The following is a 57,671-nucleotide window of genomic DNA, read 5'->3' on the forward strand; positions in this document are numbered from 1 at the left end:
CGCGTCACCCTGCTGTGAAAAGTCCGCGAAGCCTTCGCCGTGCGCGACGGCGACGGGAATGCGCGAGCCTTCCATGCCGGCGAAGAAGATCGACGGTGACGACTGCACTTCGACCAGCGAGAAGCGCGCCTCGAATTTCTCCGACTTGTTGCGCGTGAACTTCGGCCATGCGTCCGCGCCGGGGATCATCGACGCGAGGCTGCTCATCATCTGGCAGCCGTTGCAGATGCCGAGCGCGAACGTGTCGCGGCGGTCGAAGAACGCCGCGAACATATCGGCAAGCTGCGCATTGAAGCGGATCGTCTTCGCCCAGCCTTCGCCCGCGCCCAGCACGTCGCCATACGAGAAGCCGCCGCACGCGACGGTGCCCGCGAAGTCGGCGAGCGCCGCGCGGCCCGACAGCAGATCGCTCATGTGCACGTCGTGCGCATCGAAGCCCGCGCGATCGAACGCATACGCGGTTTCGAGGTGCGAATTCACGCCCTGCTCGCGCAGGATCGCGACGCGCGGACGCGCGCCCTTGCCGATGAACGGCGCGGCGACGTCCTCGACGGGATCGAACGACAGATGCGGCTGGATGCCGGGGTCCGAAGCATCGAGCAGCGCATCGAATTCGGCATCGGCGCACGCGGGGTTGTCGCGCAGACGCGCGATGCGCCAGCTCACTTCGCTCCACGTGCGATGCAGTTCGGTGCGCGGCGCTTCGTAGATCTTCTTCGCGTCGCGCCAGATTTCGATCGTATCGCGCTCGTTCGGCTTGCCGATCACATGCGAGCACGCCGACAAACCATGCTCGCGCAGCGCACCGAGCACGGCGTCGCGATCGGCGGCGCGAACCTGGACGACTGCGCCGAGTTCTTCGTTGAAGAGCGCGCGGATCGTGCGGTCTTCGCGACGGCCACTCGTCTGTTTCGCCCAATCCTTCGCGTCGCCGTAGTCGAATTCGTGATCGGGGTCGAGCGTCAGCATGTCGACGTTCACCGACACGCCCACATGGCCCGCGAACGCCATTTCGCAGACGGTCGCCCACAGGCCGCCGTCCGAACGGTCGTGGTACGCGAGCAGCTTGCCGTCCGCGTTGAGCGTCTGGATCGCCGCGAAGAAGCGCTTCAGGTCCTCGGGATCGTCGACGTCCGGCACCGTGTCGCCGACCTGCTGCGTGACCTGCGCGAGGATGCTGCCGCCCAGGCGCTGCTTGCCGCGGCCAAGGTCGATCGCGATCAGCACGGTGTCGCCTGCTTCCTTGTGGCTCAGCAGCTGCGGCGTCAGATGGCGGCGCACGTCTTCGACGGGCGCGAACGCCGAGACGATCAGCGACACAGGCGCGATCACTTCCTTCTCGACGCCGCCGTCGGCCCACTTCGTGCGCATCGACAGCGAATCCTTGCCGACGGGAATGCCAATGCCGAGCGCCGGGCACAGCTCCATGCCGATCGCCTTCACCGTGTCGTACAGCGCGGCGTCTTCGCCGGGGCTGCCGCACGCGGCCATCCAGTTCGCCGACAGCTTCAGCTTGTCCAGCGAAGCAATCGGCGCCGACGCGATGTTCGTCACCACCTCGCCGACGGCCATGCGGCCCGACGCGGGCGCGTCGATCACGGCGAGCGGCGTGCGCTCGGCCATCGTCATCGCCTCGCCACGGAAGCCCGCGTAATCGACCGTGGTGATCGCGCAATCGGCGACGGGCACCTGCCACGGGCCGACCATCTGGTCGCGCGCCGTCGTGCCGCCCACCGAGCGGTCGCCGATCGTGATCAGGAACGACTTGCTCGCCACCGTCGGATGACGCAGCACGTTGATGGCCGCCTCGTGCAGCGCGAGATGCGTGACGTCGACGGGCTGCAGCGGCGTCGACACGCGCGTCACGTCGCGGTGCATGCGCGGCGGCTTGCCGAGCAGCACTTCCATCGGCATGTCGACGGGCTGGTGCGCGTTGTCGTGGGCGTTATCGTGGGCGTTGTCCGTGTCGATCAGCTTCAGCTGACGCTCGGCCGTGGCCGTGCCGACCACCGCGAACGGGCAGCGCTCGCGATCGCAGAGCGCGGCGAATTCTTCGAGGCGCGAAGGCGGAATCGCCAGCACGTAGCGCTCTTGCGCTTCGTTAGACCAGATTTCGCGCGGCGACAGCCCGCTTTCTTCGAGCTGCACCTTGCGCAGTTCGAAAAGCGCGCCCTTATCCGCACCGTCGACCAGTTCTGGAAACGCATTCGACAGACCGCCCGCGCCGACGTCGTGGATGCTCAGGATCGGATTGCCCTCGCCCATCTGCCAGCACGCGTTGATCACTTCCTGCGCGCGCCGCTCGATTTCCGGGTTGCCGCGCTGGACCGAATCGAAGTCGAGCTCGGCCGTGTTGGTGCCCGTCGCCATCGAGCTGGCCGCGCCGCCGCCCATGCCGATGCGCATGCCGGGACCGCCGATCTGGATCAGCAGCGAGCCCGCGGGCAGATCGTGCTTGTGCGTGTGCTGGTCGGAGATGTTGCCGAGACCGCCCGCGATCATGATCGGCTTGTGATAGCCGCGCACGCGGCCCGCGACGTTCTGCTCGTAAGTGCGGAAATAGCCGCCGAGGTTCGGGCGGCCGAATTCGTTGTTGAACGCGGCGCCGCCGAGCGGCCCGTCGATCATGATCTGCAGCGGCGACGCGATGCGGTCCGGGCGGCCGTAAGTGTCGAACTGGTCGGCGCTGTTGCGATGGCCGACGGGCTGCGTGGCGTCGCGCGCGTTTTCCCACGGCTCGCGTGCATCGGGCAGATCGAGGTTCGACACCGTGAAGCCCGTCAGGCCCGCCTTCGGACGCGCGCCGCGGCCCGTCGCTCCTTCGTCGCGGATTTCGCCGCCCGCGCCCGTCGCGGCGCCCGGGAACGGCGAGATGGCCGTCGGGTGGTTGTGCGTCTCGACCTTCATCAGCGTGTGCATCAGCTCGACGTGACGGCCATAGCGCTCGCCCGGCTCGCCGTCGCTATTCGCCTTGCGCGGGAACCAGCGCTCGGCCATGCCGCCCTGCATGATCGACGAGTTGTCCGAGTACGCGACGATCGTGCCTTGCGGATTGAGCTTCTCGGTGTTGCGGATCATGTTGAACAGCGACACGTCCTGCGCTTCGCCGTCGATCGTCCAGCTCGCGTTGAAGATCTTGTGGCGGCAGTGCTCGCTGTTGGCCTGCGCGAACATCATCAGCTCGACGTCGGTCGGATTGCGGCCGAGCTTCGTGAACGCATCGACGAGATAGTCGATTTCGTCGTCGGCGAGCGCGAGGCCGAGTTCCATGTTCGCCTTTTCCAGCGCCTTTCGGCCATCCGTCAGCACGGCGACCGTCTGCAGCGGCTTGGCGGGCAACTCGTCGAACAGGTGCATCGCGTCATCCCGCGACGGCGCGACGCTTTCCGTCATCCGGTCATGCAGCGCGGCGGCGACAGCGGCGCGTGCCTCGCCCGACAACATCTTCTTGCCGCCGAGCAACCCGCTCTTCAGCACGACCGTGTATTCGATGCCGCGCTCGATGCGGCGCACGTGCGTGAGGCCGCAGTGATGAGCGATGTCGGTGGCCTTGCTCGCCCACGGCGACACCGTGCCGAAGCGCGGCACCACGAGAAAGGTTTCGACGGCACCTTTATCCTTGCCCGCGTCGAACGGGTCACCGTAGTGCATCAGCGCTTCGATCTTCGCGCTGTCTTCCGTGGAAAGCGGCGTCTGTGCGTTCACGAAGTGCAGGTACTGTCCGCGCACGCCGACGATGTTGGCGTCGATGCGCGACAACGTATCGAGCAGGCGGGTTTGACGGAAATCGGAAAGGGCCGAAGCGCCGGGGAAACACGAGAAGTGGGCCATGGACTTGACGTTGCGTCGATCGGTTGCGTCGCCGGATGCCGCGTGCGATTGCCTGGGCAATTGCTCGGACAGTCGCGCGTGGAGGCGACGTGAGGCGTAAGGAAGTCCGGGATTATAACCCGGGAAGGCCCGGCAGATCTGGCCTGGATGGCGTGCCCGACTCCGCTCCAGCGTTGTTTTTCGCTGCCTGCGCGCGACGTTCTTGCCACGCACGGTCAATTCGGGTTTCGTTCAAGCGACATCGGGGCAGGTTTGGCGCGGTTTCGCACGAAGCACTACCCCGGACGGCCGACGTTCTTCCCATCCTCAACGGCGCGATGCCGGGCGACTGGTTTGACTGCTATCATTCCGCCTTTCATCGGATCGGCGCAGCACGGGCAGCCATTCACGCTGCGCCGCATGTCACGCATACGGAATAAGCCTGGCCTCACGCGCGCCCCGGGCAACTCGAATTAACCATGGATGTCATTGTCATCGGCGGCGGGATCGTCGGCGTCGCCACCGCCTACCAGCTTCGCGCGGCGGGTCATCGGGTGTGCGTCGTCGAGCGGCACGCCACGGTCGCGCAAGGCGCCACGTATGGCCACGGCGGCACGCTGCTGCCCACGCCCCTCGATGTCTGGTTCGGCCCGACGTTCATGCAGCATCGCCAGGCGGCGAAGAGCGGCGTGATCAAGAAAACGGGTTTCAACGGCCCGGTGCGCGAATTCATCCGCAAGGTCTCCACGCTTGCCGAGCCCGACGCGTTCAAGAAGCAGTTTGCGCTGCTGCGTCCGCTGATCGAATCGGCGCGCGAATCGCTCGACGACATCGAACATCACTTCAACCTCGAATTCGAGCAATCGAAGGGTCAGCTGTACCTCGTGCGCGGCGCGCAGGACTGGGAGCTGACGGAGCCGGCGCTCGAACTGCTGCGGCAATTCGAAGTGCCGCATCACGTGCTGAGCCCGCAGGAATGCCAGGGCATCGAGCACTCGATTCCGCTCGAGCCGCACTTCGCCGGCGGCGTGCTGATCGAGGACGAAGGCACGGCGAATTGCCCGCTGTTCGCGAAGCTGATCAAGCAGACGCTCGACGCGCAAGGCGGCGTACAGTTCCAGTGCGGCCGCGAAGTGACGGGCATCCGGCTCGACAACCAGCGCGCAGCCGTCGAACTGGCGCCCGCGAGCGGCGAATCGGCGCGCTCGCGTGAAGTCGACGTGATCAGCGCGGATGCCGTCGTCGTGGCGGCGGGCGTCGGCAGCCTCGCGCTGCTGGAGAAGCTCAGGCTTGATCTGCCGCTGCATCCGCTGCGTCTGCACAACCTCGTCGCGCCGATCGCGCGCGAGGAATTTGCGCCGCACACGACGGTGATCGATGCCGTCAAGCGCATCACGATCACGCGCAGCAATCACCGGCTGCGCATCGCCGGCGGCGCGGTGCTGCAAAGCGCGAGCCAGACGAAGCAGCCGCTGCCCGAACCGCTGACGAAAGAAGCGCTCGCCCTGCTCGGCCAGGCGACGCACGACTGGGTGCCGGGCTCCGCGCGCATTTCGGCGGCGCTGCCTTGGGAAGGCGTGAAGCTGTTGTCGCCGGATGGCTTGCCGGTGACGGGCAACGCGCTGCATCCGCGCCTCTTCGTGAACGCCGGGCATGGGCCCGTCGGCTGGGGCCTCGCGTTCGGGACAGGCAAGCTGATCGCAAGCCTCGTGTCGGGCGCGCCGTCCGAACTGCCGCCCGATACGATCGCGGCACTCCGCCCGGAACGCTTCGGCGAATAATCGGGACAGTCACTCGTGCTACGCCATTGCGCGTGCTGGCATCGGCACGCGCAATGCCACTACCATGAACGTACTCCGTCGCTATCGACGCCCCCTACGTTCTCCGATAGGCTGCCATGACCGATGCCACGCTTCCCGCCCAGCACTCGATCCTCGTCAATCCCCATGACCGGCCGCTCGCGCTCCTGAGCGTGGCCGAGCTGCGCGCGCTCGAAAAGAGCGCCGAAGCCGCCTTGCCCGCCCATACGCTGATGGGCCGCGCGGGGCACGCGGGCGCCCGTTTCCTGCTCGAACAGTTTGCGCATGACGGTTCCGTCGATGCGCGCCATCCCGTGTGGCTCGTCGCGGGCCCCGGCAATAACGGCGGCGATGCGCTCATCGTCGCGGTTGAGTTGCAGCGGGCGGGCGTCGCGGTGGAAGTCTGCATGCCCGTCGACGTCAAGCCCGACGACGCCCGCTGGGCACTGGCCGAAGCGCGCGCGGCGGGCGTGCCGATCTCGGGCGCAGTGCCGGCCTCACTGGACGGCTACGGGTGGGTCGTCGACGGGATGTTCGGCATCGGGCTCGCGAGGCCGCTGGAGGGCGTTTACGCGTCGATCGCGCAACAGCTGTCGGCGCGCGCGACGACGCATGGCCGTGTCCTCGCACTCGACGTGCCGAGCGGGCTCGATAGCGACACGGGCAATGTCGTCGAAGGCGGCGTCGCTGTGCGCGCGACCCATACCGTCACGTTCATCGGCGCGAAGCCGGGTTTTTTCATGGCGTTGGGGCGCGATCTCGCAGGCGAGGTGACGGTCGCGCCCATCGGGGTCGAAGCGCCTCATGAGCCGGGGGCCCGGCTGAACGCGCCCGCCCTGTTCGTTCCGCACTTCCCGCCGCGCGATTACTCGACGCACAAAGGCACGTTCGGCAGCGTTGCCGTCGTGGGCGGCGACACGGGCATGTGCGGCGCGCCAATCCTCGCCGCGCGCGCGGCGCTGTACGCGGGCGCTGGCAAGGTGCATGTCGCGTTTCTAGGCTCCGGCAGTCCGCCTTACGATCCGCCCCATCCTGAGCTGATGCTGCATCGCCTCGACGATCTGCCGCTCGACCAGATGGACGCGTTGTCGATCGGCTGCGGGATGGGCAAGCGCGAGCGGGCTGTCGAGGTGCTGCGCAACGTACTGCCGCTCGACGCACCGAAGCTGTTCGACGCGGATGCGCTGAACCTCATCGCTGCACACGCCGATCTGGCGAATGCCGTGAAGCAGCGCGGCGCACCCAGGACTGGACCGACGAAGGGATCGGCCACCGATCCTTGCGTGCTGACGCCGCATCCGCTCGAAGCCGCGCGTCTGCTCGGCACGGACGCGAAAGCCGTGCAGAGCGACCGCCTCGGGGCCGCGCGCGCGCTCGCCGCGCGCTACTCGAGCGTCGTCGTGCTGAAAGGCACGGGTACGGTGATCGCCGCGCCCGATGGCCGCGTCGCCGTCAATCCGACGGGCAATGCAGCGCTGGCGACGGGCGGCACGGGCGACGTGCTCGGCGGACTGATCGGTGCGCTGCTCGCCCAGCGCCTGCCTCGCTATGAAGCGGCGCTCGCGGGCGTCTATCTGCACGGACTCGCCGCCGACGCGCTCACCGCCCGCGGCGAAGGCCCGGCAGGACTGACAGCCGGCGAACTCGCGCCGATGGTGCGCAAACTGCTGAACCGGCTCGTCTATCCGCGACGGGACTGACCGCTTACGGGCGTGCGCTCCGGCGTCCCGTGCATGCGTCCGGGAAACATCCTGCTCATGCTTCCCTTTATCTGGCGTACCGGCCCCATGGATGCCGGCTGTCATCCGGGACCGCTATACTGGTTGACTGCGTCGGTCGGCCAGGCTTCGGCCGCGACGCGAACTGCAGACGCCCGCTGACGGGGCACGAGGCGCGCCGCCGCGCATCCGGCGACCGTACCGCTCAGCCGACTGCGCGTCCGCAGATCCCTTCCGGCACGCACGATGCGCGGCCGGCCACTCGTTTTCCTTCGTTAGACGGACGGTTATGACTCTGAACTCGCTCCCCGCCTGGAACTCGCTGCAAACACACTACGGACAGATTCGCGATGCGCGCCTGCGCGACTGGTTTGCACCCGAGAACGATCCCGCGCCGACGCGCGCCGAACGATTCACGCTTGCCGGCGGCGGTCTTGCAGCCGACTTTTCGAAGAACCGCATCACCGACGAAACGTTGCAACTGCTCGTGCAACTCGCGCGCGAGGCGAACGTCGAAAAGCGCCGCGACGCGATGTTCGCGGGCGACATAGTCAATCCGACGGAAGGACGCGCGGTGCTGCATACGGCGCTGCGCGCGAGCAGCCCGACGGCGCCGTTCTACGGCAAGGTGCAGGCCGAGCGCGCGAAGATGGCCGCATTCGCCGACAAGGTCCGCAACGGCGACTGGAAGGGCTACACGGGCAAGCGCATTCGCCACGTCGTCAACATCGGCATCGGCGGCTCGGACCTCGGACCGAAGATGGTCGTGCACGCGCTGCATCGTCTCGCGACGCCGGACATCTCGACCCATTTTGTCTCGAACGTCGATGGCGCGGATCTGTATCGCGTGCTCACGCAGATCGATCCCGAGGAGACGCTCGCCATCATCGTCTCCAAGACCTTCACGACGCTCGAAACGATGACCAACGCGAACTCGCTGCGCGACTGGTTCATCGAGAAGGGCTGCCCGCAAAACGAACTGGCGAAGCACTTCGTCGGTGTGTCGGCGAATCCCGCCGAGGTCGTCAAGTTCGGCATCGCGCAGGACAACGTGTTCGAGATGTGGGACTGGGTGGGTGGGCGCTATTCGCTGTGGTCGGCTGTCGGTCTGTCGATCATGATCGCTATCGGCCCGAAGCAGTTCGACGAACTGCTCGCGGGTGCGAACGATATGGACGAGCATTTCCGCAGCGCGCCGCTCGAGCGCAATCTGCCCGTGCTGATGGGTATGATCGGCATCTGGTATCGCAACTTCTTCGGCTCGCAGAGCTATCTGGTCGCGCCGTATTCTGAAGCGCTGCACTATCTTCCGTCCTATCTGCAGCAGCTCGAAATGGAAAGCAACGGCAAGCAGGCGTGTCTGGACGGCTCGTTCGTCAGCTACGACACCTCGGCCGTCACGTGGGGCGAGCCCGGCACGAACGGCCAGCACGCGTTCTTCCAGATGCTGCACCAGGGGCCGACCATCGTCCCGATCGACTTCGTCGCCGTGCTGACGCCCGAGCACCCGCTCGCCTCGCATCATCCGAAGCTGCTCGCTAACTGTTTCGCGCAAAGCGAAGCGTTGATGCTCGGCCGCACGCGCGAAGAAGCCGAGAAGGTCGCAGGCCCGGACAAGCCCGAGCTCGCGCCGCACATCATGTTCCCCGGCAACCGCCCGACCACGACGCTGCTCGTCGACGCCCTCACCGCCCGCTCGCTCGGCGCGCTGATCGCGCTGTACGAACACAAGGTGCTGGTACAAGGCACGGTGTGGAACATCAACTCGTTCGACCAGTGGGGCGTCGAGCTGGGCAAGATTCTCGGCAAGGTCGTCGAGGCCGATCTCAATGCGGCGAGCGTCGATGAGAAGAAGCACGATTCGTCGACATCGGCGTTGATCGCGCGTGCGCGTTCGGCGTTGAAGCGCTGAGCGGGCATCGCCAGTCACACAAACGCGAACAGGCCTTTGATCTCAAAGGCCTATTTTGTTTTTGTGCCTTGGTTGAGGCGGGTTTCGATGCAGTTGCAGCTGCGCTCAGATCAGGCGCCCTGCTTCGATCGTTATCGTCGTATCGCAGCGGCGCGCCAGTTCGACATCGTGCGTGACCAGCACGAGCGTCGCGCCGTTTGCGCGGTTCATCTCGAACATCAAGTCGATGACGGCGTGCCCCGTCGCGGCATCGAGGCTGCCCGTCGGTTCGTCGGCGAAAAGAATGGCCGGATGGGTCGCGAATGCGCGCGCCAGCGCCACGCGTTGCTGTTCGCCGCCCGACAGCAGCTTCGGATAGTGACGCATCCGCTCGCCCAGCCCGACTTGCGTGAGCAGCGTCCGCGCGCGTGCATTGACGTCGCGCGGCGACAGATCGCCTTGCAGTTCGAGCGGAAGCGTGACGTTTTCGAGCGCCGTCAGATGTGGCATCAACTGGAACGACTGGAACACGAAGCCGACCGAACCGTTGCGCAACGCGGCGCGGCCGTCTTCGTCGAGTTCCGTCAGTTCGCGGCCGAGCAGACGAACCGACCCCGATGTCGCGCTGTCCAATCCGGCAAGCAGTCCAAGCAGCGTAGACTTGCCCGAGCCCGATGCGCCGACAATCGCCACGCGGCTGCTGGCTCGAATCGACAAATCGATGTTGTCGAGGATCGTCAACTCGCCTGTCGCGTCCTTAACCCTCTTGCACAAACCCCGCACTTCGATGACTGGATCGGTTTTCTTTGGCATGGTGAAGCGTAGGTTGAAAGTGCGCGCCGCTGCGTCGATTGCGGCACTGACCGGGGCAGGTGTTTGCCTCGCCTTCGCCGCGACTTTTTGCGCGTACGCCCAGGCCGCAAATAGCGCAAACGCCGGCGCCAACTCCGCCGCCACGGCCGCGACGGCAGGCACCAACACGCAGCAGTCGAAGCCGACGATCGTCGTGCTCGGCGACAGCATTTCCGCCGAATACGGGCTGCCTCGCGACACCGGCTGGGTTTCGCTGATGCGTCGGCGTCTGTCGAGTGAGCGGATCGATTATAACGTTGCGAATGCGAGCATCAGCGGCGACACCACGAGCGGCGGGCGCGCACGCCTGCCCGCGTTGATGCAGCGTCTCAAGCCCGCCATCGTGATCGTCGAGCTCGGCGCCAACGATGCGCTGCGCGGCGTCCCGCTCGGTACGACAGAGGACAATCTTCGCACGATCATCAAGGAAGCCCAGCAGGGTCACGCGAAAGTCCTGCTGATCGGCATGTACGTGCCGCCCAATTACGGCCTCGACTACACGCAAAAGTTCCACGGGCTGTACGGCGAGCTGTCGAAGCAGTTGCGCGTGCCCCTCGTCCCATTTCTTCTCGCCGGAATCGAAAACAAGCCGGACATGTTCCAGTCGGATCAGATCCATCCGACGCAACAGGCACAGCCCCTGCTCCTCGACAACGTGTGGCCGGCGCTGAAGCCGCTGCTCCACACCACGTCCCAATGAACGCGCGTCCGGCGCGCCGACAACTCGTTTCGAATTATGGGAAACGTGACCAGGCACGTCATCAGAGGGACTGGCCTGATTTCGACTACCGGCTCGACTCGAGCGATTTCTGGAAGGAGATAACGTGAAATACTTACCGCTTGTCGCTATGGCTGTCGCCATCTCCGCTTGCGCCGCGCAGCCCGCCGGCGTGCAGTCCGTCGGCACCAGCCAGCAGCCACCGAGGGCTGTCGGCCAATGCATCGCGAAGAAGTGGGCCGACAAGTCGCAGCAGCAAGTCGTGGCGCAAGACACATTGGCCAACGACCAGGCACTGGACGTCTACGTCCCCGGCCAGCAGCCTCCGAACGGCGCCGCCGCGATTGTGCGTCCGAACTATCGGGGCGCGGGCACGTGGGTCGGGTTCCGCGCCGCGGGCGGCGCAGGCAGCGACGCAACGGGCGACATCAGCGCCTGCCTGTAACGGCCTCGCTTGCGCTCGTCACGAAACGAAAAAAGCCCCGCGTGTGCGGCCGCGGGGCTTTTTGCTGTCTGCATGAAGCGGCCTGGAACGGCCTCATGCGTCGATCGAAGCGGGCTTACTCGCCCGACTGGTTGCTTTCGAGCGAGCCGTACATCTTCACCTTCGATCGCTCGCGCAGCGCGTCGAGATAGGCTTCCGCTTCGGCCTGCGCGTTCACCGATGCAATCTGCTGCTGCGCAGCCGCGAGACGCTTCGAATCGGTCGGAGCAGGCGGAACCACGGCATTCACGCGATAGATCACGTAACCGTCGGCACCGAGATCGACGCCTACGTAAGCCGGCAACTTTTGGGCATCGGCCTTGTAAATTGCACCCAGTGCAGCAGCCGGCACGCCCTGCGCGTCGTTGCGCGACACTTTCAGCGAAGACGAAAAGCCGTCCGTCGACTTCGATTTCTGAAGATCGGCCAGCTTCACTTCGCCTTCCTTGCGCGCCAGGTCGGCGGCCTGCTGTACCACGAGCTTCTGACGCACGGCATCCTTGATCGCGGCGAGCGCGGGCACGGCGGCCGCTTTGTAGTCGGTCACATGTGCGGCAACCAGCGTGTTGCTGCCGACGTCGATGGCCTGCGTATTGTTGCGGTCCTTCACCGAATCGTTCGCAAAGACGGCAGACAGGAACTTCGCGCTGTTCAGCGGGCTATCCGGCGGCAGCGCGGTGTTGGCCTTCGGCGTGACCGTCGCGGTCTGAATCTGTAGCTTGTACTTGTCCGCGGCCGGTTGCAGGCTCTTCGCCTGTTCGTAGACGGTCGACGTGAAACCTTCCGAATCGTCGCTGAATGCCTTGGCCGCCAGCTGCGTCTTCAGGTCCTTCGCAATCGAGTCCTTCACTTCGTCGAAGGGCTTCGTCACCGACGGCTTCACGTCCGTCACCTTGACGATGTGATAGCCGAAGTCCGACGGGATCAGGTCGCTGATCTCATCCTTCTTCATCTTGAAGACGGCGTCATCGAACGCCTTGCCGCCCGCGATCATGCCCGGGCCGAAATAGCCCAGATCGCCGCCCTTCGATGCCGAACCCGGGTCTTGCGAATCCTGCTGCGCGATCTGCGCGAACTGATCCGGATGCGCCTTCACCTGCGCGAGAATCTGCTGCGCTTTCTGCTTCGCCTTGTCCTTGTCAGCGGCGCTCGCGTCCTTCGGCGCCGCGATCAGGATATGGCTCGCGCGCACTTCGGCCGTCGTGCGGAAGTGCGCGATGTTGTCGTCGTAGTACTTCTTGAGATCGGCGTCGCTCGGGTTCGTCGACGCAGCGAGCGCGGCGGGCGACATCACGAGGTATTGGATCGTTGCCGTCGCGGGCGTCGCGAAGTCGTTGCTGTGCGCGTCGTAGTACGCCTGGATTTGCGCGTCGGTCGGCTTCACCTTCGACTCGTACTCCTTCGCGTGGAATGCGAGACCCTGCACTTCGCGCTGCTGCTCGGCGAGTTCGGTCAGATGCTGGGCGAGTGTCTTCGGCGTGAACGACGTCTGCGTGATCACAGCCGGCAACTGCTGCATCGCCATGCCGTAGCGGACCTGCTCCTGATATTGATCGGGCGTGATGCCCTGCATCGCGAGGAGTTCTTTGTATTTGTTCAGGTCGATCGACCCGTCGGGGTTCTTCAGCGAACCGATTATAGGGTCGGCCAGCAGTGCGCGGCGCAGCGCATCGTCGGAGACGGTCAGATGCAGGCGTTGCGTTTCGTCGGCGAGCACGCGCTGTTGAATCAGGCCATCGAGCATGTCCTTGCGACGCTCCGGCGTGTCGAACACCTTCGAGTCGAACTGGGCGCCGAGCATCTGACGCGCGCGGTCCATTTGCTGGCGCCACGCGTTGTCGAATTCGGCGCGCGTGATCTTGTGACCGTTAACGCTTGCGACGTTCGTGCTCTCGTCAAAGAAACCGCGAAAGCCTTGGATACCCACAAAGCCCAAGCCCGGCAGAATGACCAGGATGAGCATGAACATCATCAGACGTTGGTGATTGCGGAAGAAATCGAGCATGCTTGAGGAGGCAATAGTCAGGTGCCAAAAACGGAACGCCCGATAGTACAACAGCGGGCAATAAAAAAGGCGAACCGGGGTTCGCCTTTCTAGGATACTGGCGGAGTGGACGGGACTCGAACCCGCGACCCCCGGCGTGACAGGCCGGTATTCTAACCGACTGAACTACCACTCCTTTTGCTGCATATGCTGCAGCGTGTCACTTCAATCTGGAACTGGTGGGTGCTGAGAGGCTCGAACTCCCGACCTACGCCTTGTAAGGGCGCCGCTCTACCAACTGAGCTAAGCACCCGCTCCGAGATTGCCGCCGCCTGATTGCTCATGTCGATTTGCACCGACAAAGTCATCAAGCAGCGAGCCGATTAGTTTAACGCATCCTTGAGCGCTTTGCCAGGCCTAAATTTCGGGACCTTGGCCGCCTTGATCTTGATCGCCGCACCCGTGCGCGGATTGCGGCCCGTGCGAGCCGTGCGCTTGCCCACGGCGAACGTGCCGAAACCGACCAGCGTGACCGAACCACCCTTTTTCAACGTGCCTTTGACGCCACCGATCACGGCATCCAGCGCACGGCCCGCTGCCGCTTTCGAAATGTCGGCCTGCTGTGCGATGTGATCGATTAATTCCGTTTTATTCATTTAAAGCCCCCGAGTGTGTAGTTGGGCAATCATGAAAGCGCTAAGCGCCCGGTTAGCTGCGGCACGGCATAATTTGCCGGCCACTCATTAGAATGGGCCGAAACCCTTGTGTCAAGCGGGGTTGGGCCTGATTCGAAGGGTGCGTCGAAGGCTTGTCGATGACAAAATCTTGCAAAGGAACCGATGCAGATGCAACGAATCCGGCCGGTTAAAAACGGTATTCACGAGAGCGCATACGAAAAAACGTTTGCGCAGTTTCTTCGGGATATGCAAATAAAAAACCCGCGGACCAAGCCGCGGGTTTTCGCTTGCTGAGAAGGCCGGCTGCCGTCAGCCGACCAGATTGCCTAGTGCTTCACGACATCGCTGGCGCCGGCATCCTTCGATTCGCCGACGGGCGCGGCCGCCTTCGGCTCTTCTTCAAGCAACGGCGACGGCACACGTTCGAGCGCCAATTCGAGCACCTTGTCGATCCAGCGGACGGGAACGATCTCGATCGCGTTCTTCACGTTGTCCGGAATCTCCGTCAGATCCTTGACGTTTTCTTCCGGGATCAGCACGAGCTTGATGCCGCCGCGATGCGCTGCCAGCAGCTTTTCCTTCAGCCCGCCGATCGGCAGCACTTCGCCGCGCAACGTGATTTCGCCCGTCATCGCGACATCCGCGCGCACGGGGATACCCGTGAGCACCGACACCAGCGCGGTCGTCATCGCGATGCCGGCGGACGGGCCGTCCTTCGGCGTCGCGCCTTCCGGCACGTGGATGTGGATGTCCTGCTTTTCGAACGCTTCGTCCTTGATGCCCAGACGGCGCGAACGCGAACGCACCACCGAGCGCGCGGCTTCGACGGATTCCTTCATCACGTCGCCGAGCGAACCCGTGCGGATCACGTTGCCCTTGCCCGGCATCACGGCGGCTTCGATCGTCAGCAGATCGCCGCCGACTTCCGTCCACGCGAGGCCCGTGACCTGACCGATCTGGTTTTCCTTCGCCGCCAGACCGAAGTCGTACTTGCGCACGCCGAGGAACGTGTCGAGGTTGTTGCCGTCGACCGTGACGACGTTGTCCGCCTTCTTCAGCAGTAGCATCTTCACGACCTTGCGGCAGATCTTCGATATTTCACGCTCGAGCGAACGCACACCCGCTTCACGCGTGTAGTAGCGAATGATGTCGCGGATAGCGGCTTCCGTGACTTCGATCTCGCCAGCCTTGAGGCCGTTGTTCTTCTTCTGCTTCGGCAGCAGATAACGTTGCGCGATGCTGACCTTCTCGTCTTCCGTGTAGCCCGACAGGCGGATCACTTCCATCCGGTCGAGCAGCGGCGGCGGGATGTTCAGCGAGTTCGACGTCGCGACGAACATCACGTCGGACAGGTCGAAGTCGACTTCGACGTAGTGGTCGGCGAACGTGTGATTCTGTTCCGGATCGAGCACTTCGAGCAGCGCCGATGACGGATCGCCGCGGAAATCCATCCCCATCTTGTCGACTTCGTCGAGCAGGAAGAGCGGATTGCGCACGCCGACCTTGGTCAGGCTCTGCAGGATCTTGCCCGGCATCGAACCGATGTACGTACGACGGTGGCCGCGAATTTCGGCTTCGTCACGCACGCCGCCCAGCGCCATGCGCACGAACTTGCGGTTTGTTGCGCGCGCAATCGACTGCCCCAGCGACGTCTTGCCGACGCCGGGAGGCCCGACGAGGCAGAGGATCGGCGCCTTCACCTTGTCCACGCGCTGTTGGACAGCGAGGTACTCGAGAATGCGTTCCTTGACCTTTTCGAGTCCGAAGTGGTCTTCGTCCAGCACGCGCTCCGCATTCGTGAGGTCGTTGTTGACCTTGCTCTTCTTGCGCCACGGCAGGCCGATCAGCGTATCGATGTAGTTGCGCACGACCGTCGCTTCCGCCGACATCGGCGACATCAGCTTGAGCTTCTTCAGCTCGGCGTCGGCCTTCTTCTTGGCTTCCTTCGGCATGCGCGCGGCCGTGATGCGCTTCTCGAGCTCTTCGAGATCGGCACCCTCTTCGCCTTCGCCCAGTTCCTTCTGGATCGCCTTGACCTGTTCGTTCAGGTAGTACTCGCGCTGGCTCTTCTCCATCTGACGCTTGACGCGCCCACGGATGCGCTTTTCCACCTGCAGGATGTCGATTTCGGCTTCGAGTTGCGCGAGCAGATGCTCGAGCCGCTCGATGACCGGGAACATTTCGAGAATCTGCTGCTTCTGGTCGAGCTTGAGCGGCAGATGCGCGGCAATGGTATCGGCGAGACGCCCGGCTTCGTCGATGCCCGACAGCGACGTGAGAATTTCCGGCGGAATCTTCTTGTTCAGCTTTACGTACTGGTCGAACTGCGACACGATCGCGCGACGCAGCGCTTCCGTTTCGGCGCTGTCGGCGTGGTCGGGCTCGAGCGGCATGACTTCGCACGAGAATTGCGTTTCCTGCTCTTCGACCGTCAGCGTTTTCGCGCGCTGCAGGCCTTCGACCAGCACCTTCACGGTGCCGTCGGGCAGCTTGAGCATTTGCAGGATGTTCGCGACACACCCTACTTCATACATGTCCTTTTCGGTCGGCTCGTCTTTGGCCGCCGTTTTCTGAGCGACAAGCATGATGTGCTTGCCGCCTTCCATCGCGGCTTCCAACGCCTTGATCGACTTCGGGCGACCCACGAAGAGCGGAATCACCATGTGCGGGAAGACGACTACATCACGCAGCGGGAGCAGCGGAAGTGTGACGCGTTCCGGCGGGAGGAGTTGGGTTCCTGACATTTCATTTCCCCATGAGTGGAATCAGTTTGTTCGGTAGTTGAGGCCGCATAAAACGATTGCAAGCCTTCGCGTGTGGGAAAAGTTCAGTGACTCCAGAAAAACATTCCGTCCTGACGACACGATAAACGAAAAAAGCCGTTCACGCGCCATGAACGGCTTTTTTTCAACCATCGGGAAGCCGATCAATTCGAGCCCGCCACCTTCGGAGCGTCTTCGTAGATCAATAGTGGCTTTCCGTCACCATCAATAACATTGTCGTCAATAATGACTTTGCTGACGCCCTTCATTGCCGGCAGTTCGTACATGACGTCGAGCAACGCCTGTTCCAGAATCGAACGCAAGCCACGTGCCCCCGTTTTACGGCGGATCGCCTTGCGCGCAACGGCCTGCAACGCAGCCGGACGGATCTCCAGCTCGACACGCTCCATGTTGAACAGCTTGTGATACTGCTTCACGAGCGCATTCTTCGGTTCGACCAAAATCTTCATCAGCGCGGCTTCATCGAGCTTGCCAAGCGTCGCCACGACGGGCAGACGTCCGATCAGTTCTGGAATCAGGCCGAATTTGATGAGATCTTCCGGCTCGACTTCGCGCAGTACTTCGCCCGCGTCGCGATCCTGCTTGCTCTTGACGCTCGCGCCGAAACCGATTCCCGTTTTTTCCGTACGATCGACGATGACTTTTTCGAGGCCGTCGAACGCGCCGCCGCAGATAAACAGGATATTGGTCGTATCGACCTGAATGAAATCCTGATTCGGATGCTTACGGCCACCTTGCGGCGGCACCGACGCCATCGTGCCCTCCACCAGCTTCAGCAGCGCCTGCTGCACGCCTTCGCCCGACACGTCGCGAGTAATCGACGGGTTATCCGACTTGCGGCTGATCTTATCGATTTCGTCGATGTAGACGATGCCGCGCTGCGCCTTGTCGACTTCGTAATTGCAGTTTTGCAGCAGCTTCTGAATGATGTTTTCGACGTCTTCGCCGACGTAGCCGGCCTCCGTCAGCGTGGTCGCGTCGGCGATCACGAACGGCACATTCAGAAGGCGTGCGAGCGTCTGGGCGAGCAGGGTCTTGCCGGAGCCCGTCGGGCCGATCAGCAGAATGTTGCTCTTCGACAACTCGACCTCGTCCTTCTTGTCGAGATGCTTGAGACGCTTGTAGTGGTTGTACACCGCGACCGCGAGAATTTTCTTCGCGCGTTCCTGCCCGATCACGTATTGATCGAGGATTTCGCGGATTTCCTGGGGACTTGGCAGGTCGGACTTGGACAGACCTGTTTCCAGACCCGCGCCCGCTGCTTCGTCGCGAATGATCTCGTTGCAAAGGTCGATACATTCATCGCAAATGAATACCGACGGGCCAGCAATCAGCTTTTTGACTTCGTGCTGACTCTTACCGCAGAACGAGCAATACAACAGCTTTTCGCTGTTAGAACCTTTTTTGTCCGCCATAGATGTGTGAGCCTCCGGACACTCGAATGACATGATACGCCGTTTGCCCACCCCGTTCAGTCGGGGTAGGACGGATGCGCAAAAGCTGTGACGGCGTTTGCCGCAGGCGTTCAGACGTGTCTTATTATTTCACAAGGTTTTGCGCCGGCGCTCTTTCCCCAATTTGAAGGAAAAGCGCTCCGGATCAGTCATGTTTCAGCGAACTTTACGGACGCTTATGCAGAACCTGGTCGACGAGACCATACGCCTGCGCGTCGTCACCGGACATGAAGTTGTCGCGGTCCGTGTCGCGCTGAATCCGCTCGACAGGTTGACCGGTGTGATGCGACAGCAACTGGTTCAGACGCTCCTTCAGGTACAGGATTTCGCGTGCCTGAATTTCGATATCCGATGCCTGACCGCGTGCGCCACCGAGCGGCTGGTGGATCATCACGCGCGCGTTCGGCAGCGCGAAACGCTTGCCCTTTGCGCCCGCTGCGAGCAGGAACGCTCCCATGCTGGCCGCGAGACCCATGCACAGCGTCGAGACGTCCGGCTTGATGAACTGCATCGTGTCGTAGATCGCCATGCCGGCCGACACCGAGCCACCCGGGCTGTTGATGTAGAAGCTGATGTCCTTGTCCGGATTTTCGCTTTCGAGGAACAGCAACTGCGCGATCACGAGGTTCGCGGTCTGATCGTTCACTTCGCCGACCAGGAAAACCACGCGCTCCTTCAGCAGGCGCGAGTAGATGTCATAAGAACGTTCGCCGCGACCGCTCGTTTCGACGACGATCGGCACGAGGCCGAGCGCTTGCGCTTCGAGATCCCGATCCCGTGACGACTGGGAGGTCAACGTGTCCAGCATTTGAGCGCGAAAGGTCATGCAATGGATCCTTGTCAGGAAATGTTCTGATAGCCGATTCTGAACAATTGGGTATGGCCACGCACTTCTTCAAGTGCCAAAACCGCCGACAAGCATTTTTTTAGCATGAATCGGCCATCGGTTCGGTTTCTCAGCACGTAAAAACGGCGTGCGGGCCGTCGCTCGGACAGCCGGCACGCCGTTGCAGCGATGCTTAAGCTTGCGCGGTAGCGCTTGCCAGCTCTTCGAAGCTCACTTCCTTGTCCGTCACCTTCGCCTTGCTCAGCACGAAATCGACGACGTTGGACTCAACGACATACGCTTCCATTTCGGCAAGGCGTTGCTGGTTCGAATAATACCAGCGGACGACTTCCTTCGGGTCTTCATAGCTTTTCGCGAATTCGTCGACTTCCGCGCGGATCTGCTCGGGCTTCGCCTGCAGGTCGTTGGCCTTCACCAGTTCGGCCAGCACGAGGCCTAGCTTCACGCGGCGCTCGGCCTGCTCGGCGAACATTTCGGCGGGAATCGGTGCGTCCTTCGCGTTCGGCACGCCGCGCTGCGCCAGGTCCTGGCGCGCCATTTCGACGAGGCGCTGCTGGTCCTGCTCGATCAGCGCCTTCGGCACGTCGAGTTCGGAAATCTTCAGCAGTGCGTCCATCACCTGGTTCTTCACGACAGCCTGCGTGCGGCGCTTCGCTTCGCGCTCGAGGTTGTCCTTGATTTCGTTGCGCATCTTGGTCAAATCGCCGTCTTCGATACCGAGCGACCTGGCGAACTCGCCGTCGATTTCCGGCAGATGCGGCCACTCGATCTTCTTCATCGTGATCGTGAATTGCGCGGTCTTGCCGGCGACTTCCTTGCCGTGATAGTCCTCGGGGAAGTTCAGATCGAATTCTTTCGACTCGCCGACCTTCAGGCCGAGCGCGGCCTTTTCGAATTCCGGCAGCATGCGGCCTTCACCCAGGACAAACGCGAAGTCGTCCGCGCTGCCGCCCTGGAATGCTTCACCGTCGATTTTGCCGACGAAGTCGACCGTCACGCGATCGCCGTCCTTCGCCGCCGTGTCCGCGCCGCCGTCACCGTGCTCGCCGGCTTCGCCGCGAGCGTGGAAGTGCACGCGCTGCTTGCGCAGGATGTCCAGCGTGCGGTCGATTTCCGCATCGCTGATCGTGGTCTTCGTGCGCTCGATTTCAGCCGTCGCCACATCGCCCAGCTTCACTTCGGGGTAAACCTCGAACGTGGCGTCGAATGCGTAGGCGCCTTCGGCCGCATCCGTCTTCGGGCTGAAGCTCGGCTGGCCAGCGACGCGCAGGTTTTCCGCGCGGCTGATGTCGAAGAATTCCTTGCCAACCTTGTCGCTCAGCACTTCGGCTTCTACCTGACCCGCATACTGTTGCGTCACCATCTTGAGCGGCACCTTGCCCGGGCGGAAACCCGGCATGCGCACGTTCTTCGCGAGTTGACGGATACGCGCGTCCACTTCCTTCTGCACGGTGTCCTTCGGCAGGGAAATCGTCACGCGGCGTTCGAGCTTGCCGAGGTTTTCAACAACGTTAGCCATGGCTTCAATCGTCCTAAAATTATTCGAGCGAATCAGTTATCTTGTCTGCGCCGCCTGTCGATGTCCGCTTTGCGTCTTGCGCACGACACTGCGTTTTGCATTCGCTTTAGCGCAGGGTCGCCGCGTCGCTTCGCTCACTCACGTGTGACATCGATCGCGTGCCTCTCGCCGCGGGCTGCGAGGCCGCCGGCAGCACAGTTTGGGTCAGAGAGCCAAATATTCTAGCAAACTATTTGCACGCCTAGCCGCGATTCGCTGTTTCGCGGATTTCGAGCGGCTCCCGCACACCGACCCGACCCACCCGACGTGCTTTTGCCTCCTCCTGACGCACGCTGCATCTGTGAAGCAAAGTCAATTCTGCCTATACCTTCCGGTATATTCAGTCGCGAACCGCATGCTGATAAGCTTCTCCACAACCCGATACGCTGCTGCGCGCGCAGATGCGGTTCCGGCCGCTCCGCATCGCATCGCGTGATCGCGTCGATGGCTTCCATTCCAATTCAACAGAGACACCATGCCGAATACGCCACCCGCGCCCATCGTCGTCATTGCACCCGACTCATTCAAAGGCTCGTTGTCCGCCGAGCAGGTCGCGCAGTCCATTGCGACGGGCATCCTGCGCGCGCGAGCCGATGCAACCATCCGCGTCTGCGCGATGGCGGACGGCGGCGAAGGCACGCTCGACGCCATGCTCACGCGCGGCGGCGAACGTCGCATGCTTACGGTGCGCGGCGCGGCGGGACCGTCGCACGAAGCCGCAACGGGACTCCTCGCCGATGGCAGCGCGATCATCGAAACCGCGGAAATCGTCGGCATTACGGACCCTGTCGGCATGGGCGTCGCGGTCGAAAAGCGCGGTACGCGCGGCATGGGCGAAGCGATCCGCTCGCTGCTCGACGCGGGCGTGCGGCGCTTCTTCGTCGCGCTAGGTGGCAGCTGCACGAACGACGGCGGCGCAGGTCTGCTCGTCGGTCTCGGGCTCAAGCTGTTCGACGCGCAAGGACATGAAATCGACCCGACGCCCGAGCAGCTCGCGCAACTTGCGCGCGTCGATGCATCGGGACTCGATGCGCGTCTGCGCGAGACAACGTTCATCGGCATGTCGGACGTCGACAATCCGCTGACGGGCGACCATGGTGCTACGGCAATCTTTGGTCCGCAGAAAGGCGTGACGCCGGAGCAGGTTGCGATCATCGACGCAGCCCTCACCCGCTTCGCCGACCTCGTCGAACCGGCGATGAATCGTGTCGCGCGCAACGAGCCTGGCGCGGGCGCGGCGGGCGGCCTCGGCTTCGCGCTGCATCTGCTGGGCGCCGAATTCGAGCCGGGCGCGGAAGTGGTTGCGCGCGAGATCGGTCTCGATGCGGCGCTCGAAGGCGCCAACTGGCTCATCACGGGCGAAGGCCGCTCCGACGTGCAGACACTGCATGGCAAGGCGCCTTTCATCGCCTGCCGTCATGCGCGCGCGGCGGGCGTGCCGGCCACGCTCCTATCGGGTGCCGTCGACCCCGCCGCGTTGCCGAAACTTGCCGAGCACTTCAGTGGATGCTTCTCGCCGGCTCCGGGTCCCATCACGCTCGAAGTGGCGATCCGCGACGCGGCCACCCTTCTTGCGAACGAAGCCGAGCAGATGACGCGACTAAGGTATGGCCCGCGTTGACCGCGCGAGCGGATGCAGCAACAATCACATCGCGGGACTGCATCCACTCACAACAGGAAGACCATGAAGGCCTCCGATAAAGCCGGACTCGAACAGTTTCTGACGTATCGTCTGCACGTGCTGAATAAACTTTCCGAGCGGGGCATCAGCGAACGGTATATGGCCAAGCTGGACGTGACGTTGCCAGAAGCGCGCGTGATAGCCTCGGTCGGATCGTTCGGGCCGTTCTCGATCATGGACCTCGCGCGCCACGCGAACCTCGACAAAAGTCAGGCGAGCCGCGCAGCCGAAGCGTTGATCAGACAAGGACTCGTTCAACGCGAAGCGAGCGCGCAGGATGGCCGAGTCGTGCTCGTCTCCCTGACGACGGAAGGCCGCGCCCTGTATCGCAAGATCATGCCCATCGCACGCAAATGGAACACCGATCTGTTCGACTGCCTCGACGATCGCGAAAAGGTCGCGCTTAGCGAGGCGCTCGACAAGGTGATCGAAAGCGCGATCGCGCGAAACGCCGAATAGCACTCTGACAAAGCACTCAGGTCAGGCTGCGAGTTCCAGCCTGTCGATCGACGGCGCATTGGTCGCGCCGCTGACTCCGCCGCTGCGTAATTCCTTAAACACTCATTCACAAGCCGTCGGACCAGCATAGGTGTCCGATGGCGTTGCCTTCGTGCGCCGGTGAAGCATGCTTCAGTTCCGCGACACCCGGACAGATCCACCTTGTCGGTCCAGCGGGGCCGAGGTTCGCAACGAGGCGCAGCGCTTCGGCGCGTAACGTAGTGCCGCTGTCCAAGTCGTGATACGCGACTCTCGTGCAGTCGCGCCCGAATGGAAGTCGTTGTTTTCGAGACTCGCTTGCAAACAGGCAACGGCGAGGCCCGCAGCCGTATGCGTGTGCATCAACGCAATGTGTATCGGGCGGCGCGGGATGGATGATGGATTGCGAAGTGCATGACGAAGCCGCCCTGATTCACAGGATGCGCAGTGTGCTATCCGACATTGCCATCTACGCCTATCGCCTTTTCCCGTGCGCCAGTCATATCACGGACCATGCGCATCGCGTCCGAGCAGCCTGGAAGATATCTCGTTGCGCCCGCAACTGGATGATAAGACCTGCGACGAATCGCCCTGTAAATGAAGCGCGAAACGCGTTGCATAGCACCGAGGTTGAGGGAAATCGTAATGCTGGCTTGCTACGATGACGGCTCGTTTTTTCTCTGACTTCGAGGATCGAAAAATGAAGAAGGTTTTTCTGGCGCTGATCGCCGCAGCCGCTGGTTTCGCCGGCACGTCGTCGGCATTCGCGTATGACCATCATCCCGTGTGTCACAAGGTACACGTGCATCACCACTGGGAGAAGCGCTGCCACTAAGGAGCGGCGAACCGTCAGTATGATGGCCGATGCCCCGCCCTCGTGCGGGGTTTTTTGTGCCCGTCGTTTTCCGGTTTGAGGCGTCGTCGCGCCCGATGTTCGTCGCGTGCAGTCTCGCGGCGAAATGCCCACGGCAGACAGCGCGGTGCAAAAACAAAAAACCCCACAGGTCAGCGACGAGCGGGGTTTTCTACATGATGCTGCGTAAAAACAAGTGGTGCGAGGAAGGGGACTCGAACCCCTACACCCTTGCGGGCGTCAGGACCTAAACCTGGTGCGTCTACCAATTTCGCCATCCTCGCAGCCGGGCGTCGCCGCAAACCTGCGGCGCCCGATGTTTCGCCAGCGGCCGGACGCTGCGTTTTTTCACTGCGATGTCATTCGCGCGGAGGACTCTGAACGTGTCGTAAAAGACCCGCCAGAGCCGCGAACGTCTGCATTGAAAAGCGCGTCCGAAAGCGTAAGCGCGAGATTCTAACCGATTGGCCTGCGCTTGTCTGCATCTGTCAGATACCGTCGATGCTACAATTTTCGGTCTTTTACGCACAACCGTGCGCGCCCGCATTCCCCAAGCGAATCCAGTGAATTTCGACGAATATTGCCTGCAAAAAGCAGCGCCTCCCGGTTCGAGCACTTACTACGCGCTGCGCCAGGCGCCCATCGCGCGGCAACCGCTGCTCACGGCGCTGTTTGCGCTGCGCCGCGAGTTCGAAGAAACCGTGAAGGAAACAACCGACCCCACCGTGGGCCGCACGAAACTCGCCTGGTGGCAGAAGGAGGCGGCCGCGCTCGTGGCCGGCGAGCCGACGCATCCCGTATCGCAAGCGCTCGCCGCGCATTTGCCCGACGTGCAAGCCGAGTACCCGGCGCTGCAAGCGATCATCGCGGGCTTCGAGATGGATCTCGACCAGGCCCGCTACCTCGATTACCCGAATCTGCGCCGCTATATGGCTGGCGTCGGCGGCACGTTCGCGTCGGTGGTTGCGCGCGCGACGGCGCGCGATCCGTCGCAAGCATCATCGTGGGCCGCGCCGCTCGGCGAGGCGCTGATGCTCGCGCAGATCGTCGTGGAACTCGGCAACGACGCGCGCCACGGACGCATCTACATCCCCATCGACGAAATGCAGCGCTACAACGTGACGGCCGCCGACCTGATCAACCGCAAATACTCGGATGCGTTCACGGAACTGATGCGCTTTCAGACGACGCGCGCCCGCGACGCGATTCGCAGGGCGCTCGATGGTTTGCCCGCGGGCGAGCGTCATTCGCAGAGCACGCTGCGCGCGTTGGCGGCGCTGGCGCTGGCGCTGCTCGACGAAATCGAGCGAGACGGCTATCACGTCCTGCATCAACGCATTGCGCTGACGCCGATCCGCAAGCTGTGGGTTGCGTGGCGAGCGGCACGCAAGCATTGACGTCGGCGCGCGTCAGACACGCAGCAACGGCAACGGCTTCACGTCGTCGCGCAAGATGCCTCTTGCGTCCAGCCCCCAGAACGGGCCGAGCACCGTCGCGTACAGCCGTCTGAAGTCGATCTCGACAGGCAGTTGGGCTGTGGCGTCGAGTCGCGCGAAGTCGGGAGGGTGTCCGTACAGGCCTCCCCTCACCCGCCCGCCCATCACGAAGTGCGCGGCAGCGCCGCCATGCTCGGTGCCGCGCGCCAAATTCTCGCGCGCGGACCGGCCGAACTCCGAGTACGTGACGATCAGCGTATCGTTCCAACGGCCGCGCCGCGCGAGTTCCGCGTGAAGCGTCGCGCAACCCTGTGCCAGTTGTTTGAGCAGCGCCGCATGGCGCTCGGGCTGATTGGCGTGCGTATCGAAACCATCGAGCGTCACGCGGATCGCGCCGTATGAAACCGGCTGCGTGCTGACGAGCGCAGTGCGCAACGCGGCCTCGATCGAATCGGGAAACGTCGCCGGGCGTGATGGCGGTACGATCGAGACATCGAAGGCGTCGCCCGTCACACGATCATCTTCGGTCAGGTTCACGTTGGTTCGATCGAACGAAGACGAGTCGTCCGGGTTAAGGACATGCGCCCATGCGTCGCGTGATGCGTGAGCAAACGATAAACCCGCAAACGGCCCTGCCTCGACGCTGCCGAATATGGCGGCCGCCGCGCGGACCTGCGGCACCCGCCATTGCGCGAATGCGCGAGCCAGCCAGCCGTCGCGCCGATACACATCGGCGCACGAGCCCGTGTCCCAGATTTCCATCGACCGGAAATGCGACGGGTTCGCTTGCGCACAGCCGACGCCTTGCACGACGGCAAGCTGCCCGCTGCGCCACAAAGGCAACAAAAGACGCAACGAAGGATGCAGCGCGATACGCTCGTCGAGCGCGATCGCCTGATCGCGTGCAATGGCGATGCGCCTGCGCAGCGCGTAGTAAGCGGGATCGGCAAACGGCACGACGGTATTCAATCCGTCGTTTCCGCCCTTCAGTTCGATCAGGATGAGCAGCTTGCCGCGACGGCCCGCGGCCGTTGCACATGCATCCGGTTGCGGCACTACACGGCTCGTCGGGACAGACGCACTGAACGCGCGGGGCATCGACAACGCAGCGCCCGTTGCAGCCGCCATCGAAAGAAACTCGCGTCGTTTCATCCACGCCTCACGAGAGGTATCGCGTGTATTTCGCCAAGGACGCAGCGGCCGCGCAAGAATGCGCACGGACGCGCACAGCACGTGCAAGGCAAAAACCTGTCAGCGCTTGTACAGTTCGCGTACGGCGTCTTCGATGTGCTGCCGCAGCAGACGCCTTTCTTCCGGCGTCATATGCCCGTCGCGCCGGCGTTGATCGAGATCGGGCGGCACGGCGGTGGCACGGACGATGGCGTCGGATGCAGGATGGTCGGCGTTGGGATTGCGCGGTTGACGCACGGTGCGCATGTGCGGACGCTGGATTGGGCGCGACTCCGCGATACGTTCCGTCGAAGATTGGGCATGCGCGGAGATGGGACCCGCAGCGCTCACGAACACGATCGCAACTGCCACTGCGATCACGCTCAGGCGCACGTTCGGCCAGACCCCTCCCTTCATCTTGTTCCCTTCGTGGCGCGGCAACCGGCAACCTCAGATACGTGTAATGACTCCGGCTTGAAACCGGGCGCAAGAGCCTTATTCGAGTGAAGTATCTACCGAACTGGCGCGAACAGTAAAGGAGTGTAAGCGCCAAGCCTTTACGCCGTGCCACAGGCCCGGTAAATTTTGTAACTGACTGTTACGCGATAATTGGTACAAACTCGCTCCTTATTCTAATCGCGCTAAGATGCCGACCATGGAAACCAAAAACCCTTCGAAAATCCTCGTCGTCGACGACGACCCGCGTCTGCGCGATCTGCTGCGCCGTTATCTCGGCGAGCAGGGCTTTAACGTTTATGTGGCTGAGAACGCCCCCTCGATGAACAAGCTGTGGGTGCGCGAACGTTTCGATCTGCTGGTGCTCGACCTGATGCTGCCGGGCGAAGACGGTCTCTCGATCTGCCGCCGCCTGCGCGGCAGCAACGATCGCACGCCGATCATCATGCTCACCGCGAAGGGTGAAGATGTCGATCGCATCGTTGGCCTCGAAATGGGCGCCGACGATTATCTGCCGAAGCCATTCAATCCGCGCGAACTCGTCGCGCGCATTCATGCGGTGTTGCGCCGCCAGTCGCCGTCCGAGTTGCCGGGCGCGCCGTCCGAGACGTCGGAAGTGTTCGAGTTCGGCGAGTTCGCTCTGAACCTCGCCACGCGTACGCTCACCAAGGCCGGCCAGGAAATTCCGCTGACCACGGGTGAATTCTCCGTGCTCAAGGTGTTCGCGCGCCATCCGCGTCAGCCGCTGTCGCGCGAAAAGCTGATGGAGCTTGCGCGCGGCCGCGAGTACGAAGTATTTGACCGCAGCCTCGACGTGCAGATCTCGCGTCTGCGCAAGCTGATCGAGCCCGATCCGGGCAGCCCGCGTTTCATCCAGACAGTCTGGGGTCTGGGCTATGTCTTCATCCCCGACGGCGCAGCCTAAGCCTGCCGTTGCAGTTCCTCCTTCTCGTCGACAAGAAGGTCGCATGCGGATCGACCGGCGCCTCCTGACGCTCGCGTTCGGCGGCCTTTTCTGGCGCACGTTCCTGCTGATCGCGCTGCTGATCGCGGTGAGTCTCGCCGCATGGTTCCAGAGCTTCCGCGTGATCGAGCGCGAGCCGCGCGCACAGCGCGTGGCGCTGCAGCTCGTCGCGATCGTGAAGCTCACGCGCACCGCGCTCCTCTATTCCGATCCCGATCTGCGGCGCGCATTGCTGCAAGACCTGGAAAGCAACGAGGGCGTGCGCGTGTATCCGCGCGAAACCACGGACAAGTACAAGCTCCAGCCCGACGAGTCGCTCAACCGGCTGATCGAACATGACATACGCGGGCGGCTCGGCGACGACACGATCATCGCGCAGTCGGTCAACGACATTCCCGGCGTATGGATCAGCTTCAAGATCGACGACGACGATTACTGGGTCGCGCTCGATCGCGATCAACTGGATAACGTGACGGGCCTGCAATGGGCCGGCTGGGGTGTCTTTGCGCTCGCGCTATCGCTTTTCGGCGCGGCGTTCATCACGAGTCTGGTGAACAGGCCGTTCGCACGGCTGGCGCTGGCTGCGCGCAAGGTCGGCTCGGGGCAGGCGCCCGAAAAGCTGCCTGAGCGCGGCATGGGCGTCGCCGCGGAAACGAATCGAAGCTTCAACCAGATGGTGCAGGACCTGGAGCAGCTCGAAGCCGACCGCGCGCTGATGCTCGCCGGCATTTCGCACGACCTGCGCACGCCACTTGCTCGTCTGCGTCTGGAAACCGAAATGAGTCCTTCGGACCAGACGACCAAGGACGCGATGATCGACGACATCGAGCAGATGGACATGATCATCGGACGCTTCCTCGATTACGCGCGCCCTGTTCAGCGAAATCCGGAGCCTGTCGATCTTTCCGTGATCGCGGGAGAACTGGCCGCCCGCATGTCGAGCGAAGACGGTATGCGGCTGGTCACGCGGCTTGCTCCTTCTGCTGTGATCGAGGCGGACGAGACGGACATCCGGCGAGTCGTCGGCAATCTGATCGAGAACGCCCGCAAGTACGGCCTTTCCGAGGACGATGGCATTCCGCGCGTGATTCTCGAGACACGGGTCTCGCATTCGCGGGTCGAACTGTCGGTCGTCGACGAAGGTCCGGGCATTCCCGAGGACCAGCTCGCGCTCGTCACGCGGCCCTTCTACCGCGTCAATTCGGCGCGGACGCAGGCCAACGGCACGGGACTCGGCATGGCGATCGTGCAGCGTCTCGTGGGCCGGTATCGCGGCGCATTACGGCTGCGCAACCGCACGCCGCTGCCTGGCCTCGAAGTGACGATCGAATTTCCGCTCGCCAAGAGCGCCTGACGCGCTTCGGGCACGTCACTGCCGGAACGCGGCAGTCGGACGACGCACCAGCGCAGTTTTCCGCTGCCGCTTTTTCGGGCAAAACCTGCTCCCGAAACCTGTGCGAAACGCGCGTTCCAATATGGGCTATCGGCGTCTTCGAGAAAATCTATTCAAATCATTAGATAAAAACTATTGATTCGATCACTCAATAGAGTTATAGTTTAAGTTGTGTAACGCGTTCGTTACAGCCAGCAGGTAGTTTAAGCAGGTTGTCTTCGAATCTCATTTGCCAATTCACTAGGAGCAAGCGCATGAAAACTGTCGGCGATAAACTCGAAGCTTTCACCGTCACCGCTGCAAAGCCGGGTTTCAATAACCACGAAGAAAACGGCGTGTCGGCGTTCGAAGAAATCACCGAATCGTCGTTCCCGGGCAAGTGGAAGATCATCTATTTCTACCCGAAGGACTTCACGTTCGTTTGCCCGACGGAAATCGTCGAGTTCGGCAAGCTGCAGAAGGACTTCGCAGAGCGCGACGCCGTTCTGCTGGGCGGCAGTGTCGACAACGAATTCGTCAAGCTCGCATGGCGCCGTGAGCACAAGGACCTGAACAAGCTGAACCACTACGCGTTCGGCGACGTGAAGGGCGAGCTGATCGACCAGCTTGGCGTGCGCGACAAGGAAGCAGGCGTTGCACTGCGTGCGACGTTCATCGTCGATCCGGACAACACGATTCAGCACGTTTCGGTGAACAATCTGAACGTCGGCCGTAATCCGGAAGAAGTCCTGCGTATTCTGGACGGTCTGCAGACGGACGAACTGTGCCCGTGCAACCGGGTAGTCGGCGGCGCAACGCTGTAAGTACGTGCAGTCGAAAGCCCGCTAAGCTTGAAAAGGCCAGCGGGCTTTTTTATCGGCAAAATGATAGGAGATATCAATGGAATTCATCGCAGCGATTAAGGAATGTATTCCCGACTACGCTAAAGACATTCGCCTGAATCTCGATGGCACGATTGCGCGCTCGTCGCTGGAAGGCAACGATGCCATCGGCGTCGCGCTGGCGGCCGCGTTCGCTGCGAAGAGCCCGAAGATCATCGCCGCGATCCGCGAAGCGGGCGTGCTGTCGCCGGAAGAAGTCAACGGCGCGCTGACGGCTGCCGCGCTGATGGGCATGAACAACGTCTGGTATCCGTACGTCGAGATGACGGGCAACGCCGATCTGAAATCGCAGCCGGCCGGCTTGCGGATGAACGCTTACGCGTCGCATGGCGGCGTCGACAAGCGCCGCTTCGAGATGTACGCGCTCGCCGCGTCGATTATCGGCAAGTGCCATTTCTGCGTGAAGTCGCACTTCGATACGCTGATCAACGAAGGCATGAGCTCGACGCAACTGCGCGACGTCGGCCGTATCGCGGCGGTAATCAACGCGACTGCGCAAGTGATCGTCGCTGAAGGCAAGTAAGGGCACGCGAGCCGTAAGAGCTTGCCCAAGAAAAAACGCCACGCGATGCGTGGCGTTTTGCGTTTCTACGTACGCTTCGACGCACGGCCGTTCGACGTACGAGTGATGATCCCAGGGTCAGCCGCGCAGCAGCAGCACAGCGGCTTGCGCTTCGATCCCCTCGCCTCGTCCGAGATAGCCGAGCTTCTCATTGGTCTTCGCCTTCACGTTGACGCGCTCGATGGGCAGGTTCAGGTCTTCCGCGATATTCGCGCGCATCCCGTCGATATGCGGCGCGAGCTTGGGCGCCTGTGCGATCACCGTGCTGTCGACGTTCTGGATCGCGAAGCCCGCCTTTGCAATGCGCGCCGCGCACTCGCGCAGCAGCACACGGCTGTTCGCGCCTTTGAACTCGGTCGCGGTATCGGGAAAGTGGCGGCCGATATCGCCGAGCGCGGCGGCACCGAAGAGCGCATCGGTGATCGCGTGCAGCAGCACGTCCGCGTCCGAGTGGCCGAGCAGCCCGCGCTCGTACGGAATCGTCACGCCGCCGATGATGAGCGGCCGTCCCGGCACCAGTGCGTGAACGTCGTAGCCTTGTCCGATTCTCAAATCCATATGCGTGAGGTTCCGTGATGTCGTGAAAGCGTTCCTGCGATGAAGCTCCGATCGGGCGATGGCACGCGCCGCTCAGCCCGCGGTGCCGCGGCCGAGAATCGCCTCGGCCAGATCGAAGTCTTCGGGATAGGTGACCTTGAAATTGCGCAAGCTGCCCTGCACCAGCTTCGGCGCATGGCCGGACCATTCGATCGCGCTCGCTTCGTCGGTGAGATCGTGGCCGTCGCTTTGCGCGCGCAGGATCGCCTCGCGCAACACGCCGACGCGGAACATCTGCGGCGTCTGCGCCTGCCACAGGCCGTCGCGCGGCTCGGTGTGATCGATGCGATTGTCGGTGCCGCGCGCGACGCGCTTGAGCGTATCCGCGACGGGCAGCGCCATGATGCCGCCCACGGCGTCGTCCTTCAGCGCGCTTACGAGCGCACGGATCAGCGCGGGCGTGATGCCGGGGCGCGCGGCGTCGTGCACGAGCACCCAGTCGTCGTCGTGCGCGCCGAATTGCGCGAGCGCATGCAGCCCATTGAGCACGGACGCCTGCCTCGATGCTCCGCCGCAGCGCTGCACGGCAAAGCGCAGCCCGCCGAAGCGGCGCGCATCGAAATGCTGGTCGTCGGGCGCGAGGACGATGAGCGTCTGCGCGAACTCGCTGCACGCGTCGAACGCGGCCAGCGAGTAATACAGCATGTCGCGGCCCGCGACGGTTCGATATTGCTTGGGCATCGGCGCGCCGGAGCGGCTGCCGGTGCCGGCGCACGGAATCAGGGCAAACAGGCGGGAAGTCACGGAAAGGACGCGGCGCGGTTCAAAGTGAAGGACGGATTTTATAATAGGTCCTCGGCACGCATGCCCCGACACGCGTAAACTTGCCGCTCATGTTCCGCCAGCGACACGCCTTCGAAGCGTCCGCTGGCGCAGTCCATTGGCCGGGCGCGTCGCGAGCCGATGGTCTCACGCTGGTAATCGACAGGTTGCTCATTCGCGTCACCCTTCGCGTCACCCCAAAGGCCGTTTCACTTTTATGCCCGACATCGCCGCATCCACGCAGTCCTCCACTGAACCGCCCGTCGCGCTGGTCAAGACCGGCCAGCGTTTCGTTTTCGACGGCACGCACGGCTCGTCCGATGCGCTGCTGATCGCCCGCTATCACCTCGCCTACGGGCAGCAGATGCCGCTGCTTGCCGTCGTCTGCGCGAGCGCCGTCGATGCGCAGCGGCTGTCGCAGGAACTTGCGTTCTTCGCGCCGAATGCGCGCGTCCGTCTGCTGCCCGACTGGGAAACGCTGCCTTACGACTCGTTCTCGCCGCACCAGGATCTGGTGTCCGAGCGCCTCGCGACGCTGCACGATCTCGGCGAAGGCCGTTGCGACATCCTGCTCGTCCCCGCGACGACCGCGCTCTACCGGATGCCGCCCGCGTCGTTCATGGCTGCGTACACGTTTTCGTTCTCACAAGGCGAGCGGCTCGACGAGGCGAAGCTCAAGGCGCAACTGACGCTCGCCGGCTACGAGCACGTGAGCCAGGTCGTGCGGCCGGGCGAATACTGCGTGCGCGGCTCGCTGATCGACCTGTTCCCGATGGGCTCGCCTCTGCCGTACCGGATCGATCTGTTCGACGATCAGGTCGACTCGATCCGCGCGTTCGATCCCGACTCGCAGCGCAGCCTCTATCCCGTGAAGGACGTGCGCCTGTTGCCCGGCCGCGAGTTTCCGTTCGACGAAGCCGCGCGCACCGCATTTCGCAGCCGCTGGCGCGAAGTATTCGAAGGCGATCCGAGCCGCGCGTCGATCTACAAGGACATCGGCAACGGCGTGCCGTCGGCGGGCATCGAATACTATCTGCCGCTCTTCTTCGAAGAGACGGCGACGCTCTTTCACTACTTGCCCGAAGGCGCGCAGCTCGCGTTCGTCGGCGACCTCGACGCTTCGATACGGCGCTTCACAGCCGATACGAAGCAGCGCTACAGCTTCCTGTCGCATGACCGCGACCGGCCGATTCTCGAACCGCAGAGACTCTTTCTGTCGGACGAAGATTTCTTTGCGTTCGCGAAGCCTTTCGCGCGCCTCGCGCTGCCCGGCAACGCGGGCGGCGGCTGGGCCGTGCCGCTGCCCAATCTGGCCATCGACCGTCACGCCGAGGACCCCGTGTCGGCGCTGCGCGCATATCTCGACACGACGCCGAACCGCGTGCTGTTCGCGGCCGAATCGGCGGGCCGCCGCGAGACGATCGCGCAACTGCTCGCGGAAAACGAACTGCGCCCTGCTTCCGTCGACAGCTACGAAGACTGGCTGACGGCCGACGCGCGCTTCACGCTCGGCGTCGCGCCGCTCGCGAACGGTTTCGCGATTCCCGGCGAAGGCGCGGCGATCATCACCGAAACCGAACTCTACGGGCCGCTCGCGCGCCGCGCGGGCCGCCGCCGCCAGGAACAGGCGAGCAACGTCGATTCGATGGTGCGCGACCTGTCGGAGCTGAAGGTCGGCGACCCGGTCGTGCACTCGCAGCACGGTATCGGCCGCTACATGGGCCTCGTGACGATGGACCTCGGCGAAGGCGAGACCGAGTTCCTGCACCTCGAATACCAGGGCGACAGCAAGCTCTACGTGCCCGTCGCGCAGTTGCACGTGATCTCGCGCTATAGCGGCGCCGATCCCGAAAGCGCGCCGCTGCACGCGCTCGGCTCCGGTCAGTGGGAAAAGGCGAAGCGCAAGGCCGCGCAGCAGATCCGCGACACGGCCGCCGAGCTGCTGAACCTGTACGCGCGCCGCGCCGCGCGTGAAGGCCATGCGTTCAAGCTCGATCCGCGCGACTATGTGAAATTCGCGGAGAGCTTCGGCTTCGAGGAAACGCCCGATCAGGCGGCCGCGATCGCCGCCGTCATCGGCGATATGACGAGCGGCAAGCCGATGGACCGCCTCGTGTGCGGCGACGTCGGCTTCGGCAAGACGGAAGTCGCGTTGCGCGCGGCCTTCATCGCGGTGATGGGCGGCAAGCAGGTCGCGCTGCTCTCGCCGACCACGCTGCTCGCCGAGCAGCACACGCAGACCTTCACGGACCGCTTCTCCGACTGGCCCGTGCGCATCGCCGAACTGTCGCGCTTCAAGACGGGCAAGGAAGTCAACACCGCCATCCAGCAGATCAACGAGGGCAGCGTCGACATCGTGATCGGCACGCACAAGCTGTTGTCGTCCGATGTGCAGTTCAAGCGGCTCGGGCTCGTGATCATCGACGAAGAGCACCGCTTCGGCGTGCGCCAGAAGGAAGCGCTGAAGGCGCTGCGCGCCGAAGTCGACGTGCTCACACTGACCGCGACGCCGATTCCACGCACGCTCGGCATGGCGCTCGAAGGACTGCGCGACTTCTCGGTGATCGCGACGGCGCCGCAAAAACGGCTCGCGATCAAGACCTTCGTGCGCCGCGAAGAAGACGGCGTGATCCGCGAAGCGATGCTGCGTGAACTGAAGCGCGGCGGCCAGGTTTACTTCCTGCACAACGAAGTCGAAACGATCGAGAACCGCCGGCAGATGCTCGAAGCGCTCGTGCCCGAAGCGCGCATTGCCGTCGCGCACGGCCAGATGCACGAGCGCGAGCTCGAACGCGTGATGCGCGACTTCGTTGCGCAGCGCGCGAACGTGCTGCTCTGCACGACGATCATCGAAACAGGCATCGACGTGCCGACCGCGAACACGATCCTGATCCATCGCTCGGACAAGTTCGGGCTCGCGCAGCTGCACCAGTTGCGCGGACGCGTCGGCCGTTCGCATCACCAGGCGTATTCGTATCTGCTCGTGCACGATCCGCAGGGCTTGACCAAGCAGGCGCAACGGCGGCTCGAGGCGATCCAGCAGATGGAAGAACTGGGCGCGGGCTTCTACCTCGCGATGCACGACCTCGAGATTCGCGGCACGGGCGAAGTGCTCGGCGACAAGCAGTCGGGCGAGATTCACGAGATCGGCTTCCAGCTCTACACCGACATGCTGAACGACGCCGTGAAGGCGCTGAAGAACGGCAAGGAGCCGGACCTCACCTCGCCTTTGGCGGCCACGACGGAAATCAATCTGCACACGCCCGCCATCCTGCCCGCCGACTATTGCGGCGACGTGCAGGAGCGTCTGTCGCTGTACAAGCGCCTCGCGAACTGCGAGCACAGCGATTCGATCGACGGCATTCAGGAAGAGCTGATCGACCGCTTCGGCAAGATGCCGCCGCAAGCGCATGCGCTCGTCGAAACGCACCGTCTGCGACTCGCCGCGAAGCCGCTCGGCATCTCGAAGATCGATGCGGGCGAAGCCGTCATTGGTTTGCAGTTCGTTCCGAATCCGCCCATCGACGCGATGCGGATCATCGAGATGGTCCAGAAGCACAAGCACATCAAGCTCGCGGGCCAGGACAAGCTGCGCATCGAGACGCGCAGCCCCGACTTCCCGGTGCGCGTCGCGACGGTCAAGGAAACGCTGCGCGCGCTCGGCGCGCCGGCGAAGGGCGCGACGGATCAGCGCGTCGCGTCCTGAGCGCACGCAGCACATGACGGGCATGAGCGACACGGCATCGATCGCCGATCTGCTGACCGCGCTCGTGCGCATCCCGAGCCGCGGCGGAATCGATGCGTGCGCGCCCGTGCTCGGCTGTATCGAAGCGTGGTGCAGCACGCATCAGGTTGCCACGCAGCGGCTTTCTTGCGACGACGGCGAACCGCTCGGTCTTTACGCGGAGATTCGTGGCACGGCGGCCGCGCCGCGGCGTCCGTACTATCTGCTCAACGCGACGCTCGACACCGCGAGCTTCGGCGACGAATCCGCGTGGACGTACCCGCCCCTCAGCGCGCGGATCGTGGACGGCTGGCTGCATGGCCGTGGCAGCGCGGACAGCAAGGCGGCCGTCGCGATCTTCGCGCATCTGGCCTCCGCGCTCGCACGGCGCACCGACGAGTTCGCCGGCACGCTCGGCGTGCTGTTCGATCTCGACGAGCACACGGGCCGTTTCGGAGGCGCGCGCGCCTTCTTCGATGCCGCCGACGCGCCCCGGCCCGACGGCGTGTTCATCGGCTATCCGGGCATCGATCGCATCGTCGTGGGCGCGCGCGGCTTCATCCGGGCACGGCTCGTCGTGCGCGGCATCGCTGCGCATTCGGGCGGCAGCAGCGCGTGCGGCCTCAATGCGGCGATACGCGGCGCCCATCTCGCAGGCGCGCTGAACGACGCGAAACTGCCCATCGACCACGCGTTCGAACGCCCCGCGCAACTCACGGTAACAGGCATCCGCGCGGGCGACGGCATGTTCACGAGCGTGCCTGACCGTTGCGAGCTGAGCGTCGATTGCCGGCTCACGCCGCGCTTCGATCAACGCGCAGCGCAGCGCTGTATTGCTGAGATCGTCGGCGCTCACGATGCGTGCTGCGACGCATCGCTCGCGACGACGATCGAGTGGATCGCGGGCTGGCCCGCGTATCGCGTGGACGCATCGCATCCGATCGTCATGGCGCTATATCGTGCGGCACGAGACGAACTCGGTGTGGAACTGCCGTGCGCCGTCGCGGGTCCGTCGAACATCGGCAACTATCTCGCGTCGCTGGGCGTGCCCGCGCTGTGCGGGTTCGGCGCGCGCTGCGAGGGCATTCACGCAGCGAACGAACGCATCGAACTTTCGAGCATCGCGCCCGTCTATCGCGTCTACGAACGCGCGTTGCTCGCGCTGCTGGGCTGACGCTCGACGCATCAAACAAGGTCAAGGCAGATCGAAGCCGGTCGAGGTCCAAAGCGCTGACGGAAGCGTTTCCATCGCCCGCCAAACGATTGCTGCGTCGCGCAAAGCCACGCCCCGCAAGCACCTGGCGCATCGAGCTTTGGATTATTAAGTGCTTTTTGGGTATCATCGAATGACACACAAGCTGGAGCCAAGGTCATGTCACAGGTCGCTGATAAAGCGCTGTCCGCACAAACGTCTTCCTCTTCCGCTGTTGCCTCCAACGCTTCGTCTCCTGCTTCGCTTCCCTGGGTTGAACGCCTCGTGTCGATGGACACGGTCAGCCGTAATCCGAATCTCGGGCTGATCGAAACCGTGCGCGACGCGTTGCGCGAGCGCGGCATCGAAGCGACGCTCACGCACGACGACAGCGGCAAATGGGCGAACCTGTTCGCGACGATTCCGGCGCACGACGGCGAGACGAATGGCGGAATCGTGCTGTCGGGGCACACGGACGTGGTGCCTGTCGACGGCCAGCAATGGGACAGCGATCCGTTCCGGCCCGAAGTGCGCGGCGACAAGCTCTACGGGCGCGGCACGTGCGATATGAAGGGCTTCATCGGCGCGGCGCTGACGCTCGTTCCGCAGATGCAGCAGACGAAGCTCGCGAAGCCGATCCATCTCGCGTTCTCTTTCGACGAAGAAGTGGGCTGCGTGGGCGCGCCGCTGATGATCGCGGACCTGATGAAGCGCGGCGTCAAGCCGGACGGCTGCATCGTCGGCGAGCCGACCAGCATGCGGCCCATCATCGCGCACAAGGGCATCAACGCGTACCAGTGCTGCGTGCGCGGCCAGGCGGCGCACTCGTCGCTCACGCCGAAGGGCTTGAACGCGATCGAGTACGCGGCGCGGCTCATCTGCTTCATCCGCGACATGGCCGACCAGTTCCGTCAGCAAGGCCCGTTCGACGAACTCTACGACGTTCCGTTCACGACGGCGCAGACCAGCACGATCAAGGGCGGCAATGCGATCAACACGGTGCCCGCCGAATGCAGCTTCGAATTCGAGTTCCGTAATCTGCCGACGCTCGATCCCGAGCCGATCTTCGCGCGCATCGACCAGTACGCGCGCGAGACGCTGCTGCCGAAAATGAAGCGCGAGCACGAAGCGGCCGCAATCGAGATCACGAAGATCGCTGCGGCGCCCGGTCTCGACGCATCGGAACAGGCGGCCATCACGCAACTCGTGCGCGCGCTCACGGCCGACCAGGACAAGCGCAAGGTCGCCTACGGTACGGAAGCAGGCCTGTTTTCGCGGGCGGGCATTCCGAGCATCGTGTGCGGGCCGGGCGATATCCAGCAGGCGCACAAGGCCAACGAGTTCGTCACGCTCGAGCAGCTCGCGCAGTGCGAACGCTTTCTGAGCAAGTTCATCCATAGCATGTCGGTCGACGCGCACGCGCATTGACGCAAGCAACGTATAACAACAAGCGACGACAACCGACGACAAGACATCGAACGCGGACCTCCCCCACAACGAGTACGCATGCCATGTCCACTGCCACGCAGCACTCCGACCGCACGATCGACGGTGAGCCGATACCGACGCTCGACGACATCGCCTCGCAGCATTTCGCGTTGACGCCGTGGGTCGTGCGAACGCCCGTGTTCGACCGAATGGATTTCCCGACGCTCGAAGGCACGCTCGTGAACTTCAAGTTCGAGCTGCTGCAGGCGGGCGGCAGCTTCAAGGCACGCGGCGCGTTCACGAATCTGCTCGCGCTCGACCCGGCGCAGCGCAGCGCGGGCGTCACCTGCGTGTCGGGCGGCAATCATGCCGTGGCCGTCGCGTACGCGGCGATGCGCATGGGCATCAGCGCGAAGGTCGTCGTGATGCATGCGGCGAATCCCGCGCGCATCGCGTTGTGCCGCAAATATCGCGCGGAAGTCGTCATCGCCGAGAACGTGACGGAAGCGTTCGAAATCGTGCGGCGCATCGAAGCCGAGGAAGGCCGCTACTTCGTGCATCCGTTCAACGGCTATCGCACGGTGCTCGGCACCGCGACGCTCGGCTACGAATGGGCGACGCAAACGCCGGACCTCGACGCGGTGATCGTGCCCATCGGCGGCGGCGGGCTCGCGGCGGGCATCTCGACGGCGCTGCGGCTCGCCAATCCGCGCGTGCACGTGTACGGCGTCGAACCGGAAGGCGCGGACGTGATGAACCGCAGCTTCGCGGCGAATCACACGGTGCGCATGAGCCACATGCATTCGATCGCCGATTCGCTGATGGCGCCGCATACCGAGCAATACAGCTACGAGTTGTGCCGCCGTCATATCGACCGGCTCGTCACCGTCACCGACGACGCGCTGCGTGCAGCGATGCTCACGCTGTTCACGCAACTGAAGCTCGCTGTCGAACCTGCGTGCGCAGCAGCGACGGCCGCCCTGCTCGGCCCGTTGCGCGAGCAACTGCAAGGCAAGCGCGTCGGCGTGCTGCTATGTGGGACGAATACCGATCCCGTGACGTTCGCCGCGCATATCGAACAGGCGCGAGCCGCTGAAGTTTGATGGGCTTTCCTTGGTATAGCCGTATCGATGAGCGCGCTGTCATCGCGCGTTCTTGCTGCGCGCTTTCGATCGCTAGCGCTTCAATGCGCATTCCTTGCGCCTGATTCTTGCGTCCAGTTGCCGGAGCGCTTTTCGATTCGACATGTCGCGCCGCATGCCACCCGCCGTGGCATGCGCAGGCTTCGGCGATCAGCGTCATTCGCGCTTCACGGGCACGACAATCGCTTCCTGCGTTCTGCCGCGGCGCATTGCGATTAATCCCCAAATGATTTCCCGCTGCGCCGAACGTTGGCTATCATGTCGCCATCGACTTCAAGGAGAACCGCCCGATGAGCCTAGTCACGGAATTCAAGGAATTTGCCCTCAAGGGCAACGTAATGGACCTCGCTGTTGGCGTGATCATCGGCGGAGCGTTCTCGACGATCGTCAATTCCGTCGTGAAAGACCTGATCATGCCCGTCGTCGGCGTTGCGACGGGCGGCCTCGACTTCTCGAACAAGTTCGTCCTGCTCGGCCACATACCGCCCAACTTCAAGGGCAACCCCGATTCGTACAAGGATCTGCAAACGGCGGGCGTCGCCGCATTCGGCTATGGCTCATTCATCACGGTCGCGATCAATTTCGTGATTCTCGCCTTCATCATCTTCATGATGGTCAAGTTCATCAACAAGCTGCGCGCCCCGGCGCCCGCCGCGCCCGAAGCGCCGCCGCCCACGCCTGAAGACGTGCTGCTGCTGCGCGAGATCCGCGACTCGCTGAAGAATTCGCCGCGTAGCTGACCGCGTGCGAGCAAGGCGGCACCGCTTCGGCGCCGCGTGCAAACGGCCATTGACGCGAAGGGCCTGTTGCGTACGTCGATGCGCAACAGGCCCTTCCCTTTTCATCGAATGCCTTCTATCGAATGCGTGTTCGATGCACGCGCCTAGCCCGTTCTGGTCTCGCCTGCATTCTTCTGCGCTTTCGCCGCCGCCGCACCCTCGATCACCTGTTCGAGCTGCGAGAAGTTGACGGGCTTCGTCAGATGCGACGTGAAGCCCGCTTCGAGGCATCGGCGAATATCCTCGTCGCTGCCGAAGCCCGTCAGCGCGACGGCGGGCGCATCGTCGCGCTCGCGGAACGCCTTGATGAAATCGAGGCCCGTGCCGTCCGGCAAGCCCACGTCGCTGACGATCAGATCGAACGGCGCGCTCTGCGTCGCGGCGAGCGCATCGGCGACGCGCCCGACGACGGTCACTTCATGTCCGAGCGTACGCATCAGTTGCGCCATCACTTCGGCGGTATCCGCGTGATCTTCGATCAGCAGAATCGTGAGGCCGCCTGCCGGCTGCACGCTCGCGGCGACGGGCGCAGCGGGCTGGGCGAGCCGCTCTTCGGCCGTCGGCAGCGTGATCGTGAACGTCGCGCCGCAATGCGCGCCCGGACTGTGCGCGGAGACGGTGCCGCCATGCGCATCGGTGAGCGCCTTCGTGATCGCGAGCCCGAGTCCCAGCCCGCCGAACTGACGCGACATGTTCTGGCTGCTGCCCTGCTCGAACGCGTTGAAGAGCTTGCCGATCTGCTCGGGCTCGATGCCGACGCCCGTATCCTCGACCGATATCTGCACATGCATTCTTTCGTCGCGCGTACGCACGAAAATATGCCCGCCGTCCGGCGTGAACTTCGCTGCGTTGCGGATCAGGTTCCACAGCATCTGCTGCAAGCGCGCGCGATCGGCCAGCACGTAGTGATTTTGCGCCGTCTTGCTGACATGCACGTCCTGCTGGTTGGCCTGGATCTCGCTGCGAAACAGATCGAGCACGCTGTCGATCACTTCGTGCACATCGACCGTTTCCAGCGACAGCCGCAGCTTGCCGTTCGCCACGCGCGTGAGATCGAGCAGATCGTCGATCAGGCGCGCTTCCAGCTCGACGTTGCGGCGAATCATCACGACGCCCGAGCGCACCGCTTCGGGCAGGTCCGGCATCATTTCGAGCATGCGCGCGCCCGCGAGCACGGGCGTCAACGGCGTGCGCAATTCATGCGACAGCATCGCAAGAAAACGGTCCTTCGAACGGTTCGCTTCTTCCGCCGCCTGGCGCGCGGCCTGCTCGGACGCGAGAAGACGTTCGTGATCCTCGATGGCTTCGCGCTGCGAATGGATGTCCGTGCAACTGCCGAACCACTTGCTGACCGTGCCGCTCGCGTCGCGCACAGCGGCAATGCGCGCGTCGAACCACCGATACGCGCCGTCGTGGCGGCGAATGCGCAATTCGTGGCGGTAAAAGGTGGCTTCGCTGCGCACCGTCTTGAGCCATGTACGGCGCACGTCTTCGCGGTCGTCGGGATGCACGGCGTCGAGCCACGCCAGGCCGAGCGCATTCGCACCGTCGAGGCCCGTGTACTCGACCCACTGCTTCGACAGAAAATCGCAATCGCCATTCGCGTTGCAGGTGAGCACGAGATGCGGCAGCGCTTCTGACAACGTGCGGTAATGCGCCTCGCGCTCGCGCAGCAAGAGCGCTTCCGCGGACGCCCGTTGCAGCCGCACTTGCGACAACACGCGTTCGACGGCTTCGGGCAGATAGTCGAGGTAATCGCCCGCTTTGGGTACGACATCGGACACGCCGGAACGCAACGCTTCGATCACGCGGGATTCATCGGTGAAACCTGTGACGAGTATCGCGGGAATGCGCACGCCCTCGTGGCGCAGACGCCTGAAAAAGTCGAGCCCCGTCTCGGCGCCATCGAGCTGATAGTCGAGCACGATCAGGTCGGGCGCATTCGCGTGGATCGCGCGACGCGCACTTTCGACGCTATTGCAGAGCTCGACGCGGCAGCCGGCGCGCTCCAGCGATTTGCGCGCGAGCCGCAAGATGCCCTCGTCGTCGTCGACGACGAGCACATGCGCGGCGAGCGGCGTGGTTCCGTCTTCAGTCATGCCAGATGGTCAATCGTCAATTGGACTGCTTGCGGCACGGACTCCCCATGATGAGCGAGCACTGCGTGCCCCTTCGTGCATTCATGCAGACGCGTAGCGTTGCCCCGACGGCAGCTTCACGACCTGCAGGAAGAAGCCGAGCCGCCGCACGGCTTCGATGAACGCATCGTATTCGACCGGCTTCGTGATGTAGACATTGCAACCCAATTCATAGCAACGTTCGATTTCGCGCGGATCGTCGGTGGTCGTGAGCACGATGACGGGCATCGACGCCGTCGACGGCGTTTCCTTCAGACGGCGCAGCACTTCAAAGCCATCCACGCGAGGCATCTTAAGGTCCAGCAGCACGACGTAATTCGCGAGATCGTCGCGCGATGGACGGCCGCTCGCATGATCGCCAGGCGTTGTTGGCTCGCCGAGGAAATAGTCGAGCGCCTCCTGACCGTCCGCCAGGCGTATGAATCCGTTTGATATGCCGGCACGCCGCAGATTGCGCTCGACGAGCGTCGCGTGTCCGTCATCATCTTCGATCAGCACGATGCCAACCGACTTACCGACCGCTTCCCCGTGTGACATTGTTCCCTCCGGCGCGCTTGCATTGCGCAGTGCGCGTTTGTCACGACCTTCTCCGATTCCGCGTCAACCAGTACGACCCACTGCACGCATTATGCGTTGCTCAGCTTACGACTTCTTGCACCGCGCTTCTTGCACTGCGCCATGCAGCGATGCCGCATCGCGCGCATTCGCGTATCCGTTAGACCCGCAACGGCTGATCGGGCAGCGTGACGTAGAACGTCGAGCCCGCGCCCTCCGCCGATTCGACCCATACGCGTCCGCCGTGCCGTTCGACCATGCAGCGCACCAACGCGAGTCCGACGCCCTCACCCTGCGCGACATCGCCGTGCAGCCGCTGGAACGCGCGAAACACTTTCGACATATACGCGGCGGGAATGCCCATGCCATTGTCGCGCACAAAGTAAGTGCGCGTTCTTTGCGCCGGCGCCATCGCGCTGTTTTCATGGGTGGCATCGGCTGCATCGAGTGCGCCCACTTCGATATGTCCGGGCCGCGCCGGATCGAGAAAATTGATCGCATTGGCGATCAACTGGCTGAACACCTGCTCGATCGCGGCAGGGTCGCCCCATGCCGGCGGCAATTCGCGCACGACGACCACGGCTTCGCGCTCGTCGATTCTCTTTTGCAGTGCATCGACGGCCCGCGCGACGGCACGTCCGACATTCACGCGCTGCCAGTGATATTCGAGCCGCCCGGCGCGCGAGATGCGCAGCAGCGCATCGATGATAGCGGCCGCGCGCGTCACCGACGAGCGCACGAAGCGCAGCGATTCCTGCACGTCGCCGTCGAGCACATCGGCAAGCCGCTTGTGTTCGTCGGCGGGCAGGCGCGCGTCGACTATCGTCGCGCGCAGTTCATCGCACGAAACCTGCAGTTCCTTCGAGAAACCCTGCATGTTCACGAGCGGCGAACGCAGATCGTGCGACACGCTGTAGATGAACAGCTCGTTGTCCTGCGTCTCCTTGTGCAATGTTTCGTTGACGCTCGCCAGTTCCGCCGCGCGCGTCTGCAGCGACGCCTGGAGCGCCGCCTGATTCAGATCGGCGGCACGCAGCAGCGCGCTCGTGCGGTGCAGCGCGGCATCGAGCGCGGCGATTTCGTCGTTGCCCGCGAGCGGCGCCGGCAGCGGCTTGCCGCTGCCCAGGCGTTGCGCGTTCGACGCGAGCACATCCAGCCGCCTGCCAATGCCGCGCGCGAACGCGAATGCCGTCGCGGCCCAGATCAGCATCGAGCCGAGCACGGCGCCCACCAGCGCGATTTGCTGACGCGTGCGCGTTTGCGCGAGCGTCGCATTGCGTTCCGCTTCGAGCCGCGTCGCTTCGTCGATGAATGCGTGCAGCGCGTCGCGAAAGCGCACGGCTCGCGCAGGCAATGCACCGCCCTCGAGCGTGGCGAAGGGATTCATCGTTGCGCCCGTGCGCAGCGATTGCGCAACCGACATCGCCTGCTGCCGATAGCTGTCGACGGCTTCGCGCATCTGCCGCACACGCACGGCCTGCTCGGGTGTGTCCGCAACGGCCTCTTCGAGCCGCGTCAGCCGCTCGGAGAGATCGACCCACGCAGCATGACGATCCATGAAGGACGGATCAGCCGCGACGATGCCCGCGCGCACGCGAGCCACTTGCCGCAACATCGGGTTTTCGAGGGACGCGGCCTGATACAGGATCTGCCTGCTGTTCGACGAACGTTCGACGGCCTGCGCGGTTTGTTCCTGCATGTCGAACACGACGCCTAGCAGCGCCAGCTCGACGGCACTCGGTAACGCGATCAGCAACAGGCCCTTTGTGAACAGTTTCATCTACGCATCGAGCGACGGCGGCGGAAAAGGCGGAAAGCAGCGAGAACGGCGGAAAGCAGCGAGCGTGGCGCACGAGGAGTGGCAACAGATTTCGCGCATCGAACTGTCAGCACCGCTCTTGCGTCACGGGCGACCTGCATGCTGGCACGCACGCTGACGGAGTTCCCGACATGCAGAACCGGCACGAATCATGAAACGCGCGCATGCATCATCGCAGCGTGTGAAGCATGGAACGTCGACACGCAGCGTGCGCCATTGATGATTTCACTCATGCGCGCCGCTCATCGATGTGACACAGCGTCGTGCGCCGCGTCCGAAGCCGCGCCGCGACTGGGACCGGGCCATTATCGACGGGCACAAAAGATATTTCAACGTGCGCACAGAAAGGGCTGGCGCACATAAAAATGTCTTTTTTTACGGTGCCGGAAACACGCCGCGCGTGGGTGAGTCTATTATTGAGACCAGATGCACAGGGGATGCGAAAGCGCACGGCGACGCGATTCGGCCTGGTTCGCACGGGACGATGGAGTGAGACAGACGAATCACCGTGTATCCGGCATTTTCGTATGCTATAAAAGATCGACGTGCGGCGCGCGAAGCCGGGAGTGGTCGCATGAGGACGCTGCGTTTCTTGCAATTCTTTTTCAGGCGAGTTTTTATGTCCTTCCCGAAAAAGCGCAGGCGCGCGAAGGTGGACGGCGACGAGTCGTTCCTCGCTGTGCTGCGGCACTTCAAGCCCTTCGGTCAACTCGATACCAAGATTGCGCGCGCTCGCGCGCAAGACGAGCCGGTGCTCTACGCACACGTGCTGCCAGGGCTCGACGTCCTGCTGTGCAGCGTGCGCGGCGCGCAGCCGCCGTATCCCGCTGTCGCCGAGTTGCGCCGCCGCTGCATCGAATCCATTGCGAACGCGCTCGAACAGCCGCTAGACGGACTGGAGAACGGCGGCTACTGGTACGAAGCCGACGGTTTCGGTTTTCTCGTGTTCGCGAGCCGCGCGCGAGCGCGCATCCTGCCGGAATTCGGCGCGACACGCGTCACGGCGGCGGGCACGCGACGAGGCGTGCGGCGTCAGGATGCCGCCGGCGACGCGACGCCTCGCTCGCTGCGCTAGATCAGTAAAACCCATGAACCACGGCCGCGAAATTCGCGGCCGTGGTGTTTTCGCGTGCTGCTGCTCTTTCTGCTCTGCACAGCGCTCGATGGCACTCGCCGCATCGAATATGCGAGTCGTTTTTCACCGCGACGTCACGCACTGAATCGGGCGCGCAACTTCGTTCAACTGCCCTTGTAGTCGGCCGCATGCGAAGGCTCCGGCAGCGCCGCGCCGCTAGCGGGTGCAGCGGGCTTCTTCGACGGCGTGGACGACTTCTTCGATCCCGATGTCGCAGGCGCGGATGGCTCGACGGCCGATGCACCCGGCGTGCCCGGCGGCAATACGGGGCCCTTCGCCTTTTCGCGCTGTCCCGGCGGCGGCGCGGTCGGAGGCTGTGCCTGCATCGCCGTCAGCAGTTGCTGACACGGCAGCGGCTTGTTGTTGCTCGGCGCGATCAGCGGAATCAGCGCGGCAAACGGATTGATCAGGCCGAGGCCGACCATTGCGCCGCCGCGCAATGCGAGCGCCGCCGCGTTCACGCCCACGCTCGGGCTCTTGAACGACCCCTTCACGTACAACGGCGAGCGCAACGTGAATACGCGAAAGCCCTTCGTGTGCGGATGCACGCCGAGGTCCATCGACTCGTCCTTCATGTCCACCGTGCCGTCGATGTTGATCACGGCGTCTTGCGTATCGAGCGCGAACACGCGCGAATCGAGCACGCCGTTCGTCACGACGAAATCGCCGGCTGCGCAATTGATCTTCACGTCGCGGTTGCCAAAGAGCTTTTCGTAGACCACGTTCGCGACGTTAAGCCCCGCTGCTTCCATCAGCAGGCGGCTGATCGTGCCGTCGGTGACGAGCAGTTTCACTTCGCCGTTCGACGTGCCCGCGAGCGCCGCCGGAGAATTGCCCGTCGCCGACAGTGCCGCGTCGCCGTTGATTTCGCCGAGCGCGCTCTGCATCGTCTTCACGGTCGGCAGCAGTTGCTTGAGCTTCAGGTGGCGTGCTTCCGTCGAGAAGCGGCCCTTGAGCGGCGTCGCGCTGCCGTCGAGATGAATGTTCGAAGCAAGCGAGCCGCCCGCCACGCCGAACTTCAGCGGCTCGAGCGACAGCACGCCGTTCGTCAGCACGACGTGCGTGTCGAGATCGGTGATGGGCAGCGCCGGGTCCTTGACGATGCGGCGGCCCGTGAACCTGACGTCGGCGTCGATGGCCTTCCAGCGGTCGGTCTTGAACTCCTCGGTCGGCAGCGCCTTGTTCGACGGCTGGCGTGCCGTCTCGCCGCGCTTCTTCTTGCTCGCGTTGGTGTCCGCGCCGATGACGGGCGCGAGGTCCTTGAACTGCAGCAGGTTCGACACGAGCCTGCCCTGGACCAGCGGGCGCGTTTCGCGCTGCGTATAGACGACCGTGCCGTTCACATCGCTGCCGCCGACGCGGCCTGTAAAATTTTCATATCTAAACACGCTGCCGCCCTGCTTGAAGTTACCGATCAGATGCCCTTCCGTCGCATATGGCGGCGTCTGGGGCAGCGTGATGCCCGTCAGGTCATACAGATGGTCGAGGCTCGTGCCTTGCAGCCACAGACGCAGATCGACAGCGGCGAGATGGGCGGGATCGGTGACGGTGCCGACCATCGCGATGCGCAAATCGCCGGCCTTCACATCGGCCTGCACCGGGAACGGGCGCGACGCGTCCTGCAACGCGAGCACGCCGCCGAACTTGCCGCTGCCCGATACGGGCGAGCGGTTATACGTGCCCTTCACGGTCCAGCCGATCCCATATTGCGGCGCACTCGGGTGTTGCGCGACGGCCGTCCCCGTTGCGCTGGCGGGCGCGCTGCCCGATGCGGCGACGGCCGTCGAGCCACCCGCGCTGGCGCCCGCGCTCGCGAGACTCGATGCGCCCACGCCTGCCGGCGCAGCAGGCGCCGAAGCGCCCGGTGCAGCCGATGCGCCCGATGCCCCCGGCAGAGCAGGCGCGCGAGGTGCGGCCGATGCAGCGGACGCAGCAGCCGCCTCGGATGCGGCCTCATGCTGCGCCTGCGTATTCAGCCGTTTTGCACCTTGCTTGCCGACCACGTCGGCGGAAGCGTTGCGCGACGTCTGTTCCTGCTGCTTCAGCGCTTCGCCGATCGGAATGGGCTGGCCGAGCGTATCGACGACGGCCTGCATGTCGATCTTCTTCTGCTGGTCGCTGAACGCGATATTGCCTTTGTTCAACTGGATGTCGTGCAGATCGAGCTTCCACTCCGACGGCCCCGCCGACGACTTCAGCTTGAACGTCCAGTTGTTGCGTCCATCGAGAAGCCGTTCGAGATCGACGGATGGATTCACGAGATTGATCGCCGGGATCACGATGTCGTGCGTGAGCAGCGGCAGCACCTTCACCTGGAAGTCGATTTCGTCGAGTGTCGCGAAGTGCTGTTGCTTCGTCCAGTCGGGATTGGCAACCGTGATGTTCCGCGCGGAAAAGCGCGGCCACGGGACCCACGCGCGCCAGCCGGTTTCGCCGACGGGATGCCGCCACCCGACCTTCAGATCGCCCTCGATCGCAAACGGCCGGCCGATGGCTTCGCTCACCTTGTCGTTGACGTACGGACGCGCGCGATTCCAGTCGAATGTGAGGACGAACACCGCGAGTGCGGCGATCAGAACGATCAGCACGGCGATGAGCCACGCGAGGATCTTGCCGGTCGTTTTGCCGATGGATAATCCAGTCGGATGCAGCACAGCCATGAGGGCTCCGTAGGGAATACGACCATCGATAGTCAGCGCAGCATGAGGTGTGCCCACCCCGCGGCCGCTATGATGATGCGCTGCGACAGATTTCATTTGACCATGCCTCACGACACGCACCCCACGGACACACCGCTCGTCCACGCGAAAGACATCGTGCGGCGCGATGCGGCGCGCGGCGAGACGCTGCTGCATGCGACGAGCGTCGCCATCGATGCCGGCGAGCGCATCTCGATCACGGGCCCATCGGGCTCGGGCAAGAGCGTGTTCATGCGCGCGCTCGCGCTGCTCGATCCGCTCGACGGCGGCGAGGTGCGGTGGCAGGGCAAGCGCATCGCGCGCGCGGCGATTCCGCGCTACCGGCGGCACGTCGCGTATATGCGTCAGCGGCCAGCGCTGCTCGACGGCAGTGTCGAAGACAATCTGCGGTACCCGTACACGCTGCACGCGTATCGCGACGTGCGCTTCGATCGCGAGCGGGCCGCGAAGCTCGCGTCGCAGGCCGGGCGCGCGAACGATTTTCTCGACCGTCGCGCAAGCGAGCTGTCGGGCGGCGAAGCGCAGATTGCCGCGCTGATCCGCGTGCTGCAACTCACACCCGATGTGCTGCTGCTCGACGAGCCGACGGCATCGCTCGATCCCGAATCGGCACGCGCGATCGAAGCGCTGCTGCGCGCATGGTTCGATGCCGCGCCGGATGCGCGCGCGTGGCTGTGGGTATCGCACGATCTCGCGCAGGCCGCGCGCGTGAGCACCCGCCATCTGACGATGCGCGAAGGCGTGCTCGGCGAAACTCAATCGGGCACTCAGCCGGCCACTCACTCGAACGCGTCCGCCGACACGACAACCGGGATCAAGCGATGACCTTGCAAAACCTCAGTCTGTGGGATGTGGGCCTCGCGGCGCTGCTGATCGTCGTGAACGGGGCGGTGTCGGTGGCGCTGAAACTCGATCTCGAGCGCAAGCTCGCGTGGGCCGCAGTGCGCACCGTCGTCCAGCTGCTCGCGATCGGCTATGTGCTCGCATGGGTGTTCGCATACGGCCGCTGGTACGTCGTGCTGCCGCTGATGATCGTGATGACGCTGATCGCGGGCTTCGCGGGCGCGGGACGCGGCTCGCGCACCTACGCCGGACAGCGCGCCGACAGCATCATGTCGATCTGGGCAAGCGCATGGCTCGTCGCGGCAATCGGCCTTTTCGCGGTGATCCGCATTCGTCCGTGGTACGAGCCGCAATACGCGATACCGATTCTCGGGATGATTCTTGGCAACACGCTGACGGGCGTGTCGCTCGGCATCGAACGGATGACGGAGGAACTGACGGCGCGCAGAGACCGCGTCGACATGGCGCTCGCGCTCGGCGCGACTCGCTGGGAAGCGGCGCAAGGACCGGCGCGCCAGGCCGTGCGCGCGGGCATGATCCCGACGCTCAACGCGATGGCCGTGGTCGGCGTCGTGAGCCTGCCGGGGATGATGACGGGTCAGGTGCTCGCCGGACAATCGCCGTTGCAGGCCGTGCGCTATCAGATCGTGATCATGTTCCTGATCGCCGCATCGTCGGCGCTCGGCACGGTGGGCGCCGTGCTGCTCACTTACCGGCGGCTCTTTTCGCCCGAGCACCGCTTTCTCGCATCGCGGCTCATCGAACGCGCTTCGGGGCGAAGCTAGACGCCAGCCGGCCACGCGCGATCGCGCGCGAGGTCCGTCACAAAAGCGATGAAAGTCGATACATGCACGCCGCATGCAATCATTCAACGCATGCGATTCATACGGCCTGCGACGCGAACGGCCGCCCCGCTGGCCCCACTGGTACGTTAGCGCTTCGCCGTGACCGACACCTGCGAGCCGTCGCTCAGCGTCAGCGTCTTCGTGCTGCCGTTGGTCGGCATCGTGAAGCGCAGCACCTGGCTCACGCTCGTGTAGTTCGGACACTTGAGCGACTTGCCATTGTTCGTCACCGTCTTCGTGCCCTTCGGCGTTTGTGCCTGGAAGTTCATCTGCACGGTCGCGGTGCCGTCCTTCGCGACCACCGGCGCGAAGCGGATCTGCGTCTGGCGGATCATCGCGCCGTTCGTATCGACGGGCAGCGACGACATGTTGGGGCAATCGCCATCGGCCGCGACGGGGCCGCCGGGCGGCACCGTTTTCCACGTGAAGTCGTCGGATTCCCCGGAGCGGATCGTGCGTGTTTCCTGCGAGTTGCCAAACTGCTTCGACGTCACCTTGACGGTGTAGCGGATGGGACCGTCCGTGGGCGCCTGCGACGTCACGGTGATCGGCGTCGCCGCGCGCGCGGGCGCCGGCGTCGCGGCGAGCACGAAAGCGGCGCATGCGAGAGAAGTCACAACAGAAACGGCGGGAAGTTTGACGCTGATGCCCATACTGTCACCTCGTTGTTGTGCTGCCGCGCGGCCATGCGTTGCGGACGCGCCGAAGGCCGCAGCAGGTTTGCATGATGCACAAGCAGTCTAACGCCAAGCGGACGGGCGCGGGCTTCGCGGGAATCGGGTATTTACCCCGCTTGCGCAAGCGCGCGTTTGTGCGTGCGCGATCTGTCCTCGATCTGTCTATTTGACCGTCGCGGGGTGCACGAATTCGACGCGGCATCGGGATGACGGATGAATGGCGCGACGTGTCCAGCGCATGTCCAGCGCATGAAGGGCGCATGACGGTTCATGCGCCCTTCACGTGCAGCCGTGATGTGAGAAAAGCAAAGCGTCAAGCGCGCGGCATCAGAAGCCGCTCAGCACCAGCTTGCCGATCGCGCGCCCTTCCTCGAGCAGCTTGTGTGCGCGGCGCAGATTCTCCGCATCGATCTTGCCGAGGTTTTCGCCGACCGTCGTACGCAGCGTGCCCGCGTCTAACAGGCGCGCGACTTCCGTCAGCAGCTTGTGCTGCTCGATCATGTCGGGCGTACCGAACATCGAGCGCGTGAACATGAACTCCCAGTGAAACGCCGCGCTCTTCGACTTCAGCAGTTCGACGGGAACGGGCTTCGCATTCTCGACGATCGTCGCAATGCCGCCCTGCGGCTTGATGACGGCGGCGGCGGCCGGGAAGTGGCGGTCGGTGTCATTGAACATCAGCACGTAATCGACCTGTTCGAAGCCGAGCTGCTTCAGCTGCGCGGGTATGTCGCCGAAGTGGTCGACGATGTGATCCGCGCCGAGCCCCCTTGCCCATTTCGCCGACTCGGGGCGCGACGCCGTCGCGATCACCGTGAGCTTCGCCAGTTGCTTCGCGAGCTGAATGCCGATCGAGCCGACGCCGCCCGCGCCGCCGATGATCAGCACCGACTTGCCCGCGTCCGCGCCCTGGGGCGATACGCCAAGGCGATCGAACAGCGCCTCCCACGCGGTGATCGCCGTGAGCGGCAGCGCGGCCGCCTGCGTGAAATCGAGCGACGCGGGCTTGCGGCCGACGATGCGCTCGTCGACGAGATGGAACTCGCTGTTCGCGCCCGGCCGCGTGATGCTGCCCGCGTAGAACACGGGGTCGCCCGCCTTGAACAGCGTCACGTCCGGGCCGACGGCCTCGACGATGCCCGCCGCGTCCCAGCCGAGCACGCGCGGCGTCTTCTCGACGGTGTCCTTCGGCGCGCGGACCTTGTAGTCGACCGGGTTCACGGAAATCGCTTCGACCTTCACGAGGATGTCGTGCCCCGTCGGCTGCGGCTTGCCGATTTCGATATCGACGAGCGACTCGGGATTGTCGATGGGCAAGTAACGGGTAAGGCCTACGGCTTTCATGACGGCTCCTTGATTCGTGTGAAGTCTTCGACGGGATTGAGCTTCGGCGGCAGGCGCGGCCGCCGCTCGCATTGACTGGATCGTAGAAAATTCTTTACCCTCTGAAAACCAGCGTAATGACAGAAACATTTTCTGGATTTCCCGAAAAATCGATGAAGCCTGATGCCGCCGCGTTTCCAGTTGCATCTTCCGCCGGCGAGCGCGACCGGCTCGATCTGCTCGACGTCGCGCTCTTCGTGCGCGCCGCGCTGCTCGCGAACGTGTCGGCGGCGGGACGCGAGTTCGGGCTGTCGCCCGCCGTCGCGAGCGCGCGCATCGCCAGTCTCGAGCGGCTGCTGGGCGCCCGCCTGCTGCATCGGACCACGCGCCGCGTCAGCCTCGCGCAGGACGGCGAAGTCTTCATGGCGCGCGCCGAGGCGCTGCTCGACGCGGCGTCGGCCGCGCGCGCGTCGGTGGGCCGTGGGCAGGCGGAGCCGCAGGGACGGTTGCGCGTGTCGATGCCATCGTCGTTCGGGCGGCAGCACGTGTCGCCCGTCATCGCGCAGTTCTTGCGCCGCTATCCGGGCGTGAGCGTCGATCTGCGGCTCACGGACACAATCGTCGATCTCGTCGATGCCGGCGTCGACGTCGGCATCCGGCCGGGTGCGCTGAGGGATTCGTCGCTGGTCGCGCGGCGCCTCGCGGTGAACGGGCGCGTGATCTGCTGCGCGCCGTCGTATCTCGCCGAACGCGGCACGCCGCGCCATCCGTCCGATCTCGCGCAGCACGAATGCGCGATCCTCTCCGATCAGCGCGACTGGTCGTTCGTCACGCCGACGGGCCCGCTGACGGTGCGCGTCGGCGGCCGGCTCGCGACGGACAACGGCGAAGTGATCCGCGACGCGCTGCTGGCGGGCTTCGGCATCGCGCTGAAGTCGACGTGGGACGTCGCGCCGTATCTGCGCAGCGGAGAGCTGGTGACGGTGCTCGACACGTATCCGCTTGCCGAGACGGTCGCGATATGGGCGGTGTATCCGTCGCGTGCGTTCGTGCCGCCCAAGACAGTCGCGTTCATCGATTTTCTCGCCGCGCATTTCGGCGATCCGCCGTATTGGGACGCCGATCCTCCGTAAAGCGATGCGGCACGCGCGCTTTCAGGTGACGGCATGGCGAGCGCATCGCATGCCGCTCGATCAACGGCGCTTGCCTTGCGTCGCGGACTTGTCCTGCTTGCCTCGCGTCGCGGAATTCCTGTTCACGTTTGCATCGTTCTGCGTGCGCGCCTGATAGTCGCTGCCGCCGCGCAGGTCCGTGTCTTCGAGCCCGTGTTCGAGATCGCTATGCGCCTGCTTGCCGACCCCGCGCGGCTCGTGCTCTTCCTGCGATCCGGCGCTCTGGTCGCTCTCGTGCGGCAATGGCGCGGCCTCCTCGGACGGGCGGTCCGGCACGCTCGAATTGTCGTTGCCTTCCGGGCGTGGTATCTGCCCTTGATGATCGTCGCCTGTCGCGTGTTGCTGCGATGTCTTCATGATCCTCTCCCTCGTTCAGGTGCGGTGTCTCGTTCATGCACGAGCACATTGCGCGCCGCGCTGTCGCTGTCGCCTGGCCTCCTCTGAAATCGTTGGAAAACGCAGCGCTCATTCATGCTCCGCCGTATCGAGCCGGCCCCGCATCTGCGCGGTGATGCGCTGCTTCGTCTTTGCGTAGGCGGCCCACGGTTCGCTCTTCAACGCGTCGAGCCGTTCGTGCAGGTTCGCGATGTTCCACTGATCGCCTGCCGTCGTACCGGGCACTTCGTCCCATGCGAGCGGCACCGATACACCCAGTCCCGGACGCGCGCGCAGCGAATAGGCGCACACGGTGCTCGACCCGCGGTTGTTGCGCAGATAGTCGACGAAGATCTTGCCCTTGCGGTTCTGCGCGCCCATCTTCGCGGCGAAGTGCTTCGGCAGCGCGTTCGCCATGTGCTGCGCGACGGCTTGCGAGAACGCCTTCACATCGTCCCAGCCGAGCTGCTTCGCGATCGGCACGACGACATGCAGCCCCTTGCCGCCGCTCGTCTTGCAGAACGACGCGAGGCCGAGTTCTTCGAGCAACTCGCGCGTGAGCTGCGCCGCCTCGATCATCCGCTTCCAGCCGAGCGCCGGGTCCGGGTCGAGATCGAACACCATGCGGTCGGGCTTTTCGATGTTCGCGGCGACGGCATTCCACGTATGCAGCTCGATCGTGCCCATCTGCGCCGCGCCGACGAGCGCTGCCTCGCTCTCGACCGTCAGCAGCGGCGGATGATCCGGGTCCAGCCCCGGATGCTGCGTGATGTTCGGAATCGACAGCTTCTGGCTGTGCTTCTGAAAGAACAGCTCGCCGCCGATATCCTCGGGCGCGCGCACGAGCGCGACGGGCCGGTCCTTCAGATGCGGCAGCATCCACGACGCAACCGACTCGTAGTATTCGACGAGCTCGATCTTGCGCACGCCGGTGCTCTTGTCGATCACGCGGTCGGGGTGCGAGATGCGTACACCCGCTACCGTCGTCGTTGCGCCCGAACGCTTCGTAGTCGTTGCGCTTGCGGCCTGCGCGTCCGGCTTCTTCGCCGTCGATTTCCTTGCCGTCGACGTCTTCGCCGTCGACGTCTTCGCGTTGTCCGCGCCCGGCCCTTCGTTCATCTGCTCCACGTCGGCTCCCTTGTGCGGCGTTTCGTGAACGATCTGCTTTGCAGGCTTGTCGCTGCGCAAGCTGACGAACGACGCCTGCCGCACGACACCGTCGCTCGTCCATTCCGCGAAATTGCATTCGGCGACAAGCTCCGGCTTCACCCAATGCACAGGCGTACGGCTGCGTTCGCGCGGCTCGCTCGCGAACGGCATCTTTGCGGTTTCGCGCGCATCGAGCTGATGCTTCACCGAGCGCAGCAAGGCCGCATTGAAGCCCGTGCCGACACGTCCCGCGTATTGCAGTTTGCCCTTCGTGTCGTACACGCCGAGCAGCAGCGCGCCGAACGCTTCGCGGCTGCCCGCCGGCTCCGTATAGCCGCCGATCACGAACTCCTGGCGCCGCCGGCACTTGAGCTTGATCCACGATGGCGCGCGGCCCGACACGTAGTGACTGTCGCGCCGCTTCCCGATGATCCCTTCGAGGTTCATCGCGCATGCGCTCTTCAGCAGTTCGCCTGCGTCGCGGCCAAAGTCGTCGGAGAAACGCAGCGTGTCGTCGTCGACGGTTTCCATCAGCGCGTGCAGAATCGCGCGCCGCTGCACGAGCGGCACGCCGCGCAGATCGTAGCCGTTCAGATAGGGCAGATCGAACAGATAGAGCGTGATGTCCTGCGGCCGGTTCGCGTCGAATGCGTTTTGCAGCAGCTGGAAACTCGGCACGCCGTTGCTGTCGAGCACCACGGCTTCCCCATCGAGCCACGCGCAGTCGAGCCCGATGCGCGCGAATGCCTGCGCCTGCTTGCGAAACTTCGTGGTCCAGTCGTTGCCCGCACGCGTGAAGACTTTGACGGGCTCTTTCGCGTGATGATCGATACGGGCGAGCACACGATAGCCGTCGAACTTGATTTCGTAGAACCAGTCGTCGCCGGCGGGCGCGCTATCGACGAGCGTCGCGAGTTGCGGCTTGAGCGTCGCGGGCATCTTCGTCTCGACGGCGCCTTTGATCGACGGATGACCGGCCAGCTCGCGCAACGACTCGGCACTGCGCGTCGCGACGATGTCGGGATGCCCGTCAGGCGAACCTTTGGCTCCGCGCGTTGTGGTTGACTTCGCTGACCTCGTCGATACGCTTGCGCGTTGTGCTTTGGTTTTCCGCGTGCCGGCAGCCGACTTCCCCGCGCCGTCCACACCGCCGCGCGCGCCCGGCGCGTCGGATATCACGCTGCCCTGCATCGCCTCGAGCACGTCGAATTCGGCTTCGCTGCGCGCCTCGTCGTCGCGTTCCTTGATGAGCAGCCACTGCTCCTTGTCGCCGCTGCCTTGCATGTGGCTGCGCACGAGCGTCCAGCCGCCGTGCAGCTTCTCGCCGTCCAGATGGAACTTGAGCTTGCCGGCCGCATACGCTTCGCGCGCGCCTGCTTCGCCGCCGACGGGCTCCCATGTGCCGCGGTCCCAGACGATCACCGAACCCGCGCCGTAGTTGCCCTCGGGAATGTCGCCTTCGAACGATCCGTACTCCAACGGATGATCCTCGACGTGCACGGCGAGCCGCTTCACCGACGGATCGAGACTCGGTCCTTTCGGCACGGCCCACGACTTCAGCGTACCGTCGAGTTCAAGACGGAAGTCGTAGTGCAGACGACGCGCGTCATGCTCCTGGATCACGAACGTCAGCGCGTGCTTTGAAGCCGTTGTCGCTTGAGTCTTCGCGGCGCGCGTCGATTTCGGCGTGGCTTTCGCACTCTTCGCGCGCGAGGCGATCCCCGACGGTTCAGGTGTCCTGTCGAAACGGCGCTTGCGATGATAGGTCTCGAGCTTGTCCGTCATGGTGACTGTTTGCGCTTAACGTTGCTTGCGTTGCGTTCGCCCCGCGCTGACGAATTACGCCGCGCGACGCTTGCGCGCCGAGGATGAAGTGCTCTTGCGCGCGGCCGTGCCCGTCGCGCGGCGCGCGGATTTCTTCGCGGGCGCGCGCGATTTCGTCGACGCCTGTTCGGCTTCTTCCGTCCCTTCGTCCTGGTCCGCTGCTTCCGCCTGTTCGGCATCCTCCGTATTGCGCGCGGCGCGTGCCGCCGGTTTGCCCTTGCCGCGTCCAAGGCTGCGCTTCAACAGATCTGAAAAGTCGAGGATATCCGCCGACGGGCGCGATTCGCGCGGCGTCTCGATGTCCATGACTTCTTCGATCTTGCCCGCGCGTACCTTCTTGTCGACGAGCGCGAGGATGTCGTCGCGAAACGTGTCCTTGTACTCGGAGGGGTCCCACGTATCGCTCATATCGTCGATCAGCTTTTTCGCCATGTCGAGTTCGCGCGCCGTGACGCCCGACTTCTTCGCGCTTTCGTCGGGCAATTTGAATTCGTCGAGGGAACGCACTTCTTCGGCCCAGCGCAGCGTATTGAGCGCGAGCACGGGCCCTGCGGGAATGAGCGCGGCGAGATGCTGCCTGTTGTGCAGCACGACACTCGCCACGCCGACCTTGCCCGACTCCTTCATCGCGTCGCGCAGCAGCGCGTAGACCTTTTCGCCCTTGCGGTCGGGCGCAAGGTAATACGGCGTGTCGAGATACAGGAACGAGATGTCGGGCGCCTCGACGAACGCGAGGATGTCGACCGTCTGCGTCGATTCGGGGTTCGCCGCGCGAATCTCCTCGTCGGTCAGCACGACGTATCGATCCTTCTCGTACTCGTAGCCGCGCACGATGTTGTCGCGCGTCACTTCCTTCCCCGTGCGCTTGTTGATCTGCCGATAGCCGATGGGATCGATCGTGCGCTTGTCGAGCAGATTGAAGCCGACCTTCTCGGACCTCGTAGCGGGATAAAGTTGCACGGGCACATGCACGAGGCCGAAGCTGATCGCGCCTTTCCAGATCATATGAGGCATAGCGCGCTCCCCGAAGTTGAACTCCTTGCGA

General features: G+C 63.9%; 43 protein-coding genes and 3 tRNA genes (1 of these 46 running past the window's edge). 22 read left to right on the forward strand and 24 right to left on the reverse strand.

The window, feature by feature from the left end; translation table 11 throughout:
* A protein-coding gene (purL, locus tag AB4Y32_RS23105) for a phosphoribosylformylglycinamidine synthase (protein WP_368723571.1) crosses the window boundary here: on the reverse strand, positions 1 to 3,831 show its 5' portion. Its footprint begins 261 nt before the window's first position; only the first 3,831 of its 4,092 coding nucleotides appear in the window; its start codon is at positions 3,829 to 3,831; its stop codon lies beyond the left edge, outside the window.
* A 458-nt stretch (positions 3,832 to 4,289) separates the two neighbouring features.
* On the opposite strand from purL, the gene AB4Y32_RS23110 reads away from it, so the two are divergent.
* From AB4Y32_RS23110 to pgi, 3 genes are all read left to right on the forward strand, one after another.
* Positions 4,290 to 5,591 carry an NAD(P)/FAD-dependent oxidoreductase gene (locus AB4Y32_RS23110; RefSeq protein WP_368723572.1) on the forward strand — a complete coding sequence of 434 codons (1,302 nt, stop codon included), beginning with the start codon at positions 4,290 to 4,292 and terminating at the stop codon, positions 5,589 to 5,591.
* Between the two features lie 116 nt (positions 5,592 to 5,707).
* Entirely contained in the window at positions 5,708 to 7,309 is a 1,602-nt protein-coding gene (locus AB4Y32_RS23115; protein ID WP_368723573.1) for an NAD(P)H-hydrate dehydratase, read from the forward strand.
* A 307-nt stretch (positions 7,310 to 7,616) separates the two neighbouring features.
* Positions 7,617 to 9,239, forward strand: a complete 1,623-nt coding sequence (pgi, locus tag AB4Y32_RS23120; RefSeq protein ID WP_368723574.1) for a glucose-6-phosphate isomerase — start codon at positions 7,617 to 7,619, stop codon at positions 9,237 to 9,239.
* Positions 9,240 to 9,344: 105 nt separating this feature from the next.
* Here the strand turns inward: pgi and AB4Y32_RS23125 are convergent, their stop codons facing one another.
* A complete protein-coding gene (locus AB4Y32_RS23125; protein ID WP_368723575.1) occupies positions 9,345 to 10,031 on the reverse strand; it encodes an ABC transporter ATP-binding protein in 687 nt (228 codons plus the stop codon).
* On the opposite strand from AB4Y32_RS23125, the gene AB4Y32_RS23130 reads away from it, so the two are divergent.
* Together AB4Y32_RS23130 and AB4Y32_RS23135 are read left to right on the forward strand one after the other, a co-directional pair.
* Positions 10,030 to 10,770, forward strand: a complete 741-nt coding sequence (locus tag AB4Y32_RS23130) for an arylesterase (RefSeq protein WP_368723576.1) — start codon at positions 10,030 to 10,032, stop codon at positions 10,768 to 10,770. The genes AB4Y32_RS23125 and AB4Y32_RS23130 overlap by 2 nt on opposite strands.
* Positions 10,771 to 10,894: 124 nt before the next feature.
* The gene (locus AB4Y32_RS23135; protein ID WP_368723577.1) at positions 10,895 to 11,233 is read left to right on the forward strand and encodes a hypothetical protein; all 339 of its coding nucleotides are present in this window, start codon (positions 10,895 to 10,897) and stop codon (positions 11,231 to 11,233) included.
* Between the two features lie 115 nt (positions 11,234 to 11,348).
* Here AB4Y32_RS23135 and AB4Y32_RS23140 read toward each other — a convergent pair whose 3' ends face one another.
* The 8 genes from AB4Y32_RS23140 to tig form a co-directional block, all read right to left on the reverse strand.
* Positions 11,349 to 13,277: a SurA N-terminal domain-containing protein gene (locus tag AB4Y32_RS23140; RefSeq protein ID WP_368723578.1), complete on the reverse strand. Its 1,929-nt coding sequence runs from the start codon at positions 13,275 to 13,277 to the stop codon at positions 11,349 to 11,351.
* A 98-nt stretch (positions 13,278 to 13,375) separates the two neighbouring features.
* Positions 13,376 to 13,452, reverse strand: a tRNA-Asp gene (locus AB4Y32_RS23145).
* Between the two features lie 41 nt (positions 13,453 to 13,493).
* A tRNA-Val gene (locus AB4Y32_RS23150) sits at positions 13,494 to 13,569 on the reverse strand.
* A 70-nt stretch (positions 13,570 to 13,639) separates the two neighbouring features.
* Positions 13,640 to 13,912 carry an HU family DNA-binding protein gene (locus tag AB4Y32_RS23155; RefSeq protein ID WP_007585907.1) on the reverse strand — a complete coding sequence of 91 codons (273 nt, stop codon included), beginning with the start codon at positions 13,910 to 13,912 and terminating at the stop codon, positions 13,640 to 13,642.
* A gap of 347 nt (positions 13,913 to 14,259) precedes the next feature.
* Positions 14,260 to 16,677 (reverse strand): endopeptidase La, encoded by a 2,418-nt coding sequence (lon, locus tag AB4Y32_RS23160; protein WP_368723579.1) that lies wholly within the window; start codon positions 16,675 to 16,677, stop codon positions 14,260 to 14,262.
* 182 nt (positions 16,678 to 16,859) lie between these two features.
* Positions 16,860 to 18,131, reverse strand: coding sequence for an ATP-dependent Clp protease ATP-binding subunit ClpX (gene clpX, locus AB4Y32_RS23165; RefSeq protein ID WP_368723580.1), 1,272 nt, complete (start codon positions 18,129 to 18,131; stop codon positions 16,860 to 16,862).
* Positions 18,132 to 18,336: 205 nt separating this feature from the next.
* On the reverse strand, positions 18,337 to 18,996 hold the full coding sequence (gene clpP, locus AB4Y32_RS23170; RefSeq protein WP_007585897.1) for an ATP-dependent Clp endopeptidase proteolytic subunit ClpP: 660 nt from the start codon (positions 18,994 to 18,996) through the stop codon (positions 18,337 to 18,339).
* Between the two features lie 193 nt (positions 18,997 to 19,189).
* A complete protein-coding gene (gene tig, locus AB4Y32_RS23175) occupies positions 19,190 to 20,536 on the reverse strand; it encodes a trigger factor (RefSeq protein ID WP_368723581.1) in 1,347 nt (448 codons plus the stop codon).
* 514 nt (positions 20,537 to 21,050) lie between these two features.
* Between tig and AB4Y32_RS23180 the strand changes: the two genes are divergently transcribed.
* The 3 genes from AB4Y32_RS23180 to AB4Y32_RS23190 all read left to right on the forward strand — a co-directional run bounded on the left by AB4Y32_RS23180 (position 21,051) and on the right by AB4Y32_RS23190 (position 23,568).
* Positions 21,051 to 22,196 carry a glycerate kinase gene (locus AB4Y32_RS23180; RefSeq protein ID WP_368723582.1) on the forward strand — a complete coding sequence of 382 codons (1,146 nt, stop codon included), beginning with the start codon at positions 21,051 to 21,053 and terminating at the stop codon, positions 22,194 to 22,196.
* Positions 22,197 to 22,259: 63 nt separating this feature from the next.
* Positions 22,260 to 22,715, forward strand: a complete 456-nt coding sequence (locus AB4Y32_RS23185) for a MarR family winged helix-turn-helix transcriptional regulator (RefSeq protein ID WP_368723583.1) — start codon at positions 22,260 to 22,262, stop codon at positions 22,713 to 22,715.
* Positions 22,716 to 23,433: 718 nt separating this feature from the next.
* Positions 23,434 to 23,568, forward strand: a complete 135-nt coding sequence (locus tag AB4Y32_RS23190; RefSeq protein ID WP_368723584.1) for a hypothetical protein — start codon at positions 23,434 to 23,436, stop codon at positions 23,566 to 23,568.
* A gap of 215 nt (positions 23,569 to 23,783) precedes the next feature.
* Here AB4Y32_RS23190 and AB4Y32_RS23195 read toward each other — a convergent pair.
* A tRNA-Leu gene (locus AB4Y32_RS23195) sits at positions 23,784 to 23,870 on the reverse strand.
* 279 nt (positions 23,871 to 24,149) lie between these two features.
* Here AB4Y32_RS23195 and AB4Y32_RS23200 point away from each other — a divergent pair.
* Positions 24,150 to 24,983, forward strand: coding sequence for a squalene/phytoene synthase family protein (locus AB4Y32_RS23200; protein ID WP_368723585.1), 834 nt, complete (start codon positions 24,150 to 24,152; stop codon positions 24,981 to 24,983).
* Between the two features lie 12 nt (positions 24,984 to 24,995).
* Here AB4Y32_RS23200 and AB4Y32_RS23205 read toward each other — a convergent pair whose 3' ends face one another.
* Complete coding sequence (locus AB4Y32_RS23205; RefSeq protein WP_368723586.1) at positions 24,996 to 26,174, reverse strand: DUF1501 domain-containing protein; 1,179 nt, start codon at positions 26,172 to 26,174, stop codon at positions 24,996 to 24,998.
* Between the two features lie 99 nt (positions 26,175 to 26,273).
* Positions 26,274 to 26,609, reverse strand: coding sequence for a hypothetical protein (locus AB4Y32_RS23210; protein ID WP_368723587.1), 336 nt, complete (start codon positions 26,607 to 26,609; stop codon positions 26,274 to 26,276).
* A 229-nt stretch (positions 26,610 to 26,838) separates the two neighbouring features.
* Here AB4Y32_RS23210 and ompR point away from each other — a divergent pair, with 229 nt between their 5' ends.
* From ompR to AB4Y32_RS23230, 4 genes are all read left to right on the forward strand, one after another.
* A complete protein-coding gene (gene ompR / locus AB4Y32_RS23215; protein WP_007585880.1) occupies positions 26,839 to 27,573 on the forward strand; it encodes an osmolarity response regulator transcription factor OmpR in 735 nt (244 codons plus the stop codon).
* Positions 27,574 to 27,616: 43 nt separating this feature from the next.
* Positions 27,617 to 28,966, forward strand: coding sequence for an ATP-binding protein (locus tag AB4Y32_RS23220; protein ID WP_368723588.1), 1,350 nt, complete (start codon positions 27,617 to 27,619; stop codon positions 28,964 to 28,966).
* Between the two features lie 293 nt (positions 28,967 to 29,259).
* Positions 29,260 to 29,808, forward strand: a complete 549-nt coding sequence (locus tag AB4Y32_RS23225; protein ID WP_090862234.1) for a peroxiredoxin — start codon at positions 29,260 to 29,262, stop codon at positions 29,806 to 29,808.
* Positions 29,809 to 29,884: 76 nt separating this feature from the next.
* Positions 29,885 to 30,409: a carboxymuconolactone decarboxylase family protein gene (locus tag AB4Y32_RS23230; protein WP_368723589.1), complete on the forward strand. Its 525-nt coding sequence runs from the start codon at positions 29,885 to 29,887 to the stop codon at positions 30,407 to 30,409.
* A 117-nt stretch (positions 30,410 to 30,526) separates the two neighbouring features.
* Here the strand turns inward: AB4Y32_RS23230 and ispF are convergent, their stop codons facing one another.
* Positions 30,527 to 31,006, reverse strand: coding sequence for a 2-C-methyl-D-erythritol 2,4-cyclodiphosphate synthase (gene ispF / locus AB4Y32_RS23235; protein ID WP_368723590.1), 480 nt, complete (start codon positions 31,004 to 31,006; stop codon positions 30,527 to 30,529).
* Between the two features lie 72 nt (positions 31,007 to 31,078).
* Positions 31,079 to 31,789, reverse strand: a complete 711-nt coding sequence (gene ispD, locus AB4Y32_RS23240) for a 2-C-methyl-D-erythritol 4-phosphate cytidylyltransferase (RefSeq protein WP_368723591.1) — start codon at positions 31,787 to 31,789, stop codon at positions 31,079 to 31,081.
* A 235-nt stretch (positions 31,790 to 32,024) separates the two neighbouring features.
* On the opposite strand from ispD, the gene mfd reads away from it, so the two are divergent.
* From mfd to mscL, 5 genes are all read left to right on the forward strand, one after another.
* A complete protein-coding gene (mfd, locus tag AB4Y32_RS23245; RefSeq protein ID WP_368723592.1) occupies positions 32,025 to 35,513 on the forward strand; it encodes a transcription-repair coupling factor in 3,489 nt (1,162 codons plus the stop codon).
* 22 nt (positions 35,514 to 35,535) lie between these two features.
* Positions 35,536 to 36,705 carry a M20 family metallopeptidase gene (locus AB4Y32_RS23250; protein WP_368723593.1) on the forward strand — a complete coding sequence of 390 codons (1,170 nt, stop codon included), beginning with the start codon at positions 35,536 to 35,538 and terminating at the stop codon, positions 36,703 to 36,705.
* A gap of 198 nt (positions 36,706 to 36,903) precedes the next feature.
* On the forward strand, positions 36,904 to 38,151 hold the full coding sequence (gene argE / locus AB4Y32_RS23255) for an acetylornithine deacetylase (RefSeq protein ID WP_368723594.1): 1,248 nt from the start codon (positions 36,904 to 36,906) through the stop codon (positions 38,149 to 38,151).
* Positions 38,152 to 38,234: 83 nt separating this feature from the next.
* Positions 38,235 to 39,254, forward strand: coding sequence for a threonine/serine dehydratase (locus AB4Y32_RS23260; protein ID WP_368723595.1), 1,020 nt, complete (start codon positions 38,235 to 38,237; stop codon positions 39,252 to 39,254).
* Between the two features lie 329 nt (positions 39,255 to 39,583).
* Positions 39,584 to 40,033: a large conductance mechanosensitive channel protein MscL gene (gene mscL, locus AB4Y32_RS23265; protein ID WP_087735765.1), complete on the forward strand. Its 450-nt coding sequence runs from the start codon at positions 39,584 to 39,586 to the stop codon at positions 40,031 to 40,033.
* Positions 40,034 to 40,176: 143 nt separating this feature from the next.
* Here mscL and AB4Y32_RS23270 read toward each other — a convergent pair whose 3' ends face one another.
* The 3 genes from AB4Y32_RS23270 to AB4Y32_RS23280 form a co-directional block, all read right to left on the reverse strand.
* Positions 40,177 to 42,171, reverse strand: coding sequence for a hybrid sensor histidine kinase/response regulator (locus tag AB4Y32_RS23270; RefSeq protein WP_368723596.1), 1,995 nt, complete (start codon positions 42,169 to 42,171; stop codon positions 40,177 to 40,179).
* 81 nt (positions 42,172 to 42,252) lie between these two features.
* On the reverse strand, positions 42,253 to 42,747 hold the full coding sequence (locus tag AB4Y32_RS23275; protein ID WP_368723597.1) for a response regulator: 495 nt from the start codon (positions 42,745 to 42,747) through the stop codon (positions 42,253 to 42,255).
* Between the two features lie 178 nt (positions 42,748 to 42,925).
* The gene (locus AB4Y32_RS23280) at positions 42,926 to 44,545 is read right to left on the reverse strand and encodes a sensor histidine kinase (protein WP_368723598.1); all 1,620 of its coding nucleotides are present in this window, start codon (positions 44,543 to 44,545) and stop codon (positions 42,926 to 42,928) included.
* 613 nt (positions 44,546 to 45,158) lie between these two features.
* Between AB4Y32_RS23280 and AB4Y32_RS23285 the strand changes: the two genes are divergently transcribed.
* A complete protein-coding gene (locus tag AB4Y32_RS23285) occupies positions 45,159 to 45,659 on the forward strand; it encodes a hypothetical protein (RefSeq protein ID WP_368723599.1) in 501 nt (166 codons plus the stop codon).
* 164 nt (positions 45,660 to 45,823) lie between these two features.
* On the opposite strand, the gene AB4Y32_RS23290 is transcribed toward AB4Y32_RS23285, so the two are convergent.
* On the reverse strand, positions 45,824 to 48,379 hold the full coding sequence (locus AB4Y32_RS23290; RefSeq protein ID WP_368723600.1) for an AsmA family protein: 2,556 nt from the start codon (positions 48,377 to 48,379) through the stop codon (positions 45,824 to 45,826).
* A 102-nt stretch (positions 48,380 to 48,481) separates the two neighbouring features.
* On the opposite strand from AB4Y32_RS23290, the gene AB4Y32_RS23295 reads away from it, so the two are divergent.
* On the forward strand, positions 48,482 to 49,243 hold the full coding sequence (locus AB4Y32_RS23295) for an ABC transporter ATP-binding protein (protein ID WP_368723601.1): 762 nt from the start codon (positions 48,482 to 48,484) through the stop codon (positions 49,241 to 49,243).
* A complete protein-coding gene (locus tag AB4Y32_RS23300; RefSeq protein ID WP_368723602.1) occupies positions 49,240 to 50,046 on the forward strand; it encodes an ABC transporter permease in 807 nt (268 codons plus the stop codon). Before AB4Y32_RS23295 ends, AB4Y32_RS23300 begins: the two co-directional genes overlap by 4 nt.
* Positions 50,047 to 50,192: 146 nt before the next feature.
* Here AB4Y32_RS23300 and AB4Y32_RS23305 read toward each other — a convergent pair whose 3' ends face one another.
* Together AB4Y32_RS23305 and AB4Y32_RS23310 are read right to left on the reverse strand one after the other, a co-directional pair.
* Entirely contained in the window at positions 50,193 to 50,759 is a 567-nt protein-coding gene (locus AB4Y32_RS23305; RefSeq protein WP_368723603.1) for a DUF6013 family protein, read from the reverse strand.
* Between the two features lie 351 nt (positions 50,760 to 51,110).
* A complete protein-coding gene (locus AB4Y32_RS23310; RefSeq protein WP_368723604.1) occupies positions 51,111 to 52,127 on the reverse strand; it encodes a zinc-binding alcohol dehydrogenase family protein in 1,017 nt (338 codons plus the stop codon).
* A gap of 152 nt (positions 52,128 to 52,279) precedes the next feature.
* On the opposite strand from AB4Y32_RS23310, the gene AB4Y32_RS23315 reads away from it, so the two are divergent.
* A complete protein-coding gene (locus tag AB4Y32_RS23315) occupies positions 52,280 to 53,239 on the forward strand; it encodes a LysR family transcriptional regulator (protein WP_368723605.1) in 960 nt (319 codons plus the stop codon).
* A 60-nt stretch (positions 53,240 to 53,299) separates the two neighbouring features.
* Here AB4Y32_RS23315 and AB4Y32_RS23320 read toward each other — a convergent pair whose 3' ends face one another.
* The 3 genes from AB4Y32_RS23320 to AB4Y32_RS23330 all read right to left on the reverse strand — a co-directional run bounded on the left by AB4Y32_RS23320 (position 53,300) and on the right by AB4Y32_RS23330 (position 57,640).
* A complete protein-coding gene (locus AB4Y32_RS23320; protein WP_368723606.1) occupies positions 53,300 to 53,635 on the reverse strand; it encodes a hypothetical protein in 336 nt (111 codons plus the stop codon).
* 108 nt (positions 53,636 to 53,743) lie between these two features.
* A complete protein-coding gene (gene ligD, locus AB4Y32_RS23325) occupies positions 53,744 to 56,587 on the reverse strand; it encodes a DNA ligase D (protein WP_368723607.1) in 2,844 nt (947 codons plus the stop codon).
* Between the two features lie 54 nt (positions 56,588 to 56,641).
* The gene (locus AB4Y32_RS23330) at positions 56,642 to 57,640 is read right to left on the reverse strand and encodes a non-homologous end joining protein Ku (RefSeq protein WP_368723608.1); all 999 of its coding nucleotides are present in this window, start codon (positions 57,638 to 57,640) and stop codon (positions 56,642 to 56,644) included.
* Between the last annotated feature and the right edge of the window lie 31 nt (positions 57,641 to 57,671).

The organism is Paraburkholderia phymatum, assembly GCF_040965635.1.
Lineage (GTDB): Bacteria > Pseudomonadota > Gammaproteobacteria > Burkholderiales > Burkholderiaceae > Paraburkholderia > Paraburkholderia phymatum_B.

Excerpts from the sequence above, each read along its gene's own strand:
- lon (WP_368723579.1), bottom strand. The coding sequence starts at position 16,677 with ATGTCAGGAACCCAACTCCTCCCGCCGGAACGCGTCACACTTCCGCTG.
- ispF (WP_368723590.1), bottom strand. The coding sequence starts at position 31,006 with ATGGATTTGAGAATCGGACAAGGCTACGACGTTCACGCACTGGTGCCG.
- AB4Y32_RS23115 (WP_368723573.1), top strand. The coding sequence starts at position 5,708 with ATGACCGATGCCACGCTTCCCGCCCAGCACTCGATCCTCGTCAATCCC.
- AB4Y32_RS23155 (WP_007585907.1), bottom strand. The coding sequence starts at position 13,912 with ATGAATAAAACGGAATTAATCGATCACATCGCACAGCAGGCCGACATT.
- ligD (WP_368723607.1), bottom strand. The coding sequence starts at position 56,587 with ATGACGGACAAGCTCGAGACCTATCATCGCAAGCGCCGTTTCGACAGG.
- AB4Y32_RS23180 (WP_368723582.1), top strand. The coding sequence starts at position 21,051 with ATGCCGAATACGCCACCCGCGCCCATCGTCGTCATTGCACCCGACTCA.
- clpP (WP_007585897.1), bottom strand. The coding sequence starts at position 18,996 with ATGACCTTTCGCGCTCAAATGCTGGACACGTTGACCTCCCAGTCGTCA.
- AB4Y32_RS23295 (WP_368723601.1), top strand. The coding sequence starts at position 48,482 with ATGCCTCACGACACGCACCCCACGGACACACCGCTCGTCCACGCGAAA.
- AB4Y32_RS23140 (WP_368723578.1), bottom strand. The coding sequence starts at position 13,277 with ATGCTCGATTTCTTCCGCAATCACCAACGTCTGATGATGTTCATGCTC.
- mscL (WP_087735765.1), top strand. The coding sequence starts at position 39,584 with ATGAGCCTAGTCACGGAATTCAAGGAATTTGCCCTCAAGGGCAACGTA.
- AB4Y32_RS23205 (WP_368723586.1), bottom strand. The coding sequence starts at position 26,174 with ATGAAACGACGCGAGTTTCTTTCGATGGCGGCTGCAACGGGCGCTGCG.
- AB4Y32_RS23260 (WP_368723595.1), top strand. The coding sequence starts at position 38,235 with ATGTCCACTGCCACGCAGCACTCCGACCGCACGATCGACGGTGAGCCG.
- AB4Y32_RS23220 (WP_368723588.1), top strand. The coding sequence starts at position 27,617 with ATGCGGATCGACCGGCGCCTCCTGACGCTCGCGTTCGGCGGCCTTTTC.
- AB4Y32_RS23310 (WP_368723604.1), bottom strand. The coding sequence starts at position 52,127 with ATGAAAGCCGTAGGCCTTACCCGTTACTTGCCCATCGACAATCCCGAG.
- ompR (WP_007585880.1), top strand. The coding sequence starts at position 26,839 with ATGCCGACCATGGAAACCAAAAACCCTTCGAAAATCCTCGTCGTCGAC.
- AB4Y32_RS23225 (WP_090862234.1), top strand. The coding sequence starts at position 29,260 with ATGAAAACTGTCGGCGATAAACTCGAAGCTTTCACCGTCACCGCTGCA.
- mfd (WP_368723592.1), top strand. The coding sequence starts at position 32,025 with ATGCCCGACATCGCCGCATCCACGCAGTCCTCCACTGAACCGCCCGTC.
- AB4Y32_RS23315 (WP_368723605.1), top strand. The coding sequence starts at position 52,280 with ATGAAGCCTGATGCCGCCGCGTTTCCAGTTGCATCTTCCGCCGGCGAG.
- AB4Y32_RS23305 (WP_368723603.1), bottom strand. The coding sequence starts at position 50,759 with ATGGGCATCAGCGTCAAACTTCCCGCCGTTTCTGTTGTGACTTCTCTC.
- AB4Y32_RS23130 (WP_368723576.1), top strand. The coding sequence starts at position 10,030 with ATGGTGAAGCGTAGGTTGAAAGTGCGCGCCGCTGCGTCGATTGCGGCA.
- AB4Y32_RS23280 (WP_368723598.1), bottom strand. The coding sequence starts at position 44,545 with ATGAAACTGTTCACAAAGGGCCTGTTGCTGATCGCGTTACCGAGTGCC.
- tig (WP_368723581.1), bottom strand. The coding sequence starts at position 20,536 with ATGGCTAACGTTGTTGAAAACCTCGGCAAGCTCGAACGCCGCGTGACG.
- AB4Y32_RS23250 (WP_368723593.1), top strand. The coding sequence starts at position 35,536 with ATGAGCGACACGGCATCGATCGCCGATCTGCTGACCGCGCTCGTGCGC.
- AB4Y32_RS23285 (WP_368723599.1), top strand. The coding sequence starts at position 45,159 with ATGAGGACGCTGCGTTTCTTGCAATTCTTTTTCAGGCGAGTTTTTATG.
- AB4Y32_RS23275 (WP_368723597.1), bottom strand. The coding sequence starts at position 42,747 with ATGTCACACGGGGAAGCGGTCGGTAAGTCGGTTGGCATCGTGCTGATC.
- AB4Y32_RS23210 (WP_368723587.1), bottom strand. The coding sequence starts at position 26,609 with ATGAAGGGAGGGGTCTGGCCGAACGTGCGCCTGAGCGTGATCGCAGTG.
- argE (WP_368723594.1), top strand. The coding sequence starts at position 36,904 with ATGTCACAGGTCGCTGATAAAGCGCTGTCCGCACAAACGTCTTCCTCT.
- clpX (WP_368723580.1), bottom strand. The coding sequence starts at position 18,131 with ATGGCGGACAAAAAAGGTTCTAACAGCGAAAAGCTGTTGTATTGCTCG.
- AB4Y32_RS23230 (WP_368723589.1), top strand. The coding sequence starts at position 29,885 with ATGGAATTCATCGCAGCGATTAAGGAATGTATTCCCGACTACGCTAAA.
- AB4Y32_RS23185 (WP_368723583.1), top strand. The coding sequence starts at position 22,260 with ATGAAGGCCTCCGATAAAGCCGGACTCGAACAGTTTCTGACGTATCGT.
- AB4Y32_RS23330 (WP_368723608.1), bottom strand. The coding sequence starts at position 57,640 with ATGCCTCATATGATCTGGAAAGGCGCGATCAGCTTCGGCCTCGTGCAT.
- AB4Y32_RS23300 (WP_368723602.1), top strand. The coding sequence starts at position 49,240 with ATGACCTTGCAAAACCTCAGTCTGTGGGATGTGGGCCTCGCGGCGCTG.
- AB4Y32_RS23290 (WP_368723600.1), bottom strand. The coding sequence starts at position 48,379 with ATGGCTGTGCTGCATCCGACTGGATTATCCATCGGCAAAACGACCGGC.
- AB4Y32_RS23270 (WP_368723596.1), bottom strand. The coding sequence starts at position 42,171 with ATGACTGAAGACGGAACCACGCCGCTCGCCGCGCATGTGCTCGTCGTC.
- AB4Y32_RS23320 (WP_368723606.1), bottom strand. The coding sequence starts at position 53,635 with ATGAAGACATCGCAGCAACACGCGACAGGCGACGATCATCAAGGGCAG.
- pgi (WP_368723574.1), top strand. The coding sequence starts at position 7,617 with ATGACTCTGAACTCGCTCCCCGCCTGGAACTCGCTGCAAACACACTAC.
- AB4Y32_RS23190 (WP_368723584.1), top strand. The coding sequence starts at position 23,434 with ATGAAGAAGGTTTTTCTGGCGCTGATCGCCGCAGCCGCTGGTTTCGCC.
- AB4Y32_RS23110 (WP_368723572.1), top strand. The coding sequence starts at position 4,290 with ATGGATGTCATTGTCATCGGCGGCGGGATCGTCGGCGTCGCCACCGCC.
- AB4Y32_RS23125 (WP_368723575.1), bottom strand. The coding sequence starts at position 10,031 with ATGCCAAAGAAAACCGATCCAGTCATCGAAGTGCGGGGTTTGTGCAAG.